This is a genomic window from Tissierella praeacuta, from assembly GCF_040396155.1.
In the GTDB taxonomy this organism is placed as follows: Bacteria; Bacillota; Clostridia; order Tissierellales; family Tissierellaceae; genus Tissierella; species Tissierella praeacuta_A.
The window spans coordinates 1-53811 of sequence record NZ_JBEBOY010000022.1; the positions used below are offsets into that span (position 1 = coordinate 1).

The 53811-nt window shown below is 29.9% G+C and carries 50 protein-coding genes and 1 riboswitch; of the genes, 13 read left to right on the forward strand and 37 right to left on the reverse strand.

Annotation, left to right across the window (positions count from 1 at the left end):
* Positions 1 to 168: 168 nt before the first annotated feature.
* The gene (sigV, locus tag ABWP20_RS11330) at positions 169 to 675 is read left to right on the forward strand and encodes an RNA polymerase sigma factor SigV (protein WP_353095917.1); all 507 of its coding nucleotides are present in this window, start codon (positions 169 to 171) and stop codon (positions 673 to 675) included.
* Positions 668 to 1567, forward strand: a complete 900-nt coding sequence (gene rsiV / locus ABWP20_RS11335; protein WP_353095918.1) for an anti-sigma-V factor RsiV — start codon at positions 668 to 670, stop codon at positions 1565 to 1567. The genes sigV and rsiV overlap by 8 nt, the downstream gene beginning before the upstream one ends.
* Positions 1568 to 1606: 39 nt before the next feature.
* Here rsiV and ABWP20_RS11340 read toward each other — a convergent pair whose 3' ends face one another.
* The 3 genes from ABWP20_RS11340 to ABWP20_RS11350 all read right to left on the reverse strand — a co-directional run bounded on the left by ABWP20_RS11340 (position 1607) and on the right by ABWP20_RS11350 (position 4021).
* A complete protein-coding gene (locus tag ABWP20_RS11340; protein ID WP_353095919.1) occupies positions 1607 to 2845 on the reverse strand; it encodes a metal-dependent hydrolase family protein in 1239 nt (412 codons plus the stop codon).
* Positions 2846 to 2864: 19 nt separating this feature from the next.
* Entirely contained in the window at positions 2865 to 3332 is a 468-nt protein-coding gene (locus ABWP20_RS11345) for an OsmC family protein (protein WP_353095920.1), read from the reverse strand.
* A 110-nt stretch (positions 3333 to 3442) separates the two neighbouring features.
* Positions 3443 to 4021 carry a TetR/AcrR family transcriptional regulator gene (locus ABWP20_RS11350; protein WP_353095921.1) on the reverse strand — a complete coding sequence of 193 codons (579 nt, stop codon included), beginning with the start codon at positions 4019 to 4021 and terminating at the stop codon, positions 3443 to 3445.
* A gap of 220 nt (positions 4022 to 4241) precedes the next feature.
* On the opposite strand from ABWP20_RS11350, the gene ABWP20_RS11355 reads away from it, so the two are divergent.
* The 6 genes from ABWP20_RS11355 to ABWP20_RS11380 all read left to right on the forward strand — a co-directional run bounded on the left by ABWP20_RS11355 (position 4242) and on the right by ABWP20_RS11380 (position 12334).
* Complete coding sequence (locus ABWP20_RS11355; protein WP_353095922.1) at positions 4242 to 6056, forward strand: flavocytochrome c; 1815 nt, start codon at positions 4242 to 4244, stop codon at positions 6054 to 6056.
* 374 nt (positions 6057 to 6430) lie between these two features.
* Positions 6431 to 7339, forward strand: coding sequence for a chemotaxis protein (locus ABWP20_RS11360; protein ID WP_353095923.1), 909 nt, complete (start codon positions 6431 to 6433; stop codon positions 7337 to 7339).
* A gap of 49 nt (positions 7340 to 7388) precedes the next feature.
* The gene (locus tag ABWP20_RS11365) at positions 7389 to 8585 is read left to right on the forward strand and encodes a GAF domain-containing sensor histidine kinase (RefSeq protein WP_353095924.1); all 1197 of its coding nucleotides are present in this window, start codon (positions 7389 to 7391) and stop codon (positions 8583 to 8585) included.
* Positions 8586 to 8627: 42 nt separating this feature from the next.
* Positions 8628 to 9257: a hypothetical protein gene (locus tag ABWP20_RS11370; protein ID WP_353095925.1), complete on the forward strand. Its 630-nt coding sequence runs from the start codon at positions 8628 to 8630 to the stop codon at positions 9255 to 9257.
* Positions 9258 to 9319: 62 nt separating this feature from the next.
* On the forward strand, positions 9320 to 11314 hold the full coding sequence (locus ABWP20_RS11375) for a methyl-accepting chemotaxis protein (protein ID WP_353095926.1): 1995 nt from the start codon (positions 9320 to 9322) through the stop codon (positions 11312 to 11314).
* Between the two features lie 246 nt (positions 11315 to 11560).
* On the forward strand, positions 11561 to 12334 hold the full coding sequence (locus ABWP20_RS11380; RefSeq protein ID WP_353095927.1) for a Na-translocating system protein MpsC family protein: 774 nt from the start codon (positions 11561 to 11563) through the stop codon (positions 12332 to 12334).
* Positions 12335 to 12399: 65 nt separating this feature from the next.
* Here ABWP20_RS11380 and ABWP20_RS11385 read toward each other — a convergent pair whose 3' ends face one another.
* Positions 12400 to 12627 (reverse strand): DUF896 domain-containing protein, encoded by a 228-nt coding sequence (locus ABWP20_RS11385; protein ID WP_353095928.1) that lies wholly within the window; start codon positions 12625 to 12627, stop codon positions 12400 to 12402.
* A 57-nt stretch (positions 12628 to 12684) separates the two neighbouring features.
* Positions 12685 to 14022, reverse strand: coding sequence for an MATE family efflux transporter (locus tag ABWP20_RS11390; protein WP_353095929.1), 1338 nt, complete (start codon positions 14020 to 14022; stop codon positions 12685 to 12687).
* A gap of 115 nt (positions 14023 to 14137) precedes the next feature.
* Here ABWP20_RS11390 and ABWP20_RS11395 point away from each other — a divergent pair, with 115 nt between their 5' ends.
* Positions 14138 to 15001 (forward strand): LysR family transcriptional regulator, encoded by an 864-nt coding sequence (locus ABWP20_RS11395; RefSeq protein WP_353095930.1) that lies wholly within the window; start codon positions 14138 to 14140, stop codon positions 14999 to 15001.
* A gap of 44 nt (positions 15002 to 15045) precedes the next feature.
* Here the strand turns inward: ABWP20_RS11395 and ABWP20_RS11400 are convergent, their stop codons facing one another.
* The 15 genes from ABWP20_RS11400 to ABWP20_RS11470 all read right to left on the reverse strand — a co-directional run bounded on the left by ABWP20_RS11400 (position 15046) and on the right by ABWP20_RS11470 (position 30879).
* Entirely contained in the window at positions 15046 to 16494 is a 1449-nt protein-coding gene (locus tag ABWP20_RS11400) for an aminoacyl-histidine dipeptidase (RefSeq protein WP_353095931.1), read from the reverse strand.
* Positions 16495 to 16516: 22 nt separating this feature from the next.
* Entirely contained in the window at positions 16517 to 17728 is a 1212-nt protein-coding gene (gene pepT / locus ABWP20_RS11405) for a peptidase T (protein WP_353095932.1), read from the reverse strand.
* Positions 17729 to 17755: 27 nt separating this feature from the next.
* Entirely contained in the window at positions 17756 to 19276 is a 1521-nt protein-coding gene (locus ABWP20_RS11410) for a YfcC family protein (protein ID WP_353095933.1), read from the reverse strand.
* Positions 19277 to 19452: 176 nt separating this feature from the next.
* Positions 19453 to 19656, reverse strand: a complete 204-nt coding sequence (locus ABWP20_RS11415) for a hypothetical protein (RefSeq protein ID WP_353095934.1) — start codon at positions 19654 to 19656, stop codon at positions 19453 to 19455.
* 81 nt (positions 19657 to 19737) lie between these two features.
* Positions 19738 to 20913, reverse strand: a complete 1176-nt coding sequence (locus tag ABWP20_RS11420; RefSeq protein ID WP_353095935.1) for a cation diffusion facilitator family transporter — start codon at positions 20911 to 20913, stop codon at positions 19738 to 19740.
* A gap of 136 nt (positions 20914 to 21049) precedes the next feature.
* A complete protein-coding gene (locus tag ABWP20_RS11425) occupies positions 21050 to 22819 on the reverse strand; it encodes a M56 family metallopeptidase (protein WP_353095936.1) in 1770 nt (589 codons plus the stop codon).
* The gene (locus ABWP20_RS11430; RefSeq protein WP_353095937.1) at positions 22812 to 23201 is read right to left on the reverse strand and encodes a BlaI/MecI/CopY family transcriptional regulator; all 390 of its coding nucleotides are present in this window, start codon (positions 23199 to 23201) and stop codon (positions 22812 to 22814) included. The genes ABWP20_RS11425 and ABWP20_RS11430 overlap by 8 nt, the downstream gene beginning before the upstream one ends.
* A gap of 186 nt (positions 23202 to 23387) precedes the next feature.
* On the reverse strand, positions 23388 to 25040 hold the full coding sequence (gene hcp / locus ABWP20_RS11435; protein ID WP_353095938.1) for a hydroxylamine reductase: 1653 nt from the start codon (positions 25038 to 25040) through the stop codon (positions 23388 to 23390).
* Between the two features lie 174 nt (positions 25041 to 25214).
* Positions 25215 to 25448: a hypothetical protein gene (locus ABWP20_RS11440; protein ID WP_353095939.1), complete on the reverse strand. Its 234-nt coding sequence runs from the start codon at positions 25446 to 25448 to the stop codon at positions 25215 to 25217.
* A gap of 330 nt (positions 25449 to 25778) precedes the next feature.
* On the reverse strand, positions 25779 to 26558 hold the full coding sequence (locus ABWP20_RS11445; RefSeq protein ID WP_353095940.1) for a hypothetical protein: 780 nt from the start codon (positions 26556 to 26558) through the stop codon (positions 25779 to 25781).
* 302 nt (positions 26559 to 26860) lie between these two features.
* Positions 26861 to 27103 carry a hypothetical protein gene (locus ABWP20_RS11450; protein WP_353095941.1) on the reverse strand — a complete coding sequence of 81 codons (243 nt, stop codon included), beginning with the start codon at positions 27101 to 27103 and terminating at the stop codon, positions 26861 to 26863.
* A 2-nt stretch (positions 27104 to 27105) separates the two neighbouring features.
* On the reverse strand, positions 27106 to 28104 hold the full coding sequence (locus tag ABWP20_RS11455; RefSeq protein WP_353095942.1) for an ATP-binding cassette domain-containing protein: 999 nt from the start codon (positions 28102 to 28104) through the stop codon (positions 27106 to 27108).
* Positions 28097 to 28798 (reverse strand): GTP-binding protein, encoded by a 702-nt coding sequence (locus ABWP20_RS11460; RefSeq protein WP_353095943.1) that lies wholly within the window; start codon positions 28796 to 28798, stop codon positions 28097 to 28099. Before ABWP20_RS11460 ends, ABWP20_RS11455 begins: the two co-directional genes overlap by 8 nt.
* Positions 28799 to 28810: 12 nt before the next feature.
* The gene (locus tag ABWP20_RS11465; protein ID WP_353095944.1) at positions 28811 to 30043 is read right to left on the reverse strand and encodes an ABC transporter substrate-binding protein; all 1233 of its coding nucleotides are present in this window, start codon (positions 30041 to 30043) and stop codon (positions 28811 to 28813) included.
* A 281-nt stretch (positions 30044 to 30324) separates the two neighbouring features.
* Positions 30325 to 30879 (reverse strand): DJ-1 family glyoxalase III, encoded by a 555-nt coding sequence (locus ABWP20_RS11470; protein ID WP_353095945.1) that lies wholly within the window; start codon positions 30877 to 30879, stop codon positions 30325 to 30327.
* 165 nt (positions 30880 to 31044) lie between these two features.
* Here ABWP20_RS11470 and ABWP20_RS11475 point away from each other — a divergent pair, with 165 nt between their 5' ends.
* The 4 genes from ABWP20_RS11475 to ABWP20_RS11490 all read left to right on the forward strand — a co-directional run bounded on the left by ABWP20_RS11475 (position 31045) and on the right by ABWP20_RS11490 (position 34335).
* Entirely contained in the window at positions 31045 to 31308 is a 264-nt protein-coding gene (locus ABWP20_RS11475; protein ID WP_353095946.1) for a YciI family protein, read from the forward strand.
* A 130-nt stretch (positions 31309 to 31438) separates the two neighbouring features.
* Positions 31439 to 32359, forward strand: coding sequence for an alpha/beta hydrolase (locus ABWP20_RS11480; protein WP_353095947.1), 921 nt, complete (start codon positions 31439 to 31441; stop codon positions 32357 to 32359).
* 14 nt (positions 32360 to 32373) lie between these two features.
* Complete coding sequence (locus tag ABWP20_RS11485; RefSeq protein WP_353095948.1) at positions 32374 to 33651, forward strand: hypothetical protein; 1278 nt, start codon at positions 32374 to 32376, stop codon at positions 33649 to 33651.
* A 15-nt stretch (positions 33652 to 33666) separates the two neighbouring features.
* Complete coding sequence (locus ABWP20_RS11490; RefSeq protein ID WP_353095949.1) at positions 33667 to 34335, forward strand: DUF6320 domain-containing protein; 669 nt, start codon at positions 33667 to 33669, stop codon at positions 34333 to 34335.
* Between the two features lie 139 nt (positions 34336 to 34474).
* Here ABWP20_RS11490 and ABWP20_RS11495 read toward each other — a convergent pair whose 3' ends face one another.
* The 17 genes from ABWP20_RS11495 to ABWP20_RS11575 all read right to left on the reverse strand — a co-directional run bounded on the left by ABWP20_RS11495 (position 34475) and on the right by ABWP20_RS11575 (position 53751).
* Complete coding sequence (locus ABWP20_RS11495) at positions 34475 to 37276, reverse strand: M56 family metallopeptidase (protein WP_353095950.1); 2802 nt, start codon at positions 37274 to 37276, stop codon at positions 34475 to 34477.
* Position 37277: 1 nt separating this feature from the next.
* On the reverse strand, positions 37278 to 37646 hold the full coding sequence (locus ABWP20_RS11500) for a BlaI/MecI/CopY family transcriptional regulator (protein ID WP_353095951.1): 369 nt from the start codon (positions 37644 to 37646) through the stop codon (positions 37278 to 37280).
* Positions 37647 to 37758: 112 nt separating this feature from the next.
* Positions 37759 to 38241 (reverse strand): acyl-CoA thioesterase, encoded by a 483-nt coding sequence (locus ABWP20_RS11505; protein ID WP_353095952.1) that lies wholly within the window; start codon positions 38239 to 38241, stop codon positions 37759 to 37761.
* A gap of 324 nt (positions 38242 to 38565) precedes the next feature.
* Positions 38566 to 39750: a M20 metallopeptidase family protein gene (locus ABWP20_RS11510; protein WP_353095953.1), complete on the reverse strand. Its 1185-nt coding sequence runs from the start codon at positions 39748 to 39750 to the stop codon at positions 38566 to 38568.
* A gap of 149 nt (positions 39751 to 39899) precedes the next feature.
* Positions 39900 to 40565: a hypothetical protein gene (locus ABWP20_RS11515; protein ID WP_353095954.1), complete on the reverse strand. Its 666-nt coding sequence runs from the start codon at positions 40563 to 40565 to the stop codon at positions 39900 to 39902.
* Between the two features lie 18 nt (positions 40566 to 40583).
* Positions 40584 to 41291 (reverse strand): DUF5058 family protein, encoded by a 708-nt coding sequence (locus ABWP20_RS11520; protein ID WP_353095955.1) that lies wholly within the window; start codon positions 41289 to 41291, stop codon positions 40584 to 40586.
* Positions 41292 to 41506: 215 nt separating this feature from the next.
* Complete coding sequence (locus ABWP20_RS11525; RefSeq protein WP_353095956.1) at positions 41507 to 43111, reverse strand: PucR family transcriptional regulator; 1605 nt, start codon at positions 43109 to 43111, stop codon at positions 41507 to 41509.
* 233 nt (positions 43112 to 43344) lie between these two features.
* A complete protein-coding gene (locus tag ABWP20_RS11530; RefSeq protein WP_353095957.1) occupies positions 43345 to 44520 on the reverse strand; it encodes a cation:proton antiporter in 1176 nt (391 codons plus the stop codon).
* Positions 44521 to 44569: 49 nt separating this feature from the next.
* Positions 44570 to 44628: riboswitch (Fluoride riboswitch) on the reverse strand.
* Between the two features lie 79 nt (positions 44629 to 44707).
* A complete protein-coding gene (locus ABWP20_RS11535) occupies positions 44708 to 45781 on the reverse strand; it encodes a uroporphyrinogen decarboxylase family protein (protein WP_353095958.1) in 1074 nt (357 codons plus the stop codon).
* Between the two features lie 370 nt (positions 45782 to 46151).
* Entirely contained in the window at positions 46152 to 46532 is a 381-nt protein-coding gene (locus ABWP20_RS11540) for a zinc ribbon domain-containing protein (protein ID WP_353095959.1), read from the reverse strand.
* Positions 46522 to 46830, reverse strand: coding sequence for a hypothetical protein (locus tag ABWP20_RS11545; RefSeq protein ID WP_353095960.1), 309 nt, complete (start codon positions 46828 to 46830; stop codon positions 46522 to 46524). Before ABWP20_RS11545 ends, ABWP20_RS11540 begins: the two co-directional genes overlap by 11 nt.
* Positions 46820 to 47353: a sigma-70 family RNA polymerase sigma factor gene (locus ABWP20_RS11550; RefSeq protein ID WP_353095961.1), complete on the reverse strand. Its 534-nt coding sequence runs from the start codon at positions 47351 to 47353 to the stop codon at positions 46820 to 46822. Before ABWP20_RS11550 ends, ABWP20_RS11545 begins: the two co-directional genes overlap by 11 nt.
* Positions 47354 to 47675: 322 nt before the next feature.
* Positions 47676 to 48518 (reverse strand): lipoyl synthase, encoded by an 843-nt coding sequence (gene lipA, locus ABWP20_RS11555; protein WP_353095962.1) that lies wholly within the window; start codon positions 48516 to 48518, stop codon positions 47676 to 47678.
* Positions 48509 to 49522 carry a lipoate--protein ligase gene (gene lplA / locus ABWP20_RS11560; protein WP_353095963.1) on the reverse strand — a complete coding sequence of 338 codons (1014 nt, stop codon included), beginning with the start codon at positions 49520 to 49522 and terminating at the stop codon, positions 48509 to 48511. The genes lipA and lplA overlap by 10 nt, the downstream gene beginning before the upstream one ends.
* Before the next feature lie 376 nt (positions 49523 to 49898).
* The gene (locus tag ABWP20_RS11565) at positions 49899 to 50729 is read right to left on the reverse strand and encodes an ATP-grasp domain-containing protein (RefSeq protein ID WP_353095964.1); all 831 of its coding nucleotides are present in this window, start codon (positions 50727 to 50729) and stop codon (positions 49899 to 49901) included.
* 948 nt (positions 50730 to 51677) lie between these two features.
* Positions 51678 to 52880 (reverse strand): Gfo/Idh/MocA family protein, encoded by a 1203-nt coding sequence (locus ABWP20_RS11570; protein WP_353095965.1) that lies wholly within the window; start codon positions 52878 to 52880, stop codon positions 51678 to 51680.
* A 16-nt stretch (positions 52881 to 52896) separates the two neighbouring features.
* On the reverse strand, positions 52897 to 53751 hold the full coding sequence (locus ABWP20_RS11575; protein WP_353095966.1) for a sugar phosphate isomerase/epimerase family protein: 855 nt from the start codon (positions 53749 to 53751) through the stop codon (positions 52897 to 52899).
* Between the last annotated feature and the right edge of the window lie 60 nt (positions 53752 to 53811).

The following is a 53811-nucleotide window of genomic DNA, read 5'->3' on the forward strand; positions in this document are numbered from 1 at the left end:
AGATTTTTTCTGGTTAGTTTTACCATGTAATTAGTTTATTGCAATTTATATATATTAAATTATCTTTAATTATTTTTTAAAATCCAAAACTTTCTAGTCTACATATCCGTCTATATAGTGTAAGATGAAAAAAGAGCCCACAACAGTTGAAGGGAGAAATTCGTACGAATGTCAAATAACAACTTAGAAAAACAACTTGAAATTTATATTGTTAACAACAAAGAACTTTTTTATAGGCTGGCTTATAGTTATGTAAAAAATATTGATGATGCCTTGGATGTTGTTCAAGAATCTATTTATAAAGCTTTTTCATCTATTGATTCTCTTAAAAACTTTGACTATATAAAAACTTGGTTTTATAGAATTATAGTAAATGTCTCATTAGATTTTCTTCGCAAGAGAAAAAGGGAAATTGCTACTGATGAAGAATTTTTATTAAATAATGAAATTGGTACAGTTGACAATTATGCCAATATAGACTTAGAAAAAGCCTTAGAAGCTTTACCAGAAAATTGTCGAAGCATAATAGTACTAAGATTTTTTGAGGATTTAAAGCTGGAGGAAATTGCAGAGATTTTAGATGAAAATGTAAATACTGTAAAAACCCGACTCTATAAAGGTCTAAAAATATTACGTATCTCAATGGATGATAATAAGGAGGCCCACAATGAATAATAGAAATCTGGAACAACTAAAACAGGAATATATAGATACTCAAATTCCAGAAGAATTAGATTTTATAGTGAGAAAAGCAATTAGAAATGGGAGGAAAAACATGAAAAGAAAAAATAATATTAGAAAAATGAAAGTAGCATCAGCATCTGTAGCAGCATCTGTAGTTATATTAACAGCTGGAGTAAATACTAGTCCAGTACTAGCAACTACCTTATCAAAGGTACCAGTTGTAGGTGGTATAGTAAAGGTATTAACTTTCAGAGAATATAAAGTAGATAAAGATAATTATAATGCTGATATTAAAGTTCCAGAATTACAAGGTTTGGAAAATAAGGAATTAGAAAATAGCCTAAATGAAAAGTATCTAAAAGAAGGCAAGGAATTATATGATCAATTTATGAAAGATATAGAGGAATTAGAAAAAGAAGGAGGAAAAGGTCATTTAGGAGTGGACCATGGATATGATATAAAAACTGATACAGATAAAATACTTTCCATAGGACGTTTTGTCGTAAATACAGTAGGTTCTTCTTCAACAACATTTAAATACGATACTATAGATAAGGAAAAACAAGTTTTAATAACATTACCAAGTTTGTTTAAAGATGATTCCTATGTTAATATTATAAGCGACAATATTAAGAATCAAATGAAAGAACAAATGAAATCAGATGAAAATAATGTTTACTGGGTTGAAGGTGAAGTAGAAGAAGGCATGGAAACATTTAAAAAGATTTCAAATGAACAAAGCTTCTATATCACTGAGGAAGGAAAATTAGTAATTTCCTTTGATAAATACGAAGTAGCCCCTGGATATATGGGAGCTGTTGAATTTACTATTCCAACAGAAGCAATCTCTGAAGTATTAGTTAGCAATGAATATATAAAATAATATAAAATAACCCTTGACCATAATGGTCAAGGGTTATTTTTATATTAAGCGTCTTACAAATTCGCCTTCCTTCATAATTACATCCATTTTTTCAACGTCTATATTATGAATATCTGAAAGAGGATTATCTTGAAGAATTATTAAATCTGCAAACTTACCCTCCTCTAATGTTCCAGTAACATCATCTACTTTTAACATTTCTGCACCATTTTTAGTTGCAGCTAATATTACTTCCATCTCTGACAAACCTGCTTTATTTAGGGCATACATTTCAGTTATAGCATATTTTCCATAAGGAGTTAAACTGCTGCAGAATGAATCTGAACCTACTGTTATACGAATTCCCTTCTTGTTTGCATTTTGCAGATTATCAATTATACGGTTTAATTCTTTCTCTGCAGTTGTATTTCCTGGGTATTTATCATGTATAGGTCTATAAGGTGGCTCATATACAGTAAACCACTCATAGAAGAATTGTAAAGTAGGGCAGAAAGTGATATCCTTTTCCCTCATAATTTCTAAACACTCTTCATTTAACTCTTGTCCATGAATAATAGCTGACACACCAGCCTTACATGAATTTAAAGCACCTTCATATCCTTCAGCATGAGACCATACAGGTATTCCTACCATATTACACTCATCAACTACTGCTTGAATTTCCTCCATAGAATAATGAGTAGCAGCCTTAGCATCATATCTCCATATTCCTCCGCCTGTAGACCAGATTTTAATTGCATCTGGATTTTCACGAAGTCTCTTTCTGATGGCTTTTCTAAGTTCCCAAGGTCCGTCTACTCTTTCAGCCCAAGGATGAGAAGCATTATTATATTCTAAAGGAAGTTCATGAGAATCTCCATGTCCTGCTGTTCTACAAAATCCAAGACCAGTTGTTACAACCCTAGGTCCAGGAATAATACCTTTTTCAATCATATTTCTAATATGGATTCCTGAGCGTGAAATCTCTCCAACAGTTGTCAATCCATGTTCTAAAGCTTCCTTAGCTTGTGCTACTGCAACTATGGTCTTTTGTATAACTGGCTCAAGCACCCATTCTGTATCACTATCGGTTAGATTGCCACTAAAATGTAGATGGCTGTCTATAAGTCCAGGCATAATAGTCTTACCAGTTATATCTATCTTATCTCCATCAAAATCAATATCTTTAATAGGTCCTGCATATTTAATCTTTTTCCCTTCAACAACAACCATGGAATTCTCTACTACTTCTCCATTTCCTCTTATTAATAATCCGCCAGTAAATATAGTTGTCTTCACCATATATCCTCCTTTAACCTTATTGATTAACTGATAAAGCTTTATCACTTTCTATTTTTACATTTGTTATCAATTTAGGTGAATTTGCTAAAGTGTCTGCCACTGGGCAAGTTCTATCTATAAAATCAATAAATTTCTCAATATCTTCTTTTGATGAGGTCGACTTAATATGTATATTAGATCTTATCTCAGAAAAACCAATCTTAACATCTTTATTTTTACCCATAAATCCGTCAGGGTCTAAATCCCCTTCTAATTCAATATAAAAATCTTGAAGATCAATTCCATGGACCTTTGCAAAACATCTAGCTACTATACATTTACAAGCTCCTAATGCAGACAATACTGCTTCCACTGGGTTCATTCCTGTATCTGTTCCACCTAATTCCTTTGGCTCGTCCAAAAAAATAGTATGATTTCTAGCTTGACACTCTACCTTCATGCCATTAGTTAATTTGGTTATACTTTTAAAAACCTCAATAGCCATTTTAAATCCCCCTTCATTTCATTTAATTTGACATTTACAGTATATTACTAGCAGGAAGCATTGTCAATCTTTTGACATCACTATAAACATATACTATGATAAATTTATATCTATAAGGTTTTTAACAATCTATCTGTATAATCTGCAACAAATTCAACTAAATTATAACTGCCATCATGTAAGCACCAATCAAATATTACACCTCTTAATGCAATAAACAAATATTCTACTATATCCTCTGAATCTATATCTGTTTTTAACTCTCCTGATTCTTTTCCTTCGTTAATAACAGCTTTTAAAACATTTTGCATATGCCTGCCTTTTTCTATAAAAAATTTATTATGAGTGCTATATATCTGTTTTAATTGGTCTATTTTTATGGCTTCACAATAACTTGCATAATGGGAAAAGAATTTAATTATTTTATCATGAACATTATCTCCCTCTAAATCATTAGCAACCTGATTCAAAAAATGCTGGTCTGCCTTTCTAAATATCTCGTCTAATATACCCTGCTTTGATTTAAAATAATTGTAAAATGAGCCTACTGAAACACCAGCCTTTGTACATATTTCTTTTACTGTAATGTTCTCAAATCCCTTTTTTTCCACAAGGTTCATGGCTGTATTATAAATTCTTTCATATGTATTTTTTGCTTGAATCTGCCTTTTATTAAGCTTTTTATCCATATTAGCTCCCCTTAACTCAGTATTACTATAAAATTATACATTATAACAAACATTATAACAAACTTTAGCAAAATTTATTATACTAATATTTTATTCACAAAGATTATTGACATATAATTAACTAGACTGTATAATGAACTTACTCAGTGAATGTGTTCAGTGAACTCATTCACTCAAGTAGCTACTTAAAATACTTCATAAAAGATTAGGGGGAATTAAGATGTTAAATTTGAAAAAATCATTAATACTTTTATTAGTATTCACAATGGTTTTCTCTTTAGTAGGTTGTAACTCCGCTAAGCCAAGCGATTCAACTTCTGATGGCTCTGGCTTATTCAAACCTGGTACATATACTGGTGAAGGTAAAGGAATCCATGGAACAATAGAAGTTGAAGTAACTGTAAGCGAAAACGAAATAACAGATATTAATGTAGTGAAGCATGATGAAACTCCTGGGGTTAGTGATCTAGCAATTAGTGACATTCCTGAAAATATCATTAAAAGCCAAAGCTTAGCTGTAGACACAATTTCAGGTGCTACTTTATCAAGCCAAGGTATTCTAGATGCTGTTGAGCAAGCTTTAGAAAAAGCTGGTGCTGACATAGAAGCTTTAAAATCTAAAAAAGCAGATGATAGCCCTACTTCAAATGCTACAATACAAAAAGAAGTAGATGTTGTAGTAATCGGTGGTGGTGGTGCAGGACTAGCAGCAGCAGTTTCAGCACATCAAAATGGAGCAAGTGTAATTGTACTGGAAAAAATGCCAAGGGTTGGTGGAAATACTATAATTTCTGGTGCATCCTATAATGCAGTTGACCCTAAAAGACAAAAAGCACAAGGTATAGAAGACTCTATAGACAAACATTTTCAACAAACTTATGAGGGTGGAGATAAACTAGGGAATCCTGAACTTATAAGAATCTTAGTTGATAATGCATACCCTGCTGTTGAATGGTTAGAAAGTCTTGGAATGGAATTTGAAGATAAAGTATTTACAGTTCTTGGTGGATTATGGCCTAGAGCCCATGCTCCAGTTAAACCTCTAGGGACAGGTTTTATTGAAACATTTATGGAATATATAGATAAGAATAGCAGTGAAATGGAAGTTATACTTAATGCCCAAGCTACAGAACTTATGATGGAAGATAATAAAGCTGTAGGGGTTAAAGCTAAAAGTCCAAAAGGCGAATTAATCATTAAAGCTAAAAACGGTGTAGTTGTAGCAACTGGTGGTTTTGCAGCAAATGTTGAAATGAGAGATGAATATAATAAAAATTGGCCTTCTCTAACAAAACTTAAATCTACAAATCATCCTGGTGCAACAGGAGACGGTCTATCTATGGCAAAAGAAGCAGGTGCTAATCTTATAGACATGGAACAACTTCAATTATTACCTATGGGAGATCCTAATACAGGTAGTTTAAGCGGAAATATAGAACAAGGCGTTGAAAATCGTATTTTTGTGAACAAAGATGGAAATCGTTTCGTTGACGAAGGTGCTCGTAGAGATGTTATGACAAAAGCACTTTTTGAACAACAAGATACATTTATGTGGGTAGTTCTTGATAGTCATTCATATCCTACTGGAGATATAAGAAACCATTTTAACGAAAGTATTGATGAATTAGTTGCAGATGGCAGAGCATTTAAAGCAGATACTTTAGAATACCTTGCTAAACAAATAGGAGTAAATCCTGAAAACCTTGTAAAATCAGTAGAAAGCTTTAACAAATCAGTAGAAAGTGGTAAAGCAGACGAATTCGACAGAACACTATATGAATTTAAAATAGATAAAGCTCCTTTCTATGCAGGAGGAAGAGTTCCAACTGTTCACCATACAATGGGCGGAATTCAAATAAATACTAAATCTGAAGTATTAGATGCAAATGGTAATGTAATCCCTGGTTTATATGCAGCTGGAGAAGTTACTGGTGGTATCCATGGTACAAACAGATTAGGCGGAAATGCATTGGCAGATATAAATGTATTTGGTAAAATTGCCGGTGAAAATGCAGCAAAAAATAATCAACAATAATTTAGATAAAACAGCCTCTTTCCTCTAATGGCAAAGAGGCCGTTTCTCTAACTCATAATATAATTCTTCCATATTTAAATAATATATAAATGAGATTTTAAGGAAAAACTTGACTTTTAGAAATCTTTAGTATATGATAAATTTTAAATACATTATTTCGTTAAATATTAGATAAATGAGTCGAGATATACATATGTATAAGCTAGACTAAAATCTAAGTTTATAAAACTTTTTAAATTAAAATTACATAATTATGGAATAACTATTTAAAACAAACGAAAAGTTTGCAATTTAAAAGCCCATAATAAAAGATTTTGTTCTTTTATTGTGGGCTTTTTTATTTTTCTTAATTTATAAATCAAGGAGGAATTTTTATGGCAGGAGGCAACAATATACTTTTAGAAAGTGGAACTAATGAATTAGAAATTTTAATATTTAAAGTTGATAAAGGTTATTACGGAATCAATATTGCGAAGGTAAAGGAAATAATAAACTATTGTGATATTACTGAAATACCAAATGTACATCCTTGTATAAGCGGACTGATAAAACCTAGAGAATCCATAATTATAGCAATTAATTTGCCTAAATATCTAAATTTGCCTCTTAATCAACCAGTAGACAAGAGTTTCTTTATTATCACCCACTTTAATAAAGTCACAATGGCATTTCAAGTAAGTTCAGTTGTTGGAATTAAAAGATTGTCATGGGAAGATATAGAAAAGCCTCCTACAGACATTTATGGAGGAGTAGATAGTAGTATAAGCGGTATCGTTAAAAACACTGATAACATAATTACTATTCTAGATTTTGAAAAAATAATATTTGATATTAGTCCTAAGTCTGGAATTCAAGCTTCTGAAATTCAGAAGTTAGGTCCAAGAAAAGAAAGAGATACTCCTATTTTAATAGCAGAAGATTCTCAAATGCTAGTAAAAGTTTTAGAAGAAAGCATTAGAAGTGCTGGATATAACAATCTAACAATTGCAACTAATGGGAAAGAAGCTTGGGATTTATTAGAAAATGCTAAAAAAGAAAAAGGTAAAAATATAAAGGATGCTTTTTCTTGTGTTATAACAGATATTGAAATGCCTCAAATGGATGGACATCATCTAACAAAACGTATTAAGGAAGATAGTATCCTTAAAGAAATACCTGTAATTATATTTTCTTCTCTAATAAGTGAAGAAATGATAAAGAAAGGTAAATCCATAGGTGCGGATGCACAAATAACCAAACCAGAAATTTGTAAACTGGTGGATATTATAGATGAACTTATCTAAAATATTGAAAAATCATTTTAGCTATATAAGTAAGAAGGAGGAATTGAATATGTTGCAAACCAATGACTTTCAAGAAGTAATCTATGAAAAATGTAGCGAGGATTCTAAGGCATTTTTAGAAATGTTTTCCAGTATATCATCTAAATTAATAAACATTAAATTAGATGAAGAATATTTAATAGAAAAATGTCTAGGGGAAATAGGAAAGAATACTAACTCCTCTAGAGCATATATTTTTCTATTTAAAGATAATCTTAAATATATGGACAATGTTTATGAGTGGTGTGCTGAAGGCGTTAGCCCTCAAAAATATAATCTACAAAATTTAAAAACTGAGTTTTTCCCTTGGTGGATTGAAAAATTAAAAAACAATAACAGTATCATCATTGATGATGTAAGGAAAATGTCAGAAGAAGCAGAAATAGAAAAAGAAACTCTATTGGTACAAGATGTGAAATCCCTTATTGTATTGCCACTTATCTATCATGATAAATTAATCGGCTACTTAGGCTTAGATAATACATCAGAAAATAAAAATTGGGATAAAGACAGTGAAGTTTTATTAAGAATTACTGCTGAAATATTTTCAAGTACTTTTTCAAAATTAGAATATGAAAAACAGTTTCAATCTATTACTAAAGCCTTAGATGAGAAAGAAAAGCATATAGAAGATTTGAAGTCTCGAATAATTAAGCAAAACGAAATGATTAATCTAATACAAAATAAAGAATTATCTCGATTAGTAGGATTAAATGAAGAAGATTTCAATGGAATTATATATTATGTATTAAATACATTAAGCTTAGATATGAAGATTTTTGATGAGGTAGAATTAGAGCTTTCTAAAGACTTGCCATCTATATTATGTAATAAAATAGAAATCAGTCAGATCCTTATGAACATTGTAAAAAATGCTATTTATGAAATTAAAAAGAAAATAGAGCTATATTCTATAACCCAAGAAATAAGCTCCAATAATTTAAAAATAAAAACTTACAAAGACAATATATATTTAATTTGTGAAATAGAAGATAGTGGAATGGGTTTTTCTGATGAAGTCAAATGTAAATTATTTGAACCTTTTTTTACAACAAAGGGATTAGTAGCAGGAACGGGATTAGGTTTAGCTCTAGCATATGATATCATTACAAATAAATATAATGGCCTAATAACAGCCAGCGAAAGCCAATGGAAAGGTGCTAAATTTACTATAAAACTCCCTTTTCAGCAAAAAGATTTTTATTAGAGATAAATTCTGATATTAATTTATAAGGAAAAGAGGGATAAGATGATTTATAAAAAATGGAGTTGTGATGAAATTAAATATTTAAAGGATAACTATGGAATAAAAGATATAGGAGAAATTCAAAATGAATTACAGAGAAGCCGTGATTCTATCTTTAAAAAAGCAAAACGTTTAAACTTAACAAGTACTGTAAAGAAATGGGAAGAAAAAGAAGTAAACTATTTAATCGAAAAATGGGGGCATGTATCTATAGAAAAGATATCAGAGCAGTTAAATAGAAGTAATACTGCTGTTAAAAAGAAAGCGATACAGCTGCAATTAGGTCCTGCAAGAATAGCAAACGGGGAGTTCTTAACAACTGGAGATATTGGATATTTATTAAATAAAGATCCAAGTTTAATTTATGTATGGATAAAAGAGGGATGTATAAAAGGTAGAAGATTTGGAGAAAAAAGGATATTTCAAGTTAAAACAGAAGATTTCATTTTATTTCTAAAAGAACATCCACATAAATGGGATGCTTCAAAGGCTAGGATAGATTTTATTAAAGGTTATCTCCATGTAGAATTCAAATTACCTAATTGGTTTATGGAAAAAATAGAAAATGACAGGAAAAGAAACATGGAACAGAATATTGTTGAATATGAAAATAGCTGTAGAAAGATTGTTTAATATATACTATATTCCCAAATTTCATTTAATCTTATAAATCCCAATAAAAAGGAGTTGTTGCTATGAAATTAAAAAACAGGATAATTTTATTTACCACATTATTATGTATTCTTAGTATTTTATCTATTTCTGCAGTTAATTTTAATTTATCTATAGGAAAACTGGAAAAGGAAGTAAGAGAAAAATCTCAATTAGAAACTACGAGCATAGCAAAAGATGTTGATAAATGGATGGCATTACAAAAAAATTCTTTATATGAAGTTATAAGCGGTATAATTGTAACAAATAATTTTGAATATAATTATGCCTGTAATTATTTAAAAAAGGCAACAGAAAGGAATCCAGGAAATATATACTATATCTGCTTTTCCGACCAAGCTTATTTAGAACCTACTGGATTTAAACCTGATTATGATCCAACCCAAAGAGATTGGTATATAGGTGCCATGGAAAGCGATGATTTCTATATGTCTGAACCTTATGTAGATGCAAAGACAAATGATATGATAGTAACCCTTGCAAGAGCATTTAAAACTATTGATGGAAAAGAAGGAGTTATGTCTACAGATATTAAAATTGATTATTTATTAGATTTAATACTTAATGTAAATATAGGAGGAGATTCTTATGCCTTTCTAATAGATAATAATGGCAATCTTTTAACTCATATAAACCAAGAGTTTAAGCCTAATGAAGGAAAATACATAAATATCAATAGTGTATTAGATGGAAATCTTGTAAGATTTATGGAAAAGGATAATCTAAAAATAAGAGATAGAAAATTAAAAGATTATGATGGAATAGATAGATTCTTCCTATTCGGAGATGTTCTAGAGTCCAATTGGAAAGTAGGATTAGCAATATCTGTTGAGGATGCTATAGGAACTGTTGATAATGTAATTTTCTATACTATATTAACCACTATTATTGTTTTGGTACTATCTTTAATTACATCTATATATATGTCTAATTCCATTATAAGACCAATAGTTGAAACAGTTAAAATCGCAGAAAATATAGGAAATCTTAACTTATTGGATAAAATAAATGAAAAGGATTTAAATAGAAAAGATGAAATTGGTCAAATGTATAATTCATATGAAAATATAATTATTAAATTAAAATCCTTTATGAAAAGTATGGAAGAATCTATTAACACTAATTATCAGATATATAAAGAAACTGTAGAAAAATTAAAATTTCTAGTAAGTCAAGCAGAAGATACTTCAGCGACTACAGAAGAACTATCTGCTGGAATGGAAGAAGCTACTGCTGCTACCATATCTGTAAAAGAATCTACTAATGATATAGATAAGGCCCTAACAGATTTTGCTCAAAAAGTTGAAGAAGGTGCTCTTACTTCTAACGAAATAAGTAACAAAGCAGGCGATTTAAACATACAATTTACAAAAGCAAAAGATAGTACTATGAGTATATATATTAATACGAGAAAGGACATAGAAGAAGCTATTAATTCTTCAAAAAAGGTAGAAGAAATAAACACATTATCCAATGCTATATTAGAAATATCAGAACAAACTAGCTTACTAGCATTAAATGCAGCCATTGAGGCAGCCAGAGCTGGAACATCTGGAAGAGGCTTTGCTGTAGTAGCCGATGAGATAAGGAAACTAGCTGAAAATTCTCATGAAACAGTGGGAGAGATACAAAGTGTTACTCAAAGTATAACTAAGGCAGTGGAGCAGTTGGTAAATAACACAAATGGTTTAATAAACTTCCTCGAAAAAGATATCATGAATGATTATGAATTAATGATGGAAGCTATAAAAGAATATAAAGAAGACGGCTCAGTACTAAATAATATTCTCTCAGAATTATCTGCTACATCTGAGGAACTATCTGCTACTATTAACCAAGTATCTAGTTCTATAAATGATATTTCCATTACAGTAGAAGAATCTACAATAGGTACTACTAATATAGCAGAGAAAAACATGAATATAGTAGAAGCCATCTCTGATATAAATGATGTAATGAAAAGAAATAAAGAAGTTTCTGAAAATCTGGAAAAAATCGTATCTCAAGTTAAATTTTAATTGTAAGTAAAAAAACCCTTTGGTAAAATGAAACCAAAGGGTTTTTTATTAATTAAAGTTAGCAATGAACTTGTATATATAAATATTTACTATACCATTAAAAACAAATATAATTTTCATTATAGTACCTTAACTCTATTGGAAAAAACTTTAAAAAAATATAAAATGATGTTATGGTATAAAAGAATTATTAATATTAAATAAATGTAATGAAGAAGGTTTCAAGGAATAAAGGAGGTGTAAATCATGAATAATGAAAATGTATTACAACAAATTAAAATATTGTATGTAGAAGATGATAACCTTACTAGAAATTATGTTTATAATTCTTTAAAGAAGAAAGTCGGTAAAATAGCCATGGCAGAAAGTGGAGAAGCTGGTATAAAGTTATGTCTTAATTTTATGCCAGATATAATTATAACCGATTTAATTATGTCAGATATGAATGGAATTGAGATGATGAGAGAGTTGCGAGAAAAAGGATGCCGTATCCCCTTTATCATAACATCTGCTCTATCTGATGCAGAAACCATTTTAGAAACCGTTGATTTAAAAATAGAGAAATATTTGATTAAACCTATTTCTATAGATATTTTAATAAGAAGTTTAACGCAAATAGCTGCAGATATCTTAGAAGAGAAAGAAGGTTTATTGGTAGTAAATCAAAATTTTATTTTAACTGATGAGACTAAAAGTAAATTAGAAATAGAAATAAGGAATATATATTCTAAGTATCTAAAAGAAGTGGCAGGAAAAGGAGCAAAATATATTAATGTTTTCATAAATGGTAAAAGAATTGAAATAATCTCAAAAGAAACTCTAACAATTTTAGAAGAAAGCATATTAACTATAGGACAGCATTATAAGGTTATCGAATTGTTCAGAAAGGTAATTTATGAAAATACTATGTGGAAAATCGAAGAAGAAATTAGCAAACTAATAGATAGAAAAATTAAAATCAGAAAGATAGAAGTATATACTAAAGAAGGATTTGAAAGAATATTATTAGAAATTATATAGTACTTATTAATACTAAAAATTGTTAAATTCATACAAAAGGCCCTCAATTCTTTGAGGGTCTTATTTTAGTTTATATATTTCTTTTTCTGCTCTAATTTTAGTTTTTCAGGGGTAACATCATTTCCTTCTTTATCTACTACTTTTACATCCATAAGAGTATTCTTCATATTTCCCCTAAAAATCGCAAGATATTCTTGACGTAAGTTTTGTTGTTCTTCTTTTTCTAACTCTGTTAATCCTATGGCCTTAGACTTATGTGCCAATTCATTTATTCGTTTTATTAAATCCTTCATTATATCTCTCCAATCTGCTTTACAAAACTCTATTAAATTGTAACATTTAACAAAAGATTATTCAAGAATTAAGTCCTTCTTCATCCGTTTATATATAATAAGTCCTATACTATCTGCCAGCCCCCAGCCTATGGGAACAGACCACCATATTCCTTTCTGTGCTATAGATGGAATGCTTGAGAGTACATATGCCATAAGGACTCTAGTTCCTAGAGAAATTATTGTAAGAATTAAAGATACATTTAATGCACCAGTTCCTCTAAAGAAACCATAAAACATAAATAAAAATCCTATTAAAACATAGAATATGGAAATTATAGATAGATACTGTATTCCCAATTTTATTACATTTGTTTCATTAGCATTTACAAATATTTTCATTAAATTATTTGAATTTATATAAATTAATATAGACATTATAAAACAAAATATTATTATAGTCTTTACAGCAGATTTTACTCCTTCGACTATTCTATCATTCTTATTAGCTCCTTTATTTTGAGCAACATAGGTTCCAAAGGCATTTCCAAAGTCTTGGACAGGTAAATAAGCAATAGAATCTACCTTGCCAGCAGCAGTAAATGCTGCAATAGTATCTGAACCAAATGTATTTACAATACCTTGAACACATACCATTCCAAAGGTCATAATAGATTGTTGAATTGATGTAAGGAAACTAAATTTATATACTTTTTTTGCTATTTCTTTATCTAGTACCAAGTCTTCTTTAGTTAATCTAATAAATGGTATTTTTATAAAAGCATATACTAAACATAAAATCGAAGAAACCGCTTGAGCAATTATTGTAGCAAGAGCAACTCCAAATACACCCATATTAAAAACCATAACAAAAACTAAATCTAAGATTATATTTATTATAGCTGCCAATATCAGAAAATATAAAGGCGTCCTTGAATCCCCTATGGATCTAAGGAGAGCTGAACAAGCGTTATAAAGATAAACAAATATAAGTCCTCCAAAAATAACCCTCAAATACACTTGAGAATCTGCAAATATATCTTCAGGTGTGTTTATAAGCTTTAACATTCCATTAGTAGTAAATACTAAAACAATTGATAGCACCAATGTAAAAATTCCTATAGATAAAAATGATATATATATGGTCTTTCTAAGATTGGAATAGTTCTTCTCCCCAAAATAATAGGAGTATACAACGGATGCCCCCATACATAGACCAATTATTACAAAAGAAAAAAAGTTCATAAGCATAAAAGATGAACCTACTGCTGCTAATGCATTCTTTCCTACAAAATTTCCAACTACAACTGAGTCTACTATATTATATAGTTGCTGAAATAAATTTCCGATTAACATAGGGAATGTAAAAGCTATTAAGGTCTTAGTTGGATTCCCCTTTGTCATATCTATTACCATTTATCTTCGTCCCCTTTCTATATCCATCCTATTGTAGTGTAACATGAATAAAGATATAATTAAAATAGCAAAGTATTATAGAAAGTATATAAATTTTTATATAGGAGAATTGATTATGGATTTAAAACAACTTTTATATTTTATTACTGTAGTAAATGAAGGAAATATTACTGCTGCAGCAAAAAAACTACATATCGCACAACCAGCCCTTAGTAATCATATAAAGAATCTTGAAAATGATTTAGATGTAAAGCTATTTCATAGGGGACCGAGAAAAATAATTCTTACAGATGCAGGGGAAATTCTTTATATTAAGGCAAATAGTATTCTGGAATTAAAACATTCCATTAGAAAAGAATTAAAAGATAATAAATCTGGATTTAAAGGAACATTAAAAATTGGTACCATATCAGCTATAGACGCAGATTTATTGGAAAATAACTTTCTTAAGTTTCATCAAAAGTATAATAATATAAAATATGAATTATATGAAGGTATAACACCTGAAATTATTGAACTTTTATTTTCAAGAGTTATTGAAATTGGAATTGTAAGAACACCCTTTGATAAAACAGGACTTAATACTACTTATTTAAAAATTGAGCCTATGATAGCCGCATATAAAAACGATGATGATTTAGACAAATTAGGATCTAATATTTCAATAGAGAATCTTAATAAAAAACCTCTCATAATCTATCGTAGATTTGAAAGCATAATAATTTCAGCATTTCAAAAGCTTGAAATAAGTCCATATATTTTTTGCATAAATGATGATTCTAGAACTTCTTTACTATGGGCAAATGCAGGGCTTGGAATTGCCATCGTTCCAATATCTTCTAAAAATCTTGTTCTAGCAAATAATTTGAAGTTTAAAGTTATTGACAATGAATCTCTACTTACTCAAGTTGCAATAATAACCCTTGAAAATAGCAGTTTATCCACTGTTGCAACTAATTTTTTAAAAGAAGTACAATAGACCCTTTTTTAAATAAAAAGGGTCTATTATTTTCCAGTCAATTTTTATTTTAATCTCTTTAATAGTTGAATTAAATATTCATAGGTTCTTTTAGTAGATGAGATGCTAAGTCTTTCCTTTGGTGTATGGACATCATACATATTAGGACCAAATGAAATAATATCTAACTCTGGATATTTCTTTGCAAATACACCACATTCCAAGCCTGCATGGATTACTGTTGATTCCATTTCTTTTCCAAACATTTCTTGATATAAATTTAATGCTGCATCTCTTAATTTTGATTCAGATTTATATTCCCATTCAGGATAATTGCCACTAATATTATACGATGCATTAGTACTTTCTATTTCTTTTATAATCTTTTCACGTAATTTCGATAATACACTTTCTGCCGAACTCCTAAGTGATGCTTGAATTATAATTTGTTCTTCCTCTGTTTTAATTATAGCTAGATTACTGGAGCTTTCCACTATCTCTTCATTTTGAGGAAGTCTAGTAAATACTCCTGTTGGAATAACCTCAAGAAGTTGTATTATAGAATCAAGAACCTTTTTACTTAAAGTCTTAGAAACTAAATTTCCCTTTGTAACCACTATATTAAGTTCTGGTTCTTCTGATTTATTTTCATCTATAATTCTCTTTCTAATTTCTTCAATTTTATCGTTAAATTTAGATAGATCCTCACTCTTTACTGCAATTTTAGCTATACTTTGTCTAGGAATGGCATTATCTTTAGTTCCGCCTGCAATAGATACTAATTTTATATCTATAGTTTCTTTTATTTCTTTTAATATATTATTTAAAATTTTATTGGAATTTCCCCTAGGTTTGTGGATTTCCATACCAGAATGTCCTCCCATTAAACCTCGGACCTCTATATTAATTTCATAGGATTCTGAAACTTCTCCATATTCTATAGGAATTCTTACTTCAATTAACTCTCCTCCAGCTGACCCTGTTACAAGTACTCCTTCTTCTTCTGAATCTATATTCAATAGCCTAGTTCCCATCAATATATCTTCTGATAAACCAAAGGCTCCGTCCATTTCAGTTTCTTCAGATGTAGTGAATAGAAACTCTATACTAGGATGCTCTAATCTATTATTCTCGAGGATAGCTAAACCCATTGCTACAGCTATACCATTATCTGCGCCTAATGTTGTTTTATCTCCATGTATATAGTCTCCATCAATCTCCAATTTAATAGGATCTTTATTAAAATCATGGTTACTATCATCTTCTTTTTCACAAACCATATCCATATGTCCCTGTATAATAACTCCTTCTGAACTTTCATATCCAGATGTTGCAGGTTTTCTAATAATAACATTAAACACTTCATCTTGAATTGTTTCAAAACCTAATTTTTCTCCCAAATCCTTTATATAGTTGCTAACATTCTGCTCATTATAGGAACATCTTGGAATTTTTGATAATTCTTCAAAATAATAAAATACCCTCTTAGGTTCTAATCCTTCTAGTTTATTCATAAGCCCCTCCATATTTCTCTTTCTATTTGGCGTTATTTTCTATAATCCTTACAATTAGCTTAGATGCCAGTTTCATTGATTCTGTTGGGATAAATTCAAATCTTCCATGAAAATTATACCCTCCTGTAAAAATATTAGGGCATGGAAGTCCCATATAAGAAAGTCTAGCTCCGTCTGTTCCTCCTCTAATTGGTTGGACTATTGGCTGAATTCCAAGTTCTATCATGGCCTTTTTAGCAAGTTCAATAATTTCCATATGTGGTTCAACTTTTTCCCTCATATTATAATAGCTGTCTTTAATTTCTACAGTAATTATATTTCCATATTTATCATTTAAAAAGTTTATAATCTTTCTAAAATCTTCCTTTTTCTTCTCAAATTTTTCTTTACAATGATCCCTAATAATATAAGAGATAACAGTATGGTCTACATTACCATTAATCTCATCTAATAAATAAAATCCTTCATATCCTTCTGTATATTCTGGTTTCTGATTTACTGGAAGCATACCTTCTATCTCCATGGCTATTCTAAGGGAATTAACCATAATATTTTTCGCTGTACCAGGATGTACATTTTTACCTTGAATCTTTATTGTTACACTTGCAGCATTGAAATTCTCATATTCTAGCTCTCCTACAGGACCTCCATCAACAGTATAAGCAAAGTCCGCATTAAATCCTTTTACATCAAATAAATCTGCTCCCCGTCCAATTTCTTCGTCTGGAGTAAATCCTATTTTAATATCTCCATGTTTGATTTCTGGATGCTTAATTAAATAATCCATTGCATCTATAATTGCTGCTACTCCGGCCTTATCATCAGCTCCTAATAAAGTAGTTCCATCTGTAGTAATAAGTTCCTTTCCCACAAGTTCCTTCAAGAAAGGAAACTCCTTTACAGTTATGCTATATTTATCATTTAATTTAATATCTCCACCTTCATATGTGGAAATCTGTGGATTTATACATTTGCCATCTAAATCTGGACTAGTATCTAAGTGTGATATAAACCCTATAGTCGGTACCTTTTTATCTATATTAGATTTAAGTGTAGCATATATATATCCATTTTCATCTTGCTTAACATCCTGAAGTCCCAACTCTTTTAATTCTTCCACTAATATCTTGCCTAATTGTAACTGACCTGAAGTACTAGGACAAGTAGTACTGCTTTCATCAGATTTTGTGTCTATAGCAATATATCTCTTAAATCGTTCAATAATCTTATCCATCTAATCATCCTTTCAGTAAAATTAATTCTACAAAACTGTTTGTAATACAAGCATTATAACAGAGAATATTCCTATTATACCCATTAATGGAAGTATAAACTTCAACCATTTATTATAAGTTACATCTACCATTTCAAGAGTAGCTAATATCAATCCTGTTGGAGTGATAAATGCCATCCAGCCTTGACCCCAATTATATGCAGTAACTACTACATCCCTTGATATACCTACTGTATCAGCTAAAGGTGCCATTATAGGCATAGATAGTGTAGCCAATCCTGATGAAGATGGTACAAAGAATCCTAGAAAACTAAATAAAATCATCTGAACTGCTGCAAAAACACCGGCATTCATATTCTTTATAATTGATGATGTATAATAAAGCAATGTATCTGAAATCATCCCATTATCCATTACAATATTAATTGCCCTAGCAACTCCTATAATAAGGGCTACTCCTACTAAATCTGCTGCACCAGCTACAAATGTGCTGACAGATTCTTTTTCAGGCAGACCTGATAGAAGTATTATTATAATGGCTACAGCTAAGAATAAACCTGCCATCTCTGGGAACCACCAAACACCTGTAGACACTCCCCAAATCATAACTGGAAATGCACCTAAGAATATAAGTAAGATTAGAATTCTTCTCCAATTAAAAGGAGCCACTTCTTCTGGATTATAATCCTTTAGAAATCTTTCTTCTATTTTTCCCATATCCTCATAGATTATAGAGTTCTTGGGATCCCTTCGCACTTTTTTAGCATAGCGATAGATATATATAATTGTTATAACCATTGCTAATACTAAGGATATAGCACGAAAAGTAAGTCCTTCATTAAATGAAATTCCAGCAGCATTTGAAGCAATAACTACTGAAAATGGATTCACAGTAGAGAACATACTGCCAATAGAAGAACCCATATATATTGCTGCAATACAAACTATTGCATCATATCCACTTGCTATAAATATAGGCATTAATATTGGATATAGGGCGATAGTTTCTTCTGCTAATCCAAATGTAGTTCCCCCTAAAGCTATTAATAAAGAAACAAAAACTACTAGTAAAAACTCTTTGCCCTTAGTTCTTTTTGATAACGCTGCTATACCAGCATCAAAGGTACCTGTTCTGTTAACCAGACCTATGATTCCTCCTAGTATCAATACAAAAACCATAATATCAACAGTATCCATAATCCCTTGAACAGGTGACATTATAACTGACAAAGGTCCTTGAGGTGACTGTTCTATAGACTGATATGTGTCTGGAATCGCAATAGGTTTTCTAATGCTGCCTTCTATAAATTTATTAACATCCATTCTAATATTTAGACTATCTAATGTATCCTGTGTTGCTGGAAGAGTAGTAGCCTCTCCTACATGATTTATTACTATAAAAGCATTTTGCTCTGCGTTATATTCTAACTTTGAATAAAGTCCTGCTGGCACAATATATGTTAATAAAGCAGCAAGGATTAGAACTATAAATAAAACTGTAAAAGCCGTAGGAAATTGAAGCCTCTTCTCCTTCTTCTCATCTTTCATATTCTCATCTCCTAATCGATTATTAATTAAATTTATTCTAGTTTAAAATCAATTTTAAGTTTTATCCCTTGTAAAATAACTTTAATTGTCCTATTTATAGTTCCAATATTTAATGTTTCTTATACAATATTGGAATTATCAATAATAAAAAAAGGATGGTTTTTATTCTCCCATCCTTAAAAAAATCCTTTTATTATCATTATAATTCCTAATATAGCCAATGGAATGCCAATAATAGCACCAATAACTGTTAAGCTTAAAAGAATTCCCACAATTAAAAATACAAAACCTAATATAACAGCTAATAATAATCCTGTCATCTTTATTATAAATTCAACAAGCTTTCCCAATACTATGAAAGGAAAAAATAAAAATTTCATCTTATCATCCCCTATTATATGGAATTTATTTATTATATGAATTCTTATTATATATAGTTACCTTTTATGCATATATTCCACTTAGTATTCCATATCCACAATAATATCGCAATCTAGAGATGAATTCATTCCTTTTATAATCTCTGATAATTCTTCCTTATATTTTTCCTCTGAAAAATGCTTGTCAACTTTGTTACTATCTACTACTACATGAAAAACAACAACTTTGTTGTCCTTTTCTTCTATAATATTGAAATCATGCATTGATTTAATAAATTCATCCTTATTTATTCTGCTTTTTATTTTATTCATAATATCAACAGTTTCCTTTGATTGAAAACCCACAGGATCCATGTGAATCACCAAATGTAAATTGAATCTTTCACTTAATTCTCTTTCAGCTTGGTCAATTATATTGTGAATAGTAACTACATCAATATCTGACGGTATTTCAACATCTATGGTGCCCATTACTCGCCCAGGTCCATAATTATGAACTATAAGGTCATGTGCTCCTAATATATAATCATAGGAGAGAATTTCATTAGTTAATTCATCTATTAAATCTTTATCTGGAGCCTTGCCAATTAAATGACTGACCGTTTCCTTTACTAAAGAAAATCCTGAATATAATATAAATGTAGATACTAAAACTCCTATATATCCATCAACAGGATAATTTGTAAATAAAGATAAAAATAAAGAAAATGCCACTACAGAAGTAATAATTACATCACCTAAAGCATCAGTAGCAGTTGCTTGCAAAGCTGCCGAGCAAATTTTATTTCCAAGCTTTCTATTAAAAATACTTAACCATATTTTAAGGGATATTGATACTACTAATAATGTAAAAGGAATTAATTGAAATACTATTACCTTTGGGTTAATTATCCTGTCAACTGAGGATTTAATAAATTTAAACCCAACTAAAATAACCATAAATGCTATCATTAATGCAGTTAAGTATTCTATCCTTCCATGACCATAAGGATGCTCCTTATCTGGTGGCGCATTTGAAAGTTTAAATCCTATTACTGTCATTATGGAAGAAGCAGTATCTGATAGATTATTAAAAGCATCTGCAGTAACAGCAATGGAAGAAGTGGATAAACCAACAACAATCTTTAATATAGATAATAATAGGTTTACAAATATTCCAACCACTCCAGCAGTATATCCTACTTTTTCCCTTATATTTTTATCTGAATAATTATGATTCCCCTTTGTAGCAAGGTTTAAAAAATACTTAGTTAACATATGTCCTCCTTAAAAACTGTAATAATGTCTTAGTAATTATACTGTATTTATCCATTATACCCAATTATATAATTAATCCCCATAAATTAACCCTCAAATTCATTTAAGAACTTGAGGGCTAATTATCATGTTTATACTAATCCCTTATGGATCCAGTAATGTCTATGCTTCCACCATCTTTAAAAATACCTGAACAGTTATATTGCCATAATCCTTCTATTAGTTGTATATCTTTTGTAAAATTCTCATAGCCTATTGTAATGCACTGCTCCTTCCCATCTGGATCAAACAAAAATAAATCTACTGTTCCACCTTTAATAGTTGATTTAATATTTAAATTTAATATCTGACCATTTTCCCCTTGAAATGAACCAGATTCTGCAATATTATAGCTATTACTATTTTTTAAATTTATTACAATGTTTTCTTCTTTATCCGTAATCACATTATAATAATCAGAAGGATTCTTCTCTTGACCTTGATGCTTTTGATTGTACAATGTAACTACTTTATCTATGCCATCATTCGACATATATGGAAACAATGGTTCTGTATATTTCCACATTCCATTTGCCTGCATCATGGCTAGAGCACGTGAATCAACATTATCTCCTGACATATTATAATAGTCACTAGATTTCTTTTTTACTTTAGACGTATATTGTTTTTGATTATAAATTTCAGTTACTTTATCAACACCATCTTTAGACATATTTGGAATTAAGAATTCTACTACTTCCCAGCTCCCTGAATACTCCATAAGCTCTATTCCTGCTTTATCTACATTATTTAAAGTATTTGAAATGTCATCTGTTTTCACAGTATTCTGGTTTATTTGAGGTTCTCTAATATTTATTGCATTAAAATTATTTGAATTATTTAAGTTAGTCCTTGAAGCATATGCACCTGTAAATACTGCACCACAAAAAACAAATATAGTTAAAATCATTGATAAAGCAACTGTAACTTTGGATCTTTTCCTAAAATTCATAATAGCACCTAACCTTTCTTTTAATAATCTTGCATCTTCACTTAAAGTAATGGAAATAATTGCATTATTATAACTTCCATTAAATTTCAAAGAAGCAAGTAAAGTATCTCCATAAATTTTCTTGCCTTTATCATCTAATTTTTTAATAATATTTTCATCACAGGATAACTCACAATTTTTATCTATTTCTCTATTTATGAAATAAATCAAAGGATTAAACCAATGTATACAGACTGCTATTTGTGTCAACCACTTATAAAAAACATCTATACGTTTATAATGGGTCAATTCATGGAGAAAAATATTTTGTAACTCCTGATCCTTCATTTCAGTATTTGGTAGAACAATGAAAGGTTGAATAATGCCAACAACCATAGGTGAGGTTACAAGTGGATTTATATATAGCATTGGAGGTCTTTTAATCTCCTCCCCTTTATATGTAGATTGATATAGTTTAAGTATATGTTCATTTGTTACTTCATACCGTCCTGCCTTTATATATCGTACAAAACCATTATAACTTGTAAGCTTACGTACTAATAGCATAATGGCAATTCCAATCCACAAAAGCCATAAATTATCTTTTAGCTGATTCCAATAAATTGTACTACTCTCTTCTACATCTATTGTTTCCTCAGATGATGGAATACTCATCTTAGAATCATTTAAAATAGCTGATTTAGATACTTGATTTTTATCTTCTATGTAGATTTCTGCTTTATAAAACAATTCTCCTACCATATTCCTTTGCAAAGAGTAAGGAACTAATAAACGAATAATAACAATAAGCCAAATATAATATTGCCATGTTTTACTTAGTCTGTTCTTATATAAACACTTTAAAGCAAATAAGATAATAGCAATCATTGAACCAGAAACAGACAAAGAAATAAAGATTTTTAATATTTCATTCATCTATACCGCCATCCTTATTCCAAAATTTTTCTAATTCTTCAAAATCCTTAGAAGTAATACGATCTTGTTTTAAAAGGGTAGATACAAGTTTCTTTGCATTGCCATCATATACCTTATGTAAAAAAGCTGTAGTCTGTTCTTCCATATATTCACTTTCAGATAATGTGGCAATATATTTATTCTTTCGTTTATATTTCTCTGTTTTAATAAATCCCTTTTCAGTCAAACGAGTAAGGAAAGTTAGTACAGTACTACGTTTCCAACCTTTATTATTTTCCTCTACTTTTTCTAATAATTCGGCAATAAAAATGGAACCCCCATTATCCCAAATTATTTTCATCAACTCTCTTTCAGAATCTGACATTAGTTGCTTTGATTTCATTTCTCCCATCCTTTTCTTGTCTACATCATGTAGTATGTAATTACATACTACATGATGTAGACATATATGTCAAGAATAATTAGCTATAAAAAAGGATACCTTTTTATTTAGGTACCCTTTATCTATATATCTTTTTCTATATTTATTGTAATATCAATTTATTGAAGGATTAAATATCTCCTATAATTATGCTTCCATAAACATCTTTATATCATCTTCAACATTGGAGATTGTTCCAATTCCAAAGGTATCTACTAATACCTTAGCTACATTTGGTGAAAGGAATGCTGGTAATGTTGGTCCTAAGTGAATATTCTTCACACCTAGATATAGTAAAGCAAGTAATACTATTACAGCTTTTTGTTCATACCAAGCTATATTATATGCTATTGGCAATTCATTTATGTCATTTAATTCAAATATTTCTTTTAGTTTCATAGCTATAACTGCCAATGAATAAGAGTCATTACATTGTCCTGCATCTAATACTCTTGGAATTCCACCTATATCTCCTAGATTTAATTTATTATATTTGTATTTTGCACAACCTGCTGTAAGAATTACTGTGTCCTTTGGAAGCGCTGCTGCAAAATCAGTATAGTAGTTTCTGCCTGACTGTCTGCCATCACATCCTGCCATTACAAAGAACTTCTTTATAGCTCCTGATTTAACTGCATCTACAATTTTATCTGCCAATGCAAATACTTGTGCATGAGCAAATCCTCCTATAATCGTACCTTTTTCTATTTCTGTTGGCGCTGGTAATCTCTTAGCATGCTCAATTAGTTCTGAAAAGTCCTTAGGTCTTCCGTCAACCCTATCTGCTATATGTTTAAATCCTGGATATCCTGAAGAACCTGTTGTATATACTCTATCAGCATATGATGCAGCTGGTGGTACTATACAGTTTGTAGTAAATAATATAACTCCATTGAATTTCTCAAATTCTTCTTTTTGTTTCCACCAAGCATTTCCATAGTTTCCTACAAAATGATTATATTTTTTAAATGATGGATAATAATTTGCTGGCAGCATTTCACCATGAGTATAAATATCTACTCCAGTATCTTTAGTTTGTTCCAATAGTTCTTCAAAATCTTTTAAATCATGACCTGATACTAATATTGCTGGATTATTTCTAACCCCTATATTTACTTCAGTTATTTCTGGATTTCCATAAATTGATGTATTAGCCTTATCAAGTAATGCCATTACATCAACACCATATTTACCTGTTTCTAATGTAAGTGCTACTAAATCATCTGCTGTTAGACTATCATCTAAAGTAGCTGCTAATGCTTTTCTAATAAATTTTGAGATTTCTTTATCTTCATAACCAAGATTCATAGCATGTTCAGCATATGCTGCCATTCCTTTAACACCATAGGTAATTAATTCTCTTAATGAGCGTACATCTTCATTTTCTGTGGCTAATACTCCAACTTTTTCACTAGTTGCTTTATATACTATTTCATCATTTGAATTAACAGCAAATGTTGCTGCATCACCTAAACTCCCTAGGTCTACACCTTTTTCAATTAAATGAGTTTTTAATTCATCTCTTTTTCTAAGTGCTTCCTTAATCTTTGCGAAGAATCTATCTTTGTCAAAATTTGCATTAGTAATTGTCATAAATAACCCTTCAATTACTAATCTGTCTAATCCAGGTATTTCAATTCCTAATTCATCAGCCTTAATACCTAATACTGAAATTCCCTTTAGAGCATAAATCATTAAGTCTTGAAGTGCTGCTAAATCTGCTGTCTTTCCACACATTCCTACTCTTGTACATCCTTTTCCTCCTGCTGCTTCTTGACATTGATAACAAAACATACTCATTAACCTTACCCCCTATATATTATTAGTGCTTTTTGCACCATATTTCTCTTACTTTGTATTTACATTATATAGAGAATTTGAATTTTATTCGGTAACATATGTTACGGAATAAAAAAATTTTTTAATAAAATAAAAAAACCTATTTCGTGTCAAAATAGGTTTTTAAAAATTATATTATTTTAGTTTATTACTATCTATTTGTATGAACACTAATGCTATAGATAAGCCAGTTATTATAATACTCAAGCTAATTAACCTAGGCATTAAATATTCAGGTAAATATGAGCTAAATTTCTCTAAATAAATATAATTAGCTATTGAATACAATAAAAAAATACATAAAATAATATAAATTACATTTTGAAAATTTATTTTATTCTTATTATTTTTATCTTCTTTATCAATCATAGTTCCAGCTCCTTCAATAAAAGCCCATAGATATAGTTAAACAATTTCAAGTTTAAACTTATTTCTATAAAAAAGCTTTTTAATTTATATCTCCATAAATTAGCCAAACTAATAACCCTGAATTTAATTATTCATCAATCCATTATAACTATTCTTTCCATTAGTATAATACTATAAAAATACTTTTTATAAAAAATTATCAATTTATAATATAGAAAATTAAATAAAACGATAATTTACAAGTTTAACTATTAAGAAAACTATTATAATAAAGGTAATATTACCTTTATTATAATAGTTCACCATCCATTGTAAAGGATTTTCTACATATTAAAATTTAAGATTTAAAATACTATCAAAAATAATACTAAGCTCGGACCATCTATCTCGAACCTTATCTGGATCTTCATTTAAATTCATATGTCCTTTATAATTTTTTATAAATCCTTCGGTGAAATTTTTTGATATAATTTTATTGTAATCTTCTCTATAAGATGCTATCAAATCATCCAAATTAACAGTTTTTGTACTTGAATCATATTCAAGCTTAGCAACAGTATCATCGGTTACTCTATTGCCTGATTTTAGTGAAAGATTTTTCTCATGAGCCATAATCATAAAACCTTTAAGAATAGTATTTTTAAAAGTATGTTCATCCATTGGTTCGTCTTTGAAATTCTTGCCTAACATAATTCTAAGTCTAATCACATCGTATTTCCCATCACCCCCATTTTTTAAAAATAAATCATAACAATTTTCATCTCCAGTTGTGTCAAAATTAGCCAAAACCTTAGGTGGTTTCAATTCAAATGGAAACAAATCTTTATACTCGGAAATATCGTAAACAAAGGCAAGTTCCTGTCCTTTTTCACCCCAACTACAAGGAGAAGTTAAAAAACTATCTGCAATATCACTTATTCTAGCATATTCCTTTGGATCACTAATTCTTGTTAATGGATCTAGTTTTTCAATTTCAATAGTTGGTGATGATGATAAAGAGAAAGTATCTGCCTTTTTAGATGATACTTTCTCACTAAAGTTTTTATGTCTTATTGCATTACTTAAAGATGTTGAAGTTGTAGAAAAATTAGCATTAATTGAATTAATCATAAGCTCTCCCCTAATATTTTACCTATCCCTTAAATAATATATCGACAATAGACTAGATTCCTTTAAAGAAAATATATGAAACTAAATTTCTATATTATTTATTGTTATAGATAAGAAGCAAACAAATTAGCTCATTGATATAATATTCACAAAATAGTATACTTATATTATGTGTTAGTTTATTAAGACAATTATGGTATATAGGTATTATTCTATAGTTCATTTCAGGGGTGAACTAACTAATTAGAATAGGACTATCACAATAGCTATTAAAATAGTTGTTGTAACAGTCCTATTTTATTCTAATAATTCTTCCCAGCTGCCATAATTCTCTCCGGATATGCTGTTGAACATGGTGTTACTCCATAGACCATATTACAGTGGGGACATTTTGTTTCTAAATGAGTCATTTCAAATTCATTTTCACATTCTATACATTTTATAATAACTTTTTGAGGCATCAGACGAATATTAAATCCCATCATTCTTATTTTATCTACAACAGCCTTACCATTTTCAAAAATACCAGTACATCCCTCATGCATTTTTATATTCCCCTTTCTAAGGTTTCTCCTGCTCTAAGTCTATTTCTCATTCCTTGAATAATATTATCCATTTTTTCAAGTTCTAATAACAATTGCTTTTCTTCATGGCTAGTTTCAATTATTTTATCTATGCCGCCATTTTTAATTATAATTCTTTTATTAGCCATAAGTGCTAATATTGGATCATGAGTTGCCATAAGGACTATTTTATCTTCTGATACCAATAGTTCTAAGGCTTTTTTTCTGTCTATTCCTGCATTTTCTATCTCATCTATTAACACTATAGGAGAAGAACTAAGTATTGCCGTATCTGCTATCATCAAAGCCCTTGATTGTCCACCACTTAAAGAAGTTACTGGAGTATCTAAGTCAAATTTCTCCCCTGCTAGATTATTAGCTTCTTTAATTATCTTATCTATTACTCCTTCTATATCTTCAACTAATCTACTTTCTGCATGTAACTCTAGAAATTCCCTAACTGTAAGGTCCATTACAAAGTTCATATTTTGAGAGAGCTGTGCAACTAGTTTATTATTAGATGAAAATCGCCATTTCTTATCTGGCAGTTCTCCATTAATTAGTATTCCCCTTCCTGTAGGAGTATCTCTCTCTGCTGTCCACTCTATATCTGCCAATAACCTAGATTTTCCTGAACCAGTAGGTCCTACTATAGAGATGATTTCAGATTTATTAATAGTTAATTCCTCAAAGCCTTCTTTGTTTCCTGATTTATCATGTCCTGATAATATAGTTAAGGAATCTACCTTAGTATCATCTTTTATTCCTAAAAATTCTTTCATCTGTTCTATAAAGCTTTGTAAATCAGATTCCAATCTTTCCTTATCTATAGCCCAATCTTCTATATCTTCTTGGCTAAAACTATCTAAGTATTCTTTAAATGTTTTATCCTTATAATTAGTAGTATCTAATTTATTCTCTTCAAAATAATTAATTACAAATGGATATTTCTCTTCTAGTTGCTTTATAGTTAATTTATTCATGTTCATCACCTAATTTCATCTTTCTCACATTACCCATTTGATATTTCCCTCCTATCCTTGTTTCTCCTAAACAATAGGAGCATAAGGCAGAAGGCATTGGAAATCTTAATTCCATTCCTTGTACAGAATCGATTTGTTGATTTTCATCAAATAATAGGGTACTTAATTCATATGCTCCCTGACCTGTAAGTCCATTGATATGCATAATAGCTGCCCTAGGATTTACTGAACTTACTTTAGATGCGAAAACTTCTCTTTCAGCTTGGGAAACTATATCTCCCTTAGTTATGACTACTATATCTGCTGACTTTAGCATTGGACCAATTTTCTTTGGTGTATTAATACCTGATAGATTGTCTATAACACAAACACCCTTTATATTCTTTATATATGGAGAACATCTATTGCAAAGTCCTGCTGATTCAGTGATTAACATATCTAGTTTCATTTGATTTCCCCATTTTACTACTTCTTCAATATTTGATGCAAAGAAATGATCGGGGCAAAGCGCTCCTGAAAGTCCTTTTTTTACTGGTACTCCTGCCTTTTCATATAATATGTCATCATCTGTATATAAACAGTCAAATTTGACTACTCCTACAGAAATATTCCTTTGTTTCAATGCATCTATTGCCTTTATTATTATCGAGGTCTTCCCAGAAGATGGGGGACCTGAAAATATAATTAAATTCATCTTCATAACCTCCTATATAGATTGATTAAAAAGCATATCACATTTTCTTATTAGCTCTCCTATGTCATGACTATTTATATAGTCCCAACCAAGCCACATAAACTTCTGATTAGGTGATAATCCATTATCTATTTCTGGATGAGTTGAAGGGAACTTTCCATTGCTTGAAAGAATTTCACCTACCTCCTTAGAGAAGAAAAAATCTACAAATGATTTTGTTTTATCTTTAGTTTTCTTCTTAGTTAATAAGAATATTGGCGATATTATTGCCCCATCTTCTGGCCATATAGGCTTTAACGGAGATTCTGACCTAACCATCTTAGTAAAGAAATATGGCATTATAGTTATTGTTGGTATATCAGATTCTGCTTTTGCTCTATGGGATTTCACCATTTCAGCTGGATGCATACTTCGGAGTAATGTCTTTCCTAGATTAGCAACACCTTCTTCCCCATAATTTTTATAGATATTTAATAATATTGCATTAAATAAATCAAAATCTCTCATGGGCAAAGATACTGAGTTTTCAAACTCTGGCTTTAATAAATCTTTCCAAGATTTAGGCATCTGTCTATCACCTAATTCATCTGTATTTACCATAAATACAGCAGGAACTACTCCTATTATGGAATATTGCCTTTCTGGATCTTTTAAATCTATTTCATCATTATCAAAATCCTTATTTAGTTTATCTAATCCTGTAATATCTTCAAATATTCCTCTAGCTTTGAATTTTCCCATTAATTCCTTATCGAAGAATAAATCAAAACCAGCTGACATAAATAAATCTGATAGGGAATCTTCATTATCTGATTCAATTCTTTCTTTTATCCAACCTACTCCTAGATTTGCTGATTTAAGTTCATAGTCTACTTTGAAATCAAATCTACTATTATTCTCATACATCCAAGCATTGAAGCCTTCTAACAATGGTACTCTTACGGGACATGGCAGAACCCCTTCTATTTTTATATCCCCTAAATTATTTTGTTTAGTTCTAGTAAGTGTAGAATCTACAGATATTCTACGTCCTTCAATAGCATCTATTAACTTTTGAGTGAACAATTCTACATTAAATTTTTTCGATATACAAGCTATTTCCAAGGAAATTGTTTTTCCCATTAAGCTCCTCATTTTTTCATTGCCTAATTGTTCAAATCCATTTGCTACAAATATATCTATAGTTTCAGGGTACTTCTCCGTTATATCATATACTGTATCTTTTATGTCAAAATACTTGTTCATCTTTACTCCTCCTATATTTAAAATACTCTCTCTGATTTTGAGAGACTTTTATAAATATCAAATCTAAAATCATATATGTTATACCTATTATATCCTCAAATAAAAAAATAGTCGGTAACTATTGTTACCAACTACTTTTTTATTTCTTAAGGTTTCTTACTTCCTCTTCTAAAATAGATATCCTTCTGTTTCACTTATATATTACAGGAATATACCCTAATAGAATAATTATCCACAACCACATAAAGCTATCCCCTCTATAATTTGATTTTAATCTTATTTTAATCTTTATATAATATATCTTTCTTCAATTCTTCTGCCTCTTTTTCCCCTAATAAGTATTTTACTATTTCTATGGCAAAGTTTACTGCCAAAGCCGGTCCCCTTGCTGTTATAATATTTCCGTCCCTAACCACATCTTGTTCAATATAAACTCCATCTTTTAAATCTCCTTCAAACCCCGGATATGAAGTAACCTTCTTTTCCTTTATAATCCCAGCTTTTTCAAGAACTATTGGTCCAGCACATATGGCAGCTGCAAGTTTTCCATCGTTATTTATTTTCTTTACAATATCAATTACCTTATTATTATCTCTAAGGTTTGTAGCACCTGGTAATCCTCCTGGAATAATTACGGCATCGTATGATTCTATATCTTTAATATCATCTATAGTCTTATCAGCAAGGACTACAATATTGTGAGCTCCTTTCACCTTATATTCCTTAGTAATAGATACGATATGGACATCAACGTCCATCCTTCTAAGATAATCCACTACCGTTAAAGCTTCTACTTCTTCAAATCCCTCTGCCAAAAATAAAATAGCCTTCTTCATAAAACCCCTCCCATTTTTCCACATATATTTATACATACCCAAATTCCTATAACTCCACACAGCCAATCTTTTGGAGAAAATATACATATCAAGAATAGAAATTATATGTATAATACTTAGTAGAACTACCTAAAATTATCAAAAAACTTATAAGGAGTGGAAAATATGATTTTATATGCTGCTATATTAGAAACTATTGACGCAAAAAAGGATAGTGAAATACTAGATATACATAAAGCCTATCTTCAAAGATTTATAGATGAAGGTAAGATATTTGCTAAAGGACCTTTTACAGACCATAGTGGCGGACTTGTAATATACAAGGCAAATTCCTATGAAGAAGCTAAAGAAATGGCTGAAAATGACCCAGCTGTATTACAAAAATCCCGTAAATTAATATTAAAAGAATGGCATAGCAATATAGAATAGTTAAAATACTGAAGATTTTATTAATCTTCAGTATTTTAACTTCTAAAGGAAAAGTATTGACCCTTTATGGGTATTATAATATATAATAGATAGGTATCAATTATTTGCAATATAAGGAGAATTTAACCATATGAACAATCTTAGAAAAACAGTTCTAAGGATTTTATCAAAGCCACATATAAGTTTAAAAAAATATTATAAACCATATCGTAAATTACTAAATATATTAAATCCACCATCGGAACCAATTTACAAGATGCTGGATCATAAGATTATGGTTGAAGATAGAGAAATTCCAGTACGTGTTTTCATACCGAAAAAAAATCCACTTCCTAAGGTTTTGATTTTCTTTCATGGTGGTGGATGGGTTACAGGAAATATTGATTCCTATACTAATGTATGTGCAAATATGGCTAATAAAACTAATCATATGGTTATTTCAGTAGATTATCGTCTAGCACCAGAAAACCCTTTTCCTGCAGGAGTAGAAGATTGTTATTATACTACTCGGGAAATTTTTTCAAAACCTGAAATATTAGGTTGCAATCAAAACGATATAACGCTAATTGGAGATAGTGCTGGAGGTAATTTGGCAGCAGTAGTTTCCCTTATGATGAGAGACCGAGGTGAATTTGTACCTAATAAACAGATTTTAATATACCCTGCTACTAATTATGACCATAGTGAAAATTCCTCATTCCTTTCCATAAAAGAAAATGGAACGAATTATATAATGACTTCAAAGCGAATACAAGATTATATGGATTTATATGTCCAAAATGATGAAGATAGATTAAATCCATATGTAGCACCACTACTTGCTGAAGACCTTTCAGACCAGCCTAAGACTTTGATTATTACAGCGGAATTTGACCCACTTAGAGATGAAGGTGAAGCCTATGGTGTAAAATTGCAGGAGTATGGAAATGATGTAAAAATATATGAAATAAAAGATACATTACATGGCTTTATTTCTAATCCATTACGTTCTGATGATATTGATAAGGCCTATGAGTCTATAAATCTATTTTTAAATGAAAAAATTGACTAAGAAGAAGGTATATTATGAAACAACAAAAAGAAGTAAAATGGACTAAACTTGATAACGCCTCTAAGCTCTTTCCAGCAGTGGCTAATAATAAAGATACTAAGGTTTTTAGACTTAGCTGTGAATTATACGAATATGTGGATCCAATAGCTTTGCAAAAAGCATTGGATTTGACTATTGAAAGTTTTCCACTATATAAGTCTATTTTAAGACGAGGAGCTTTTTGGTATTATTTTGAATACAGTGATATTAAACCAACAGTTAATATGGAAAATACTGCTCTTTGTGCTCCTATTTATATAAGAAATCAAAAAAACCTTTTATTTCGTGTATCCTATTATAATAAAAGAATTAATGTGGAGATTTTTCATTCTCTTACTGATGGTGCTGGCGTTATTTGGTTCATGGAAGTACTTATATATCATTATATGACTATTAAATATAAGGAAATCTTTAAAGATAATATGCCTAAATTAAATCATAAAGCATCCATAAGTCAAAAAATGGATGATAGCTTTTGGAAAAATTATAATGGAGAAAATAATTTGGGTAATTCTAAGGATGAGAAAGAAAAAGAATATTCTAATGCCTATCATATTAAAGGAAGTAGAATTGAAGATAATAAAATGAAGTTAATTGAAGGCTCTATGTCTGTAAAATCTGTTTTAGATATTGCCCATGAATATAATACTACTTTAACAGTGTTTTTAACATCCTTACTTGTATATTCTATTTATAATGAAATGCCTGCAAATAGAAAAAAGAGACCTGTGGTCTTATCCGTTCCAATTAATTTAAGACCATATTATGAATCATCAACAGCAAGAAATTTCTTTAGTACCATGAATATTGGATATAGCTTTAAAAATAATAATCCAGACTTTGAAGAAATTATCAAAAGTGTAAATGAAAGCTTTAAAATGGAATTGACTAAAGAACAGTTAGACAGAAAACTAAATCATTTTATGTCCTTGGAAAAAAATTTCCTTGCTCGAGTAATTCCACTACCTATTAAAGATTATTTCCTCCGTATAGCAAATAGTCTAAATGATAGGAAGATAACATCTTCTATTTCAAATATAGGCAAGATTATCATGCCCCAAGAATTTAATGCATATATACGACAATTTAGTATTTGTGTCAGTGCTAGAAGACCTTTAATTACCTTATGTACTTATGAAGATAGAATGGTTATAAGCTTTACCTCGCCCTTTGAAGAAACAGATATACAAAAAACATTTTTTCAATTTCTTTCAGAAAAAGAAGTGGAAATTGAAATTACCTCAAATCTTTAGAAAGAAGGAAATGCTATGAAGTATTGCTCTTACTGTAAAGTCAATATACGAGAAAATCTAGAAAAGTGTATACTATGTGGTAATACACTACCAGAATCTAATGATACTAATAAAAAGGATGAAATCTTTCCTAAGATACCTCCTTTTTATGAAAGCCATCTAGTCATTAAAATTATGCTTTTTATTTCTATTATAACTGTAGTACTTAGTTTCGCCATCAATATATTATTTCCTTCCAATGTAAATTGGCCTATACTCCTAGTATTTGGATTGCTTAGTATGTGGCTCGGGTTAATTGCAGTTTTACAGAAAAGGTATCATATATCTAAGAAAATCATGCGACAAGTTGCCATTATATCTCTATTATCTATTTTCTGGGACTGGAAAATCGGATGGATAGGCTGGTCCTTAGATTATGTAATCCCAATATCCTGTATGGCTGCCATGATTATTATGTATGTGACTGCAAAAATATTGAAACTAAGTATAAGGGATTATATTACTTATTCATTAATAGATGGAGTATTTGGCATTATCCCTATTTTATTTATACTATTAGGTTGGATAAAAAATATATATCCAACTATTATATGTATAGCTTTAAGCCTTATATCCTTATCATCTATCTTTATCTTTCATGGAAAGGATATAAAAGTAGAAATGAATAAAAGAATGCATATTTAGCCTAATATTAATGAGTTTTTTCTCTATTTATAAAATGATATTAAAATTAATATAAAATAAGACTATATAATATAAAAATAGCTATGATTTTAAAGTCATAGCTATTTCTATTAATAAGTTAGAAAATTATCTTAAATACCTAATCACCAAATATCTGATAAAACTCTTTAAATAATGTTTTATTCTTAGTTATTTCTGATGTTTTAGAACCTAACACTGAAACTGTTATACTATCTGCATATTCTCTATCTATATTTGATACTACTATACTTTCTTTACCATCATCTATGGCATATTTAATATAATCTAAATTATCTATAAGTGAAAATAAAATCAATGATTGAGATTTCCATGCTTCATTGGAACTCATGGAAATATATTTCATTGCACTACCTTTGAAATTTACTTGCAATCCATATGGCTCTTCTTTAGTAAATAACTGAATTCCATCTGCTGTTAATTCTTCTGGAAACTCTATATAGCTTAATATATTACCAACTGCCGAATTATTACCTATTTTACTGCCTTTCATCTCATATAATTTATTCATATTATCTTCTTTTTGGGTATATTTCTTACCTTTTAAGCTCAATTTCTTTGCATTACATAATATATCCATTCCCTTATATTCTTCTGCATTGCCATAGAATCCATACTTAACCTCTTCATTCCCAAATATAATATTATCTGTAATCAATTCCTCTTTTCCATTAGAGATTTTCATCAAGCTAAAGTCTTTATTGCCTTTATCTCTAATAAATAATATTGTATCTTTAGATAGGCTTATTGGCATAAAATCAAAATTATTTCCTTTAGTAACCTTCTCTACTTTAGAAGTGTTTAAATCATATTCATAGATATTATGGGGCTGTTTATGCCAATCTTCCCAAAGGCTAAAATCCTCTTTTCCACTTTGTGATTCTATACTTTCAGTTGCTGAATATAATAGCTTTTCACCATCTACTGTAAAACTAGGTGTCATAGCAACTAAATTTTTATCCATAAAGTTAATAATCTTATAGGTCTTATCCTCATTTATATCTAATAATATCACTTCTTTGCTCAAAAACATCTCTCTTCCAGCACCTTGAATTACGCTAATCAAATCATTATTTCCTGGATTTATAGCTAGATTGTTCTCCTTAGGTAATACCGTTAAATCCTCTTTATCTTCATTTCCATATATATCTGTAAAATCTATATGTTTCTTTTCTTTAGCATCATACAATCCTATACCTGCAACATCTGAGCTTAATGACCCTGAAGCAAATTTCTCCATAATAAATATATATCTGCCATCATCTGTTATTTTATATATAGTAGGATTGTATCCGATCATTTCATCTGTGGATCTTTTCCCTTCTATGATTATATCAGTTGCAAATTTTTTAGATTCTGAATCATATTTATTTAGATCTATCTCTGTAATACCTTTATTAAATCCAAAACTTCCTTCATCAGTAGTCCACTCAAACATTGCTTTTCCATATACAAGATTGTCCTTAGCCGCTTTAAAATTTGAATAGTTATATTCATCTATATGCACTATCTTATCTCCAGTTGATACATTAAGTTTTGTAAATCCTTTTTCATTATTAGCATATACTATAATTTCATCATCTACCCAATCATAAGAATTACCATAGGAGCTAATTCCATCTGTTATCTTTTTATATTCTCTACTTTCAATATCAAAGACATATAAACTTTCACCCTTAGTATAGGCTATATAACTTCCTGATTTTGAAATTCTAGGATATATAAAATCTCTTCCCTTATGAATTTTAATTTCTTCTCCATTATTTAAATAAGTAAAATATAATCCATCATCTTTTATATATGCTATAAGAGGATTATTCTTATCCACGTTCTTAGGCATGATGCCACAACTAACAATAAATCCAGATATCAATATAAATACTAGAACAAACAATGACTTAATATATTTATTTCTAGAATTCTTCTTAAAAAATAGTATATTCTCAAGCCTAGATTTTAATTCCTTGCCATTTCTACTCATGGCAGTAGTTAAAGTTCCTCTACCTATGGAATTATTCATTAGTTTTAGAATGGTTTCACAGTAATATTTCCTTTCTCCAGTTTCCATTTTACCTACTACCTTTTCATCTATGGAGTATTCACAATATATATCCATTTTGTTCAATAAAATATAGATAATTGGATTAAACCAATGAATTGTACTTACAATAAATCCAAAACACTTTATTATAATATCCTTTTGCTTATAGTGGTTTAATTCATGTAAAAATACCATATTAAGAGTTTCTATATCCTTATCTAAAATAGGAATTAATACAATGGGATTAAATATTCCTATTAACATTGGCGATCCTATACCTTTATAAGTTTTTAATGGTATTGTTCTCTTTATATTCAATTTATCTTTACATATATTAAATACTTCTATAGTCTGGATATGACTAATCTCTATGCTGTCTTTCAAAATAGTATATTTAAATCTAAAATATAAAATTATTCTATATAGAAATAAAATAACCATTCCAGATATCCAAATATATAGGATTATATCTCCACTAAAATTAATCTTATTTTTTTTATCAACACTATTATAAGTATTATCTTTTACTTTAGGAGAATCTATATTTTCTATTTTTTCATTATGATGCTGTACTACTATTTCTTCCTTTTCCAGTACATTTTCTATACTTTCATCTTTAGGTACATCATCTGAATTCCTATAACCTTCAGCTTTCATAGAAAATAAATTACTTGATGTATTTATTGGTAATTTAATAAAGCTTCCTATTGGCAAAATAAAGAAGGCTAGAATTATAATTGTCATCTTATAGTGCCAAGATGAACTAAAATTCTTTTTAGTTAGAGGCATTATCAATAGAAATATTAAAAACATAATACTTCCAGTAACGGACATGCTAAATATATATTTCAATATTTCCATATCATACCCTCCTAATCCAGTCTGTTAATTCCTCTATATCTTCTTTATCTATCTTTTTATTGTTATATAATGAAGCTATTAAGGATTTCACACTTCCACCATACATATCTTCAATAAAATCACTGGCTTGATATGATTTATATTCATCTTTACTTATATTAGGAGAATAGTAGTTAACTCTACCTTCTTTCCTTACTCTAAGAACATTTTTCTCTACTAACCGACTTGCTAACGTAAGTATAGTAGTCAATTTCCATGGATTATTTTCTCCTAATTTTTCAACTATATCTGCTGTTGTAACTTCCCCTTCCATATCCCAAATAATTTTCATTATCTCATATTCTGCATCTGAAATCTTAGCTATATCCAATTTCAACACTCCTTTGTATTCTACATTGTGTAGTATTGATTTCATTTTACATCATGTAGAACATAAAGTCAATGTATTTTTAATAACTCATCAAAAACTTTCGTTGAGAATATTACAGTCTGATACGTTTTTCTTTCATTTCCTTATGCTTCTTTTCCCCTAATTTATAAAGTTCCTCTTCTTCCTTAGTAGTTATAATTAGTTCTGGTACCTTTGCTGGCTTTTTATCCACTAAATGAACCATAGTAAAAAATGCAGTCAATGCAGTCTCAGGTTCAGAATAATTTTCCATATCATGTACTAAAACTCTGACTAAAATTTCCATGGAAGATGTTCCTACATAGGCTAATTGTGCAATACAAGTAATAACATTTCCCACATGAATCGGTTTATGAAATACGATTTCATCAATCCTAGCAGTAACTACAACACCTCTGCAATGTTTTGTTGCAGTTATACCTGCTACAGTATCCATTATTTTCATCAATTCCCCGCCATGTACATTTCCATGGATATTACTATGAATTGGCTCCATTAATACAGATGTTTCTGTTTTTGGAAAAAATATATTATTATATAGTTTTAAATTATTCATCACTCGTTCCCTCCGTATTTATTATGTCTTTAAGTTTGTTTAGAGATTATCTCCAAGTTAGTTTCTCTAGTTCAATATGATTACGATACCATTCATCGTTTCCATACAAATTTCCTTGATAATTTTTTGACCTAAAATAGTTAAAATAGCTTCTTTTATAAATTCAAATATTCCAATTAAAATCTTATTATCTATATTCTAATCATTTTGTCATTAGATGTCTATTCACTTTTCTTTTCACACTATAAAAAAGTCACTTCAAGGATATCTATATAGATATTCTAGAAGTGACCCTTTTATCTTATTTAAATTCAATCATAATTACTAGATACTTAGAAAATCAAATACTGTTTGAACAAATAAAGCAGTTCCAATATACAAAACATCTTCTGCTACATTAAACTTTGAATTATGTGCTGAAATAAAGTTTCCCTTTGAATCATATTCGCTTGAAGCTAAGAAGAAGAATGTTCCAGGAACTTCTTGTAAGAAATATGCCATATCTTCTCCTCCCATAAGAGGTCTATCCATTTCCATTATATTTTCATTTCCAACTATTTTTTCAGCGGATTTCCTGAATTTTTCTGTGATTTCTTTTGAATTTACAAGTGGTGGATATCCAAATTCATATTCGTATTCACAATCTCCCCTCATTGTCTTAGCAATACCTGTAGCTATTTCTCCAATTCTCTTTGCTGCTTGTTCTCTTAATGGCTGATCTGCAAATCTTGCTGTTCCTTCCATTTCAATAAATTCAGGTATTATATTAAAAGCTGTTCCACCATTAATCTTGCCAATAGTGATTATTGCAGGCTCTACGCCACTCTTTTCTCTACTTACAATACATTGTAATGCTCCTATAACTTGTGCTGATATAACCACTGGATCAACTCCCAGCTCTGGATAGGCACCATGAGCACCTATTCCTTTTATTTTTAAATAGAATTTGTCCAAACAAGTCATAGTTTTACCATAATTTACTATTACCTTCCCATCTGGAATACCCTTGGAAGGTGCTCCTATATGAAGTCCTACTATATTATCTACCTTAGGATTTTCTAAAGCACCTTCTTCTATCATATGTTTAGCTCCAGCAAATCCTTCTTCACCCGGTTGAAACAATAGCTTTACAGTTCCTTTTAATAAATGCTCATTATCCTTTAGTATCTTAGCTGCCCCTAATAGCATTGCTGTATGGGAATCATGACCACAGGCATGCATATTTCCATTCTTTGATGAATAAGGTACGTCTGTTTCTTCTTTTATTGGAAGTGCATCCATATCAGCTCTTAATGCTATTGTCTTTCCTTGATTTTTCTCTCCAATCAAAGCTACTATAGCTGAGCCATTAACAAGTGTTTTATACTCTATTCCCATTTCTTTGAGTCTCATCTGAACATAGTCTGATGTTTGAGGTAAGTCCAATCCAATTTCTGGAATTTGATGCAAGTCCCTTCTCCATTTAATTATATCTTTCTCAATTTCTTTTGCATATTCTTTAAAATTCACAATATATTCCTCCTCTAATAATATTGTCAAACTAATAAATAGTGTAAAAATTTCACGACTGTATCACATATATAACTTAGATTTTACATGCGACAAGTACTTTTCATATTTCAGAATTATTTATTTTAACATTTTGCGCTTACAATAATCTATTGATTTAATTTCTGTTTTTTATAATCAGTTATGGCAACAAATGAAGTAGCAAAAACACATAATGGTACCGCCAACCATGGTGGAACTATCTGTGTCATATTAATAATTATTCCAACAGCCAGTCCCACAGCAGCACATTTGTAAAATTTAAGAGCAAACATTGTTAATAAAGCCCCCATAATAGCAGGAAAAACAAATCCAAAAGCTGTTACTACATATTCAGGTAATATTCCAATTATAAAATTACCAGCAAAGGCGCCTATCGTAACTATAACTAAGTTTGTTATTATTGATCCCGCTATACTTATAGTTGAAATTAGCTCAGCTTCTTGGCTTCCGGAGTCAACCCCTAAGGCATCCTGAGCAACTGCTGATGCAGGAACCCTAACATTCGCTATATTTCCAGACAAGAATGACATATAAGTGCCTGATAATCCCAATATTGGAAAATAAGAAATTGGCTCAACTATATAAAAAGCTCCATACATGGAAGCAATTAAGAACCATCCTGTTAAAATATTTTTTACAGAAGGTATAGCCCCGTATCTTACCCATAGATATATTGCTGGCAAAAAACATAAAATAACAGCTGTTAATATTGTCCATCTTCCAGTTGAAATTATATTTTTAGTAAATGTTTCTTCATATGATTTATTTCTCATAGGTTTACCTCCATAATATTATTTAAATAATGCTGCAATAAACATGGCAACAAACATTGCTATCCCTAGGTTCCATTCTTTTAAAACTTTCACTTTTTCTGAAAATTTCACCATCACTATCATAACTATAGTAGCTACTAATACTGCTATAAGATTTGTAGGCACTAAACTACCTTTATTTATAATCTGTCCTGAAACAATAAAAGATGAAGCCCCAATAATAGCACCTGTCCCTATTTGACCTACTAATTTCTCATCTCCACCTGTCACCTTATCTTTTACAATATCTAACTTATCTGCAAACAAAGCTACAACTAATAACCATCCTATGCCGTTTAATGTCATAGTCCAAACTGATGAAGCAAATGCTGTTAAATCATATTGACTAGAACCAAATTCAACTCCCATTGCCTGTGCCCCCATTGCAGCTCCTGCAAGTTCAGCTGGTGCAGATCCTATGATTGATAATCTTAGCCAAGTAATAGGTGCTCCAACTACTGCCATCATTCCAAGCATTACTACAAGCACAGCTAATGAAGGTCCTATTGCTGCAATAGCTCCAATTCTAAATGCCTTGATACCATCTTCACGTTTCATGTTGATTATTTTCCCTGCTTCAAAGGCTTTTTTTGTGAATATAACTGCCTGCACACCTACTGTTAGAACAACAGGCAGACACATAAGCCACAAAATTGGATCATTAGCTACTTTTAAATACTCTTTCATGTCTCTTCTTCCTCCAATTTTAAAAAATTTTATAATCAATATAAAAAGCATTGTGATTTTTATCACATTTTCATTATAATATATAAAACATATAGATTTATTGTTAATATTTCTAAAATCTTTTTAATTTTTGTGAAATTCCCCAAATACTTATAGATTCCTTTAATAATAAAAGCACAGATTAAAATCTGTGCTTTTCCCAAATAAAACTATATTTAATTGAATAATCTTAAGAACTTCAAAACTATCTCAATCTTTAGTCTTTCAATGGAATCTTCATTATCTATCTTTATTAAATCCTTAATTTTGCTTATTCTATATCTTACTGTATTATTATGAACGAATAACTTTTTAGCCGTTAAAGAGTAATTTTGATTACATTCTAAGAAACTTTTCAAAGTAATTATAAGTTCTTCACCATCCTCCTCTAAGGTTAGAGGTTTTATATATTCGTTATATACACTCATATTCTCCTTTTTAAATTCTTCTATATTAATAAATTTGAAAGGTCCTAAATCATCATAGAAAATTACTTTAGATTCGGGATAAACATATCTTGATATATCAATAGTTTTATAGCTCTCAGTGTAGCTGTTTTTCACATCTTTTATATCTACAAAACCTGGAGAAACTCCTGCTACAAACTTTCCTTTTGTTATTTCATTTTCAATACACCTAATAAGTTGATTTATACTTGTTTTTATAAATTCTTTTATTTCGTGTATATCCTTATTTTTCTTATAAATCATAACCATTTCATCTTTACCTGTTAATCCAAAAATCATTTCATCTCTTTGAAAAATATTATATATGCATCTGGATATTTTTTCTCTATGGTCATATAAACTTATTTCATCACTAAACTGCTTTACACTTATACACAAATATGACCCCTCAGTATCTAGAACCTTTTTTATTATCTGAGTTTCATTTTGAAAGTTGCTATCTATTATTTGTTGTATCAATTCGTCTTGAAATTTGTCCTTAAAAGTATTTTCAAAATATATACTTCCATATTCATGTAGTAGAAGCACAAAGCTCAATCTTATTGTATATAGATCATAGTAATCGCTCTTTTCTTGATCCTCCCAAACTACAAGATATGCAAGAACTATATTATCTATTTCTATGGGAAGAACTATGCGTTGGCTATCATCTTCACTCTCAAGATTTTTTATTCTAAACATATTAAATTTTTCAGATAAATTTTTCTTTTCATGCTTAGAACCAGGATTCCATATAAATTCATAATCACTTAATTCATTATTTTTAATATTTTTATCAAATACTGAATATCTCTTATTTTTACAGAAATCATAAACTTCTACTGGTTTTCCTATATTATTGTATAATCCTTCTATGATTTCCTTTATTTTTCTATCATGATCTTTGTTCCCATATACCTGAATAAAACCAGTTAATTTTTCTATATATCTATCTATAGCTATCTCATTAATAGCATTTCCTATCTCCATCCATGCAGCGTCTTTTGGTAAATCAATAAGAGGAAACTTTAACTCATTACACAGATCTATAATTTCTTCAGGAATTTCATCTAAATATCTACCAACCTTTATACCTAGGCCTGCTGCATTGCATTCATTTGATTCAATTATTATTTCTTTAAGGTATTCTATATTATCCTTAAATAAATACCCCGTAGCAAGCATCAGCTCTTTTCCTCTAGCCCATTGTCCTCCAGTAGGCGCATCTTGAGATGAAATGCCCTGAACTATTCTGTCAAGTCCCTCTTTCCCAGCCAGTACCCTAGCTTCTAAGAAAAAATCCGATGCTAATATTTCCCTTAAACTGACTCCCATTTAAATAATCATCCTTTCAGTACATTAAATCTATGCTATTATAATTCCTTTTCCTTTAAATATTATATATATTCTAATCATTTTTCCATTAGATGTCTATTCATTTTTATTTCTATATATAGTTTTACATAAACTTAACCTACTGCTAAGAAGGTAGATGATTTAATTTTAAGGATATAATAATTTTTATTGATTAAAAAATACCCCTTAATAAAATCAAGGGGCAATGTTTTTTACGATAATAATTTCTCTCCGCTTAAACTAATCCCTATTGCTCCAAGAGGTGCAGTAAGAACAATTGATAAAACAGCTATGGATAAAATCAGATCTCCTGATTCTACTCCTAAAGATAAAGGTATGGCACCTATAGCTGCTTGTACAGTGGCCTTTGGTATATAAGCTATGATGCAGAATATTTTCTCCTTCATACTAAGATTAGTTTTTAATAAAGATAATATAACTCCTATACTTCTAGCAAATAATCCTATGGCTATTAACAATATGCCTTTAAAACCTGTATTAAGAGCTAACCAAATATTTACTTGAGCACCTACCAATACAAATAATAATATCTCTGCAAAAACCCAAATTTTATTAAGTTTTTCAGCCATTCCTTTTCCTACATCTGGCATAGTTTCAAGTATAATAAACCCTATTGCCATAACACCTAATAGCCCTGCAATCTCTATCTTAGACTTAATTAAATCTTCGAATGCTGTAAGGAGAATTCCTGCACTAATAATATATAATACCTTCTTTGTATCCCTAATAGAATATTTTTTAAATATCTTAATCAAAAATATTCCTATAACCAAACCAGCCAATATGCCTAAAATAATAGATATTGGAATACTTAAAATCCTCATACCTATATTGATCTTTGAACCACTATATACTCCTAAAAATGTAGAAAAAATCGTTATAGCAAAAACATCATCAATTGAGGCTCCAGCCAATATTAAAGTAGGTATTCCTTTCTCTTCTCCAAGTCCTCTTTCCATAAAATTAAGCATTGCAGGTACAATAACTGCTGGAGATACTGCTGCAATTATAAATCCAAGCATGCCCCCTTGCACGAAACTGAAGTCAAATATCTTTATAGATGCATAAGCTATTGCCAAACCTTCAAATATTCCTGGTATGCAACTTAATCTTATGGCAGGAGCACCAACCTTTTTTAAATCTTCCTTACTAACTCCAAAACCCGCTCTGAGTAGTATTATAATTAATGCAATCTTTCTAAAGTCAGCTGAAACCTTTATAATGTCTTCACTAAGCCAATTAAGTCCATATGGTCCTATAACAATACCTACAATAATCATACCTAATAATCCTGGTAATTTTGATTTAGTAAATATTGAATTTGCTGTAAGTCCTGATATTATTATAATAGCTAAACTTGTTGCCATATAATCACCCTCCTATTAAAATTAGACATAAAAAAACCTACAGATATCCCTATCTGTAGGAGTCATTAGCATATAGCGATTAAGGTCAACTCCATGACCTATTTTATTCATTATATATTATACAATACTTCTAGTTATACAATACTTCTAGAATTTATACAAGATAAAGAAGTATATATGTTGTGACTTAATCTTCACTAAATAATAGTTCTTCATTGATCGGATAACTACCATAAAGTCTAGCAGCATCCATTAATGCATCAATATTCTCCATAGGGGTATTCATTGGTATTTGGCATCCAGAACTAAGTATATATCCTTTCTTAGAGCCATAAGTTTTTCTAATACATTCTTTTGCAGCTTTAAGAACCTCATCTTTTGTTCCCTTTTGTATTATATCAACAGGCTGTACATTTCCTGATATTGTAATTCTGTCTCCCATTATTTCCTTAGCATCAGCAAGGTCTTCCACATTATCTATACTAAAACTTGAGACCCCTGTATCCATTACAGATTCCCAAATATCCTTACTTTTACCGCAAATATGAATTGAGATACTTTTTCCTGTTAGGGATTTCATCTTATCTACATTTTTCTTAATATATGGTGCAGAAAATTCCTTAAACTGCTTAACACTTATTAAACTTGTAGATGAAACAGGGTCTGATAGTCCCACGCCTACACCTAATTCTGCTGCCTTTTCTATAAATCTATTATTTGATTCAGTTACTATTTCCATTAATATATGTACTTTATTTGGATATTTCAGCATCCACTTTAGAAGATTTTCTGTACCAACTACAGAGGCTGCTGTACTAAAAGGTCCAGCTAGTCCTGCTCCCACATTTACCTCATGTCCTATTTTATCTTTTATAATCTTTACTGCCTTTAAAACTAATGGTAGCTTTCCATCCTTCTCTGGGTCAGAAGGTTTTAAGTTTTCTATTTCATCTACTTTTGTTACAGCTGGTGCATCCATTAGTGAAATATTGTTCTCAGGATAATACATCTTTGACCCCATTGCCTCAGCCACGCCTCTTAAAGTAGCAGATACACTTACTCCATCATGCCTTAATCTTTTAAAAAGGGCTAATTCTAATTCTGCCATTTTTTCTGCTGAATGATAATATTCCCTTAAGGATGTATTTATAAATGGTGACATAGTTACACCCATATGTGGAACACATGGTATACGGTCTATTTCAAGTCCTTTTCCAAAAGCTATCATTCTTTCTTTCGGAGTCATTTGGTCTTTTTTCATTTTTTATTCCCCCTCGATTTAATTGCCAACTAATAATTTAATTATTTTTACTCCTACACTTAAATCTGCTATATATAAGTATCTATCTCATTGATATCCTCTCCTAATATGGAAACAAACCTCATTAATTAATCTCCAGTCCTCCTTTATCCTTAGATTTATTAATTATTATTGTATATTAATTCACAATAGTATTCTAATAGATATTATTTATATATTAAGTTGGTATTATAGAAATAGTTATAAAAAATAAAAGGAGTAAAAGAAATCAATGTCTTGATATCTCTTACTTCTAATATATTATTCTAAAAATATCCTCTACTCAATATACGTTCTGACAAGTAGTGAAAATAATAGCGATATTAAAAAATTATAATTCATGTGAACAATTAGGGCAGTACTTCCAATCCTTCTTTACTTCTATATTACAGTTTGCGCATTTCAAAATTTCCATACTTAGTTGTTTTCTCATAACTAAATATACTATTAATCCTACAAAATTAGGCACATATGCAGCTGTTGCCATCCATAAATAAGGATCCATTCCTCTAGACTTTGCATCTTTATATACATATCTACATATAACTAGGATCATAATTGCTACAACTATAAGAGCTAATAAAAATATCATGAGAGCTCTAGTTGGTATTTCCTCTTTATGGCCTAATTTCAGAACAACTAAAGTTAATGGAAATACTCCAAAACCTATCCATAATGCGGTAATAAACCAGAATAAACTTTTACTTTTCACAATTAATCTCTCCTCTACTATTATTTTTTGATGCAATAATTACTCCAAAGGATGATATACAGCCTATAAAATATAGTATATATAATAATGAAATTGTAACTTCTAGACCTATATATTTACTTCCTAAAATAATAATTCCTACAATGCCCATCGTATAAGATATAATTGATAATAATATGGAATAATAAATATGCCTACTTTTTATAAATGAAATTGTATCATCTACTAAGCTCTGGGAAGGACGAATTTCCTTCTTACCTATCTCAAATAATATTTGTTCTAATTCTTTATCCTCCATATTCATCCTCCTCTAGAATCTCTTTTAGTTTCTTCTTTGCGGTATTTATCCTAGATTTAATTGTCCCTTCAGATACTTCTAGTATCTCTGCAATTTCTCTATATGATAATGATTTGAAATAATATAAAATCAAAGGCAGTTTATGTTTATCGCCTAACTTTCTTATTGCTTTCTGTATTCTCTCCTTTTCTTCTTCTCTGCAATACTCTTCTTCAGGTAGTCCTAATATTGAATTAGCATTATCCAATATACGATTTTTCTCATTGGAATCAGTGAAATCTACTATTCTATTTAACCACCGTTTTGCTTTTCTATATTTATCTCTATAGCAATTAAGTGCAATAGTGTATAACCAGCCCTCAAAACTTTTACTTTCATCAAAGGATTCAATACTGGAAAATACCTTTATCCAAGTATCTTGAAATAAATCCTCAGCCTCTTGTGCATTTTTAGATAGATGAAAGCAAAAGGTATATAACTTTGTTTTATTCTCATTGATTACCAACTCTATATCTTTTATCAAGCTTTCATCCTCCTTTATATATTTATTACGTTTTAACTTAACAATAGTTCATTTCTAAATGCAAAATTATTAAATACTTTCCTAATTAAATGATAAAATATTAATAAGATAATAAATGGTTGTTTCTCCATTAATATAACACTATTCTTAATCTATTAAGTATCTTTTATATAAAATACTTTTAACTTTTAAACCAGTAAATTAGCTGGACTAATATCTTCCAATTTAACTATTCAATAAATTTTATTAAAATAAAAGGAATAAAAGAAATCAATGCATTAATCTCTTTTATTCCCTATATACCAAAATTCTATATCATATTCTAAAAGTCCTCTGCATAATATGAGCTTCTAACAAGTGGTGCCGATGCCACTCTTTTAAATCCCATAGATAGTGCAATCTCCTTATACTCATCAAATTGTTCTGGTGTAACATATTCTACTACTGGAATATGTGCTGTAGTAGGTTGTAAATATTGACCTAATGTCAGCATATCACAATCAACTTCCCTTAATCTTTTAAACACATCTATTACCTGCTCCTTAGTCTCTCCTAATCCTAACATAATACCAGATTTAGTTTTCATATTGGGCTTTGTTTTCTTCACATAATCAAGTAAGTCTATTGACCTTTCAAATATTGCCATAGGTCTAACTTCATCATATAATTCTGGTACAGTCTCTACATTATGGTTCAATATATTTGGCTCTGTATCTATTATAATATCTATTAGTTCTTTATTTCCCTGCATATCAGGTATAAGTAATTCAATAGTAACTTTTGGAGTAGATTTTCTTATTTCCTCCACAACTTTTGCAAATTGGTTAGCCCCTTGATCTCCTAAATCATCTCTCGTAACTGATGTAATAACTGCATGTTTTAAACCTAATTTAGCTATAGCCTTAGCCACATTTTCCGGCTCCTTTGGATTTACTTTTTGAGGCATTTCCCTGGTTACATTACAAAAAGTACAGTTTCTAGTACAATTCTTGCCTAATATCATAAAAGTAGCTGTTCCTCGTGCAAAACATTCCATCCTATTTGGACAATTTGCTTCGTCACATACTGTATTTAGAGAAAGGTCTGATAATAAAGCATCTACTTTCTTTGACACATCTCCACCTTGTAGCTTCACTCTAATCCATTCTGGTTTTCTTAAATGCATTGTTCTCCCTCCATATCTAGCAGTCCTTTAATAAACTCCTTAGTTGACAGTCCTTTAATATATTTATCCATATTAATATCTTTTAATCTATTCTCTAATTCATCTATATTATGTTTTACTCCTATTAGAGCAAATTCCAATTTTTTAATATCTTCTTCTCCAAAAAAATCACCATAAATAGATATATCCGATATTATACCATCTTCTACATCTAAATTATATTCTACAACTCCACTAGGATATTTTACTGCATTTTCATATCTATATTCCGGTGATTTACCATAGTTCCATTCCCATGTACTAAATCTTTCCTTAGCTATTTTATTTATCTCTTTTAAATCTTTTTTATTAAATTCATAGATATTTTCTATATTATGAATGTTTATTATGTAATTTTTAAGATATTCCCTAAAACCTTCTAAGGTCATTGACTTATCTAAATAAGGAAGTATATTAGTTACTCTTGCACCTACAGATTTAACACTTTTATCCTTAAATTTTACAGCCTTACTCTTAAGCGCTAGGGATAATTTGCTCATATCACAATCAAATAAAAGAGTTCCATGATGTAATAATTTACTTTTCTGAAAATATTGGGCATTGCCAGAAAACTTTTTATCCTCTATTGTTATATCATTTCTTCCAGTAAACACTGCATTAACACCTAAAGACTGTAATGCCTTTATCACAGGCAGTGCAAATTTTTCAAATCCATTTTTCACTTGAGGTTCTGATAAGTCTCTATTTGATATAAAGGTAAAGTTCATATTTCCAAGGTCATTATATACTGTACCTCCGCCAGATAAACGTCTGACCACTTCTATTCCGTTATCCTTTACATAATCAAGATTTATCTCTGATATAGTATTTTGATTTCTACCTATCAATATAGATGGCTTGTTTATCCACAACATAAATACCTCGTCATCAAAATTATTCATCAAATATTCTTCTGCTGCATGATTGAAAAAAGGATCATTGCTGTTATTTATTACGTATATCATCTTCCAGCCTCCATTGATATAATCTTTTTCACATTACCTTATTTCATAAAACACATATCTTTACAATAAGTATAACATAATAATATAGTTCTCTTATCTAAAATTTCTAGAATAAGAGAACTATATTATCTATGAAAGTATATCTTTAAATGTAGTTTCCAATAAATCCAATATATCTTTTTCATCATCTATTAAAAGTATTTTTTCTATTCCTAAACTACTTATTACAATCAATGTAATTGTCCTTTCTATTTAAAATACAGCTATATGAAGTATAGCTTCTATTCTCAGTATATATTATTAAAACTTTAAATAAAAGCATAAAAAATCTGATAGAGTGTTTCCTATCAGATTTTAAAGGAATAATTGCCTTATTTTAAGAGGCTCTTGGAAACGTTGGATTGCTTGGTGTAAAATCTGGGTCATTATTTATATATTCACTAATATATTCTTCTACTTTAATTCCCATATTTCTTAGACCTTCATTACCAAACATTACATTGTATTCTAATATATATAATTTATCATCAACTACTACCACATCAAACCCTGCATGGTTTATATTTAATTCTCTTGCTATATTCTCTACTAACTCAATAGCTTCCTTTGGAATATTATTGTAATCATAGGATGCACCCTTTGCAATATTATTATGAAACTGCCCTTCTCCAGCAATCCTCCAATAAGCACCTATTACTTTATTTCCCACATAGACTATTCTCAAATCTCTATCTATAGGAAGTCTTTCCTGAATATATAAGAATTCATTATTTTCTATATAAGATTTAAGCTCTTTTCTATTTTCTATAAGGAATACTCCCCTGCCCATAGAATTTTTTATTTCTTTAGCAACTAAGGGATAACCAAATTCTTCTTCTATTGTTTCTATATTTCCATTATCCTTGCTTAATATTTGTGTATATGGTACATTCTCTGGAAATATGGCCTGTAATACCCTAGTTGTTTCTATCTTATTATGTCCTAACTGATATGTGCTAATATTTGGAAATATCTTCTTCTTTAATCCATAGACTAAAGTATTTACCTGCCAATATTCAGGAAATAATATATAATCTGCTTCTTTTATTTTTTCTATTTCCTTAAACATATTTTCGGGCTTAATATAGGTAATATTATGAATACCCATAGTTCTAAAAGGGTTAAATGTAATTAGTTTCATCTGACCATCCTTTCTAATATTCAACAAAAATATTTTACTCCTACAACATGATTTTAGCAATATTTTTTTAATGGAAAAACATGTTTTTAGCAAAAATTTTTTAAGATATATTAAAAGTTTTCTGTATTATAAGAACTTCTAGTAAGAGAAGAAGAAGATGCTACTTTCTTAAAACCCATAGATAAAGCAATTTCTTCGTATTCCTCAAATTGTTCTAGTGTAATATATTCTACTACTGAAATTTTTGATGTAGTATGCTGGAGATAATTACTAATATCAACATATCACAATCTACTTCTCAAAATTTCCTAAATGTATCTGTTATCTATCTCCTAATTTCACCTAAACCAGATTTAGCTCTAATATTGGCTTTCTTTTCTTTACATAATCAAGTAATTCCAATGATGCATCAAATATTGCCATTGGTCTAATTCCATCATACAATTCTAGCACTGTTTCCACATTGTAATTTAATATATTTGGCTCTGAATCTATAATAATGTCTATTAACTATTCTCACCTTGTATATCTGGTATAAGTAACTTAATAGTTATCTTTGGTGTTCTCTCACAACATTTGCAAACTAATTAGTTCCTTGGTCAAGTAAATCATCTCTAGTTACAGATATAATAACAGCATGTTTTAAATTAAGCTGTTCCCCTTGCAAAATATTCCATTCTATTAGGACATTTACCTCATATCCAAATTACCTCATATTACATTGAGCGTAAATTCAAGTAACAATCTTCCAAAGGTCTGTTTGGATATTAGTATGCAATGCTTTTCCAGTATACTAGAAAAATAAAAGGATAGACATCATATTAAAATGTCTATCCCTTTCATATACCGCAAATCAAGCCTTCATATTTTCTTATTTTACTTCCTGTTTCATTATATTACATTCCGATCCGTTATCAATTCTTCATTCCCTGTTGTAAATTCCCCTATTAAAGCCTTAATTTTGATGAATGCCTTTTAATCATCTATGGTTCTTTCCTGAACATCATCTGCCTCAATCATTTGTTGTCTCATATTCGGACGATCACAGGATGTTGTCATATTATACGCAATTCCCATCTCTGCACTTTTAAGCATACCATGAATTATTTCTAACGCATGCAAACCCAAGTCAAAATGCATACGGGGACGCCTTTTGTTACGAATCGCATATGCCATATCAGCAACTCCAATGCCTCGGCTATTTCCACAGTATCCATGGAGAATTGGAAGTTCCACGATATCTGGATCTGGTCGATATTTATTATCCACCGTGAAGCCTATTCCGTCTTCTTCAGATTTTATTGCATTTTGTCTATGCAATAAAATTTTCCCACTGAAAAAATTTGGATTGAACAACTCGAGCATAGCTTTTGATCCCTGTACTGTAAAGCTATCAAATACGGAAGCATCTGATGAAATAAGAAATGTGCATAAAACACCAATTTCAAATTCTAAAATTACTGACATAGTCGTTGGAGTATTTACTCTATATGGTTCTTTATATTTTGGATGCCTAGGATTGATATACTCTCTATTTGGGTATAAGTTGCCTCCAAATGCACTCACTTTTTTTACCGTTCCAAACATATTTATCATATTATGAAGATAATATCCACCTAAATCGTACGGTAATCCGCCACCCGTGTGTAATGGAAAAAAGAAGTTATCCGAATCGCAGTCGATACGAGCAGTATTAGGTTGATAACTACACGTAATTACAGCATTCATGGTTATCGGCTTACCAATTATTCCAGAATCTATATAATGACGAACAGTTTGCCATCCACCACCAAGAAAGGTATCAGGAACAGAGCCAAACATTAAGTTTTCTTTTCTAGCTATATCACAAAGTTCCAATGCCTCTTCAAAAGTGGTACACATCATCTTTTCAACTACACAATGCTTCCCTGATAACAAAGCTTTTTTTGATACCTCATAGTGGCTTTCTGGTTTTGTTAAGTTCACCACCAAATCAATATCTGGGCTATTGTATATTTCCTCACTTTTCATGTTTTTTATTCCAAATTGATCTGCTCTTTTCTGTGCACGCTCATCAATCAGGTCTGCACATGCAACCAAATTGGTAATATGAAACATTTCTCTTAGATTTTTCATATAAATTTCACTGATTGTTCCACATCCTATAATTGCAACATTCACTGGCTTTACTTGTCCCATGCTCACCACTCTCCTTCTAAAAATCAATATTTTTCATATTCTTAAGTTGTTTGAAGCTTTTTTTAACACTTTCAAATTCGTCATATTGACTGTAATCCTGCTCCAAAATAAAGTGACTTACATCGTTGTATTTCACCGCAGTATCAATAATTCTTTGTATATCCATAATTCCAAAATTAATTTCTGTAAAATCATATTTTTTTACATTATCTTCAAAATACTTCTGATTCACAAAACTGCTATTTTTATTTACATTCTCTATAAGATTCATTCTGCTATCTAATCCTTTTGGATAATCTTTCTGATGGATTAACTTTATTCTCTTTCCAAGCCTTGTGAGTGTTTCATACACATCTTGTCCACCACGCATGACCCAATAGGTGTCGAGTTCTATTTTAACTAAATTTTCATCAGTATTATTCAGTATCAAATCATAAACTGTCTCTTTACCAATTTTTTGAAACTCATAAAAATGATTATGGTATAAAAATTCCATATCATATTTTTTACACTGTTCTCCTGCCCAATTCCACAGCTCCGTTTTCCTCAAAACATCATCCCTATCACAATAAAAGTCCATAGGCATAACAATATATTTCGTACCTAATTCTTTATAATAATTTAAAACTGATTCCAAATTATTCTTGGTTATAGGTGAAATATGAGCGCTAATCACAGAACTGTCGATATCTTCCAACAGCTTTGCCAATTCCTTCGCTGAAATATTAAAACCAATTCCGCAATCCTTGTCTGCATTCGAATTTGCTGTTTCAAAATTTCTATAACCTATTTTTGATAGTTTTCTCATAGTCGCTTTTAGGTCTTTTTCCATATAACTTCGTACCGAATATAATTGTACTCCTAATCTCATTGAAACCCTCCTCGTATAATATGTTTAGAAGCACTTTTTATTAAGTCTTCTAAGCATATT

Bases quoted from the DNA above. Each gene is read 5' to 3' on its own strand.
- ABWP20_RS11370 (WP_353095925.1), top strand. From the start codon at position 8,628: ATGATTTATAAAAAATGGAGTTGTGATGAAATTAAATATTTAAAGGAT.
- ABWP20_RS11480 (WP_353095947.1), top strand. From the start codon at position 31,439: ATGAACAATCTTAGAAAAACAGTTCTAAGGATTTTATCAAAGCCACAT.
- ABWP20_RS11420 (WP_353095935.1), bottom strand. From the start codon at position 20,913: ATGTTAACTAAGTATTTTTTAAACCTTGCTACAAAGGGGAATCATAAT.
- ABWP20_RS11400 (WP_353095931.1), bottom strand. From the start codon at position 16,494: ATGAATAAACTAGAAGGATTAGAACCTAAGAGGGTATTTTATTATTTT.
- ABWP20_RS11460 (WP_353095943.1), bottom strand. From the start codon at position 28,798: ATGAATTTAATTATATTTTCAGGTCCCCCATCTTCTGGGAAGACCTCG.
- ABWP20_RS11475 (WP_353095946.1), top strand. From the start codon at position 31,045: ATGATTTTATATGCTGCTATATTAGAAACTATTGACGCAAAAAAGGAT.
- ABWP20_RS11395 (WP_353095930.1), top strand. From the start codon at position 14,138: ATGGATTTAAAACAACTTTTATATTTTATTACTGTAGTAAATGAAGGA.
- ABWP20_RS11445 (WP_353095940.1), bottom strand. From the start codon at position 26,558: ATGATTAATTCAATTAATGCTAATTTTTCTACAACTTCAACATCTTTA.
- ABWP20_RS11360 (WP_353095923.1), top strand. From the start codon at position 6,431: ATGGCAGGAGGCAACAATATACTTTTAGAAAGTGGAACTAATGAATTA.
- ABWP20_RS11415 (WP_353095934.1), bottom strand. From the start codon at position 19,656: ATGAAATTTTTATTTTTTCCTTTCATAGTATTGGGAAAGCTTGTTGAA.
- ABWP20_RS11530 (WP_353095957.1), bottom strand. From the start codon at position 44,520: ATGGCAACAAGTTTAGCTATTATAATAATATCAGGACTTACAGCAAAT.
- ABWP20_RS11450 (WP_353095941.1), bottom strand. From the start codon at position 27,103: ATGCATGAGGGATGTACTGGTATTTTTGAAAATGGTAAGGCTGTTGTA.
- ABWP20_RS11495 (WP_353095950.1), bottom strand. From the start codon at position 37,276: ATGGAAATATTGAAATATATATTTAGCATGTCCGTTACTGGAAGTATT.
- ABWP20_RS11345 (WP_353095920.1), bottom strand. From the start codon at position 3,332: ATGGCTATTGAGGTTTTTAAAAGTATAACCAAATTAACTAATGGCATG.
- ABWP20_RS11470 (WP_353095945.1), bottom strand. From the start codon at position 30,879: ATGAAGAAGGCTATTTTATTTTTGGCAGAGGGATTTGAAGAAGTAGAA.
- ABWP20_RS11355 (WP_353095922.1), top strand. From the start codon at position 4,242: ATGTTAAATTTGAAAAAATCATTAATACTTTTATTAGTATTCACAATG.
- pepT (WP_353095932.1), bottom strand. From the start codon at position 17,728: ATGGATAAGATTATTGAACGATTTAAGAGATATATTGCTATAGACACA.
- ABWP20_RS11380 (WP_353095927.1), top strand. From the start codon at position 11,561: ATGAATAATGAAAATGTATTACAACAAATTAAAATATTGTATGTAGAA.
- ABWP20_RS11505 (WP_353095952.1), bottom strand. From the start codon at position 38,241: ATGAATAATTTAAAACTATATAATAATATATTTTTTCCAAAAACAGAA.
- lipA (WP_353095962.1), bottom strand. From the start codon at position 48,518: ATGCATTTAAGAAAACCAGAATGGATTAGAGTGAAGCTACAAGGTGGA.
- ABWP20_RS11350 (WP_353095921.1), bottom strand. From the start codon at position 4,021: ATGGATAAAAAGCTTAATAAAAGGCAGATTCAAGCAAAAAATACATAT.
- ABWP20_RS11390 (WP_353095929.1), bottom strand. From the start codon at position 14,022: ATGGTAATAGATATGACAAAGGGGAATCCAACTAAGACCTTAATAGCT.
- rsiV (WP_353095918.1), top strand. From the start codon at position 668: ATGAATAATAGAAATCTGGAACAACTAAAACAGGAATATATAGATACT.
- ABWP20_RS11375 (WP_353095926.1), top strand. From the start codon at position 9,320: ATGAAATTAAAAAACAGGATAATTTTATTTACCACATTATTATGTATT.
- ABWP20_RS11365 (WP_353095924.1), top strand. From the start codon at position 7,389: ATGTTGCAAACCAATGACTTTCAAGAAGTAATCTATGAAAAATGTAGC.
- ABWP20_RS11425 (WP_353095936.1), bottom strand. From the start codon at position 22,819: ATGAATGAAATATTAAAAATCTTTATTTCTTTGTCTGTTTCTGGTTCA.
- ABWP20_RS11570 (WP_353095965.1), bottom strand. From the start codon at position 52,880: ATGGGACAAGTAAAGCCAGTGAATGTTGCAATTATAGGATGTGGAACA.
- ABWP20_RS11545 (WP_353095960.1), bottom strand. From the start codon at position 46,830: ATGGAGGATAAAGAATTAGAACAAATATTATTTGAGATAGGTAAGAAG.
- ABWP20_RS11410 (WP_353095933.1), bottom strand. From the start codon at position 19,276: ATGAAAGATGAGAAGAAGGAGAAGAGGCTTCAATTTCCTACGGCTTTT.
- ABWP20_RS11455 (WP_353095942.1), bottom strand. From the start codon at position 28,104: ATGAATAAATTAACTATAAAGCAACTAGAAGAGAAATATCCATTTGTA.
- ABWP20_RS11490 (WP_353095949.1), top strand. From the start codon at position 33,667: ATGAAGTATTGCTCTTACTGTAAAGTCAATATACGAGAAAATCTAGAA.
- ABWP20_RS11465 (WP_353095944.1), bottom strand. From the start codon at position 30,043: ATGAACAAGTATTTTGACATAAAAGATACAGTATATGATATAACGGAG.
- sigV (WP_353095917.1), top strand. From the start codon at position 169: ATGTCAAATAACAACTTAGAAAAACAACTTGAAATTTATATTGTTAAC.
- ABWP20_RS11575 (WP_353095966.1), bottom strand. From the start codon at position 53,751: ATGAGATTAGGAGTACAATTATATTCGGTACGAAGTTATATGGAAAAA.
- ABWP20_RS11525 (WP_353095956.1), bottom strand. From the start codon at position 43,111: ATGGGAGTCAGTTTAAGGGAAATATTAGCATCGGATTTTTTCTTAGAA.
- ABWP20_RS11520 (WP_353095955.1), bottom strand. From the start codon at position 41,291: ATGAAAGAGTATTTAAAAGTAGCTAATGATCCAATTTTGTGGCTTATG.
- ABWP20_RS11515 (WP_353095954.1), bottom strand. From the start codon at position 40,565: ATGAGAAATAAATCATATGAAGAAACATTTACTAAAAATATAATTTCA.
- ABWP20_RS11485 (WP_353095948.1), top strand. From the start codon at position 32,374: ATGAAACAACAAAAAGAAGTAAAATGGACTAAACTTGATAACGCCTCT.
- ABWP20_RS11385 (WP_353095928.1), bottom strand. From the start codon at position 12,627: ATGAAGGATTTAATAAAACGAATAAATGAATTGGCACATAAGTCTAAG.
- lplA (WP_353095963.1), bottom strand. From the start codon at position 49,522: ATGATATACGTAATAAATAACAGCAATGATCCTTTTTTCAATCATGCA.
- ABWP20_RS11535 (WP_353095958.1), bottom strand. From the start codon at position 45,781: ATGAAAAAAGACCAAATGACTCCGAAAGAAAGAATGATAGCTTTTGGA.
- hcp (WP_353095938.1), bottom strand. From the start codon at position 25,040: ATGAGTATGTTTTGTTATCAATGTCAAGAAGCAGCAGGAGGAAAAGGA.
- ABWP20_RS11430 (WP_353095937.1), bottom strand. From the start codon at position 23,201: ATGAAATCAAAGCAACTAATGTCAGATTCTGAAAGAGAGTTGATGAAA.
- ABWP20_RS11440 (WP_353095939.1), bottom strand. From the start codon at position 25,448: ATGATTGATAAAGAAGATAAAAATAATAAGAATAAAATAAATTTTCAA.